We start from the raw sequence: 57,671 nt of genomic DNA, 5'->3' as shown, positions 1-57,671 counted from the left end.
ACACGATGGGCTACATCGCACTCGACCCGGCGATCATCGCCGACAACATCCTTTACGCCATCAATCAGCCCAAGGGCGTTAGCATCGGCGACATGACTATCCGATCCTCAGGCGAACATTTCATCCTTTGACCTGTGCCGGCGCGAGCGGAAAGGCCAATAGTGATTGCATGTGAGGTGGATGTCAGTTGGCAAACCGTAAATTACGCAATCAGGGAAATTCGGTTCGATCCGGTTCAATGTGAACGGGAACGAGGATTGCCGAAGGGGAATTTCCTTGGCAGCCCTCTCGATAACGTCCGGCGAGCAACTCCAAACTGCGAACGAAACGGATTAATTTAGTCCCACGTCCCCGGACGGCAACGGCTTGATGAGGATGCCGTCGAGCAGAGTTTGGACGAAGTGCTCGATAAAACGGCACTTGCGTTCTTCGTCCACTTTTTTGCGTTAAACACATGTTCAAGCTGATAGCGCCCGGTAAACAACTGGTCGCAGGCGCCGACCACCTGGACATAGAAGATTATTGGATCGATCGGACGAAACACACCGGCGCGCCGGCTTTCTTCAAGTATCCGCCTCTGCACCTCGCCGACAGGGCGGGAGAACTCCGTGGCGATCGCGGGACCGAAATAGTCAGGATCGTCCATCAGAAGCTGGGTAAGCGAGGTCTGACGGCCGCCTTGCGCAGCGCCCATTCGGGGAGATGATTGCCGCTCTTTGAGCGGGGTGGCCGATGTCGGACGAGATTGAGGATTCGGGGAGTGGTGCAAACGCGGTCGTCCGCGCCCGGCCACAGGAAAGATCAATGGCACGTCGGCAGGGTATAGCTTCTGGTGCCTGGGAATGCCGACCGCCCAGCAAAGCCCGCGTGCGGTCATGCATCACGACCGCCGCGTGCCACCCAAGCGCCGCCACGAGAAGCAGCGGTAAAGTATATTAGCACTACTTTGGCAGAAACGGGATTTCAGTTGATGATAGAGGACAGCCGCATCGAGGACATTGAGGGGGTGGTGGTCGGGACAGGCGTTCAATGATGGCTTGCCTGACCGCTGGCAGACTGGGCTGAGGCGGTGGTCCTGAGACTCTTTTTTCCGCTCCACTTGAGCGATGCGGCGGGTCTGTAGGAAAGCGTAGGCCATCATTGTCATCAACGCGTGACGATGGCCTATGACGCTCTGGCCGAGTTGCCACAGCATTTCAGCACGATTCCCAAACGGCATGACCGGGAGCTGAAGGCGCATGTCGATGCGCTTCGTTTCGATGAGAACTGGTACAAGGTGATCGGCGGGGACCGTGACGAGGGGGCCGTGACCGTGTGACAGCTTTCCGAGCCTGTCGAATTCGCGGCCAAGCTGAACGACCGCACGGTCAACTTTGTCCCCATCGACACGCTGGACGAAGCGCTTAGGGCGTTCAACTCCTATACGCAGACGGTCGCCATCTATCCCGAAAGCCTCAAGGCGCAAATGGCCAACGTCATTCCCCTTTACGATGTACAGCGCATCCTATCCTTGGGCTATGCGTGCCTCGGCTCCCTGGCCAGTCCGCAAGATGGCATCGAACCGATGCGTCGCATGGGCAAATGGATTAGAGCCCTGTCCAGCCGTGGCGACGATGCGCCAAGGGCCGCCCCCTAGTTGACAGCCCTGTCCATACCAGCCCAGAATGGCTCACGCAGCAGGCGCCGCATGATCTTGCCACTGGGATTACGTGGCAATTCCTGGCGGACGATCACCTTTTTGGGCACCTTGTAGGCGGCGAGACGCTCGCGCGCCCATTGCAGCAGTTCCCGCTCGTCCACCGCACCGTTTGCGGGCACGACGATCGCGGTGACCGCTTCACCCCACCGGTCATCGGGTATCCCGATAACCGCTACTTCCGCAACGTCCGGGTGCGAATAGAGCGTGCTTTCCACTTCTGCGGGATAGACATTCTCCCCCCCGGAAATGATCATGTCCTTGAGCCGGTCCTGGACAAAGAGATAGCCGTCCTGGTCCAGATAGCCCGCATCGCCTGTACGCATCCACCCGCCGATCAGCGCGTCCGCAGTGGCTTCGGGCCGCTTCCAGTACCCGATCATAGTGGTGGGCGACTTGATCATGATCTCGCCAATGACACCAGCGGCGACCGGGGCGAGCCGCTCATCGACAATCTTGAGCTCGACCCCTGGCAAGGCCCTGCCCGCCGCCGCGAGGCGTTCTCCGCCATTTGCATCGTGATCCTCTGGTCCAAGCGAAACGACAGTCCCGCACGTTTCGGTCATGCCGTAATTCTGCACGAAGCCGCAGCCGAACACGTCGATCGCTTCGCGCAGCAGGCCGAGCGGGATCGGCGAGGCGCCGTAGAGAATATATTTGAGCCGCGAGAAGTCGGACTTAACCACATCCGCATGACGCAATACCGCCTGAATAGCGGTCGGCACCAAGAAGATCCGGCTGATCTGTTCGCTGGAAATGAGGTCAAGGATCTGGCCCGCATCGAACTCCGGCATGATGATCGACCTGGCACCGTTGTAAAAGGCGACCAGCCCCCACCCCGTACCTGCGATATGCGCAACGGGCATTGTTAGAAGCGATACGTCATCGCCGTGCCATTGATCCCACGCGATATTCTCCGCAGCGCAAAGCGGGCGCAGCGGAAAAATATTGCAATGGGTCAACATTGCGCCTTTGGGGCGCCCCGTCGTCCCCGACGTATAGAGCTGGATGATCGGCGCTTCGACATCGACCGGCGGCAGCGCGCCGCCGTTCATGTCCGAACCGTCGCGCCATTGTTCATAACCCTGCACGCCGCCGATAGGGCCCTCCGTCGATATGCACTTCAGCGTACGATCCGCGGCCAGGCGTTCGACCATGTCGAGAAACGCCGGTTCGAAGAAAATCACGGAAATTTCCGAATCGTCGATCAGGAAAGCGATTTCCGGCGCGGTCAGTCGCCATCCGATCGGCACCATGACTGCGCCAGCCTTCGACGCGGCGAACAAAAGCTCGAAATACCGATCGCTGTTCTTGCCGAGATAGCCGATCCTTTGTCCCGGCAACACGCCGACACCGGCCAGTGCGCGCGCCGCGGCAAAGCTCTGTGCGTCAAGCTGTGCGAAGCTCGTGAGCCGATCGCCGAATTCCAGCGCTATGGCATCGCCGCGTGTCGCAGCATGGCTGCCCAGCAGTGCGCAAAGAGAGTTCGTCATATCCTGTTCTCCAACGCCACTTCGACAACCGATTTTCCATGCGCCTGCCGGTTGCGCAAGCGCGCCAAGGCTTCCTGTGAGTCACGAAAGGCTATCGGCTGGATTCCCGTCGGCCGCAGCACGCCATCGGCCAGGGCCTGGGCGACCGGCGCGAATGTCGGGCGAAACAGCGTGACGTCGCCCCGCACCGCCCCGCCCCAATCGACCCCGATAATGTCGGCTCGCCGGAGCAGCGGCAGATTCAACGGCAGACGGGCGATCTCTCCCGACGCAAACCCAAGCACCAGATGCCGCCCGCCGATCGCCAACAGGCGAAACGCCGGTTCCGACATGGCGCCGCCGACAGGATCGAATATAATGTCGACAGCAGCCTTGCCGATCTCCGCCTCAACCGCGCGGCGCCAGTCACCGCCGCTATAGTCCATCACGATGGTGGCACCCTGCATATTTGCCGCGCGGCGCTTTTCCTCATTGGATGCCAGCGCGATGGTACGCAGCCCCAGCATGCGGCCAAAGTCCAGAGCTGCCATGCCCAGGCCGCCGCCGGCCCCCAATACGAGCATGGTTTCGCCCTTGGCCGGACGCCCGAGCCCCTGTAGGCCGAACGCCACGGTCGTATAATTGGTCACACAGGCGGCCGCGGTGAGAAATGGCAGGGCATCCGGTATCGCAACCACAAGCGCTTCGCGCGCCAGGGCATATTCGCCCAACCCGCCGCCCGCGACCAACGCGGCCACGCGATCGCCTGGTTTGAGCGAGGTCACGCCCGCGCCCACGGCATCGACACATCCGGCCACTTCATTGCCAGGCGTGAAGGGCAAGGGCGGCTTGACCTGATATTCGCCCGAACAGACCAACGCATCGACAAAACCCAGACCGGCGCAGGCGACCTTCAGGCGGATTTCGCCGATACCAGGTTCAGGAATAGCGACCTCCCGGCTGCATAGTCGAGGAAGCGGGCTGAACGCCTCGCACACAAGTGCGGCCATCGTCATCCTCAAAAACAAGCTCCCTCAACATGGCGACCGCGCCCGGCCATGCTCGGCAACAGGCGCTATTCAATTGTTCGATTGATTAGCCGAGATTTGGGTGATATCGCAAGTCCAAGTGCATGGCAAAATTGAGGAGCATCGATTGTCTGAGGCATATATCGTCGCCGCAACGCGGACCGCTGGTGGCCGTCGTGGTGGTCGCCTTGCAGGCTGGCATCCTGCTGATCTGGGCGGTCTCGTGCTGGATTCGCTCGTTTCGCGGGCGGGCATCGATCCTGCTGCGATTGACGACGTGATCTTGGGGTGCGTCACGCAAGCAGGTGAGCAGTCGCTTCATGTCGGTCGCAGCGCCGTGCTGGCATCCTCGCTCCCGATAAGCGTCCCGGCCGTCACCATCGATCGGCAGTGCGGATCTTCCCAGCAGGCGCTGCACTTCGCGGCGCAGGCCGTGATGTCGGGCACGCAGGACGTAGTTATAGCCTGCGGCACGGAAAGTATGACGCGCGTTCCCATGGGCCTGGCGATGACGCCGGGCGTCGGCGAGGGCGCGTGGAGCCAGAAGATTCTTTCACGCTTCGGTGTCGATGGCTTCAGCCAGTTCAAGGGCGCGGAAATGATCGCCGCGAAATACGGCTTCACGCGTGAAAGGCTGGATGCGTTCGGGCTGGAAAGTCAGCGTCGGGCAGCTGCCGCGATCAAATCGGGTGCCTTTGCGGACGAGTTAACGGCCGTCGATATCGTGACGCCGGAAGGCAAGGCCGAACAGCATCTGATCGACGAGGGCGTGCGGTTTGACGCCTCGGCCGAATCGATCGCTTCGGTCAAGCTGCTCGTGGAGGGCGGCACGCTGACGGCGGCGACGTCGAGCCAGATTTGCGACGGCGCATCGGGCGTGTTGGTCGTCAATGAGCGGGCGCTCAAGGCGCATAATCTGACGCCGCTGGCCCGCATCCATTCGATGACGGTGACGGCCGGCGATCCTGTAATCATGCTCGAAGAGCCGGTTCCAGCAACGCAGCGGGCCCTTGCGCGTGCCGGCATGAAGATCGGCGACGTCGATCTTTATGAAGTGAACGAGGCGTTCGCGCCGGTTCCGCTCGCATGGCTTGAAGTGATCGGCGCCGATCCTGAGAAGCTTAACGTCAATGGCGGCGCGATCGCGCTCGGTCATCCGCTCGGCGCATCGGGCACGAAGCTGATGACGACCCTGATCCACGCGCTACGCGCACGGGGCAAGCGCTATGGTCTGCAGACCATGTGCGAAGGCGGCGGCATCGCCAACGTGACCATTATCGAGGCGCTCTGAGCGTCTCGGCCACCAATCAAAGTTATATAAGGGGAATATCAGTGGAAATTGCGGGTAAGTCGGCCGTCGTCACGGGTGGCGCGAGCGGTCTTGGCGAAGCGACGGCAAGGGTGCTTGCGGCAGAAGGCGTCAAGGTCGCGATCTTCGACCTTAATGAAGAGGCGGGCAATGCAGTCGCGGCTGAACTGGGCGGCGTGTTCTGTAAGGTCGATGTGACCAATGACGCCAGCGTCGACGCCGGCTTTGCTAAAGCGCGCGCGGCTCATGGCCAGGAAGCGATTCTGGTGAATTGCGCTGGCACTGGCAACGCGATCAAGACGGCCGGGCGGGATCGCAAGACTGGCGATATCACCCACTTCCCGATCGAGGCGTTCGACAAGATCGTCCAGATCAATCTGGTCGGCACGTTCCGCTGCATCGCCAAATCCGCTGCCGGCATGCTGACGCTGGAGCCAGGCGAAAATGGCGAGCGCGGCGCGATCGTCAACACGGCAAGCGTTGCGGCCGAGGACGGCCAGATCGGTCAGGCCGCCTATTCCGCGTCGAAGGGCGGCGTCGTGGGCATGACCCTGCCGATCGCGCGCGACCTCTCGTCCGAAGGCATCCGCATCAACACCATTTTGCCGGGTATTTTCAACACCCCGCTCTTGAAGGGCGCGCCGCAAAATGTGCTCGATGCGCTGGGTGCACAGGTGCCATTCCCTAAACGTCTGGGTGATCCAGCGGAATATGCCAGCCTTGCGATCGAGATGATTCGCAACTCCTATTTCAACGGTGAGGACGTCCGCCTCGACGGTTCGATCCGTATGGCGCCGCGCTGACATGAGCGGGCCGCTTTCCGGCATACGGATCATCGAAATGGCCGGCATCGGCCCTGGGCCTTTTTGCGGCATGATGCTTGCCGATCAGGGTGCCGAGGTTATTTTGGTGCATCGTCCGGAAGGCGTGCCCGATCTGCGTGATCCGCTGATGCGCTCGCGCAAGCTGGTAGCTGCCGATCTGAAATCTCCTGAGGGACAAGAGCGCGTCCGCGCGCTTGTCCGCTCGGCCGACGGCTTGATCGAGGGCTTTCGTCCCGGCGTCATGGAACGGCTCGGACTCGGCCCGGATATTCTGCTCCAGGACAATCCGCGCCTTGTCTATGGTCGCATGACGGGGTGGGGCCAGAACGGTCCCTACGCCCAGGCCGCAGGTCATGATATCAATTATATCGCGCTTGCCGGAGCGCTCCACAGTTATGGCCGCGCCGGTGAAAAGCCAACCCCGCCCATCAATATGGTGGGTGACTTCGGCGGTGGCGGCATGCTGCTGGCATTCGGTATGGCGGCAGCGCTGCTCGAAGCGCATCGCAACGGCCAGGGTCAGGTCATCGACTGTGCGATGGTCGATGGCGCCGCTTTGCTGATGAGCATGATCTGGGGTTTCCGCGCGACGGCGGGATGGAGCGAAGAGCGGGGCACCAATCTGCTCGATACCGGCTCGCATTTCTACGACAGCTATGAGACTGCGGACGGCAAATATATCGCGCTCGGCTCCATCGAACCGCAATTCTACAGCCTGCTGCTCAAACTTACCGGCCTGGCGGAGGATCCTGCATTCCAGGCACAGATGGATGAGGCCGCCTGGCCGGTCCTCAAGGCGCGATTGAGTGCACTTTTCCTTACCCGTACGCGGGCCGAATGGTGCGCGCTGATGGAGCATAGCGACGTATGTTTCGCGCCCGTCCTGTCGATGAGCGAAGCACCTGCCCACCCGCATAACGCCGAACGCGGCACTTTCGTGGAGTTGGAAGGCGTCGTGCAGCCTGCGCCTGCACCGCGCTTCTCCCGAACGCCGGCGGCAAGCCCGGTCGTCGCGGCTCCATTTGCGGACGCTAATTTCGAAAATTTAGTCATCCCATAAGCCGGGAATTAGTCAAAATGTCAGGAGAGCATGTGTACACGGTCGCCGACCAGATTTCGCGGTCATGCAAGCCGCTTCCTTGCCGGTCGTCGATCGGCTTCGCCATACATCTGTCACCCTCGCAGAAACGCGGCGGCCTGCCGCGCGACCTGACCCATGCCCCGTCATTTGGTTAGCAGATAGCTGACATCCTGCCGTTAATTCCAAAATCGAGAACCGCCATGCACCCCTATATCCACGCTCAAGCAAATCCCGACAAACCCGCCATCATCATGTCGCCTAGCAAGCAGACGGTGACATACGGAGAGCTTGACGCCCGATCCAATCAGGGTGCTCATCTGTTTCGGTCGCTTGGGCTGAAAGCCGGCGACGCGATCGCAGTGTGCATGGAGAATAATCCGGCCTTTTTCGAAATCGCATGGGCAGCGCAGCGCTCGGGTCTCTACTTCGTACCCGTATCGAACAAGCTCCAGACCGACGAGATCGCCTATATTCTTTCTGACAGCGGCGCAAAGGCGCTGGTGATCTCTGCGGTGCTGAACGACCTGCCTGCCCATTTGCTCGAACGGGGGCTCGATCTCGCACATTTCGCGCTCGGCGGACCGATAGCGGGCTATCGCGATTTTATCGCCGAGCGTGCAGCGCAACCGACCACGCCCATCGCCGATGAGCAGGCGGGCACCGAGATGCTCTATTCGTCCGGCACGACCGGCCGACCCAAGGGCATTAAGCCGCGCAAGATTGATAATCAGCCGATCGACGGGCCTGACGCAGTGGCAGATGCGCTCGCCAATCTCTATGAAGCGACAGCCGACAGCATCTATCTTTGCCCGGCGCCGATCTATCACGCAGCGCCATTACGCTATGTTATGGGGATGACACGGCTGGGCGGCACGGTCGTGGTCATGGAAAAGTTCAGTCCCGAAGACGCGCTCGAAGCGATCGAACACTTCAAGGTGACGACCGCGCAATTCGTGCCGACCCACTTTGTCCGCATGCTCAAAATGCCTGAGGAAGTCCGCAACCGTTACGACGTGTCATCGTTGCGGGCGGTGATCCATGCGGCGGCCCCTTGCCCGATCCCGATCAAGGAAGCGATGATGGACTGGTTCGGTCCCATCATTCACGAATATTATAGCGGCTCCGAAGGCAATGGCGGGACCTTCATCTCGCCGCACGAATGGCTAACACACAAGGGGTCGGTCGGACGACCGCGCATCACCAAGCTGCACATCTGCGACGAAAATGGCAATGAGTTGCCGCCGCGCTCGGAGGGCACGATCTATTTTTCGGGCGGCCCAAGTTTCGAATATCACAACGACAGCACCAAGACGCAGGAGTCGCGTCATCCCCACGGATGGACCACACTGGGCGATGTCGGTTGGGTCGATGAGGAAGGTTATCTCTACCTTACCGATCGCAAGAGCTTCATGATCATCTCGGGCGGCGTAAACATCTATCCGCAGGAGCTCGAAAACCTGCTCGTCACGCATCCCAAGGTGGGTGACGTGGCAGTGATCGGCGCGCCGGACGAAGAAATGGGCGAAAAGGTCGTGGCGGTCGTTCAACCCCTCGACTGGGCGGACGCCAATGACGATTTCGCCGCCGAACTGATGCAGTTTGCGCGGGCGCACCTCAGTCATGTCAAGGCACCGCGTCAAATCGATTTCATGGCGGACCTGCCCCGTCATGCCACCGGCAAGCTTTACAAGCGCCTGCTCCGTGACAGCTACTGGGCTAAGAAGGATCAGCCCGCCGTCAGAGCCTGACTTCGTCAGGATCCTCGAATGACGCATGATCTTGGCGATTTCGGTGCGACGACGCCGACATGGATCGAACAGAATTGTCCAGCGGACATGCGCTCCCCGGTCATGTCCGAGGACGATGACGCGGCAAGACGGTTGACCAATGGATTGGACGACCAACCATTGACGCGCTTTCGGCAAGAACAGACATTTGGATGAACGTGTGGGCGCACGTCGCCGACAGAGTGAGAGGATCATCATGGCAGACTTTTTCAATAATTTCGCGATGACCATAGACGGGCAGAGCATAAGCTCCGCAACGACGGTCGACGTCATCAATCCCGCGAATGAGGACGTCGTCGCCAAGGCGCCCGATTGCTCGCGCGAACAACTGGACCAAGCTGTTGCCGCCGCCCGCAAGGCATTCCCCAAATGGCGTGCAACGCCGCTGGAGGAGCGTCGCCGCCTGGTTGCGAAGATGGGCGAAGTCATCGCCCAGCATGCCGATGATTTTGCCCGTCTGTTCACGCTGGAACAGGGCCGTCCGCTCAAGGGGGCGCGTATGGAGGTGGATTTTTCCGCTTTCTGGTGCGGCGCCATCGCCCAGCAGGAGATCCCGGTCGAAGTGACGGAGGACTCAGAGCAGCGCCGATCCGAAACCCGTCACGTCCCTCTGGGCGTCGTCGCGGGCATCGTCCCCTGGAATTTCCCGTTCAACCTGGCCATCTGGAAGATCGCACCCGCGCTGCTGACTGGCAACGCGATCGTGCTCAAACCCTCGCCCTTCACCCCGCTCACGATGCTCAAGCTTGGTGAATTGATGCAGGAGCATCTGCCGGCGGGCGTGTTCAATGTCATCAGTGGCGGTGACCAGCTTGGCCCATGGCTGAGCGCCCATCCGGGGATCGACAAGATCAGCTTTACCGGCTCCACGCCGACCGGCAAGCGCGTCATGCAAACGGCCGCGGAAAATCTGAAGCCTGTAACGTTGGAGCTGGGCGGCAATGACGCCGCGATCGTGATGCCGGATGTCGAACTCGATAAGGTCGCCGACAAGCTGTTCGGTGCATCCTTCGCCAACAGCGGCCAGCTATGTGTCGCGATCAAGCGCATGTATATTCATGAGGACGTCTACGACCAGGTGGCCGATGCGCTCGTCACGCGTGCCCGCGCGGCGAAAGTCGGCAACGGGCTGGAGCAAGGCAGCAATTATGGCCCGATCCAAAACCGGCCACAGTTCGAAAAGGTCAAGGATTTGATCCGCGACGCCCGTGAGAATGGCCTGAACTTCCTGGTGGGCGGCGATGTACCGGAAGGCGGCAAGGGCTATTTCGTGCCGCTCGCCATCGTCGACAATCCCCCTGAAGATAGCCGCGTCGTACAGGAAGAGGCATTTGGTCCCGTGCTGCCGCTGATCAAGTTCAGCGATATCGATGACGTGATCGAGCGGGCGAACGCTTCCGACTATGGGCTTGCCGGGTCTGTTTGGTCGGCGGACAGCCAAGGGGCGATCGACATTGCTGCGCGCTTGGAAACGGGCACCGTATGGGTGAACGAAACCCAATATATTATGCCATGGACACCGTTCGCTGGTCATAAACTGTCGGGCTTCGGCGTCGAAAACGGACGGGAAGGCCTGCTCGAATTCACAAAGCCCCAGACCATTACCGTAGCAAAATAGCAGGCGTTGCGGGGCTGCCTCTCTTTCTGAGATCAGCCCCGCAATCTACTGTTCTTGAGGGCTATTCCAGCCCCAGCGCCAGCGGATGCTGTAGCATCAGCCCGCCGTCCACGACGATCACCGCACCATTGATATAGCTGCCCGCAGTCGACGCGAGCAACACCGCGACGCCGCCCAGTTCCTCGACCCTGCCCCAGCGACCGAGCGGGATCATCTTGCTTTCCCGTTCCAGCCGTTCCGTGTCCTGGGCTATCTGGGTCGTCATGCTGGTCGTGAACCGGCCCGGTGCGATCGCGTTGACCGTAATATTGCGCGGCCCAAGTTCCAGCGCCAGCATACGGGTTGCATGGTGCACCGCCCCCTTCGCCAGGCCGTAGGCGAACGCACCGCCACCCTTGGCCATTTCACCCGCGATCGAGCCGACATTGATGATGGAGGCCGGCTGATCACGGCCTGTACGGGCTGTCAGGCTGCCAAGTAGCGCCTGCACCAGGAAGAAGGGCGCCTTCAGGTTGATCTGAAAGGACTTGTCCCACCCTTTTTCGGAATATTCCTCAAAGCTGCCAACCCATCCCAGCCCGGAATTATTTACCAGTATGTCGAGCCGCTTCTCCCTCTTGCGGAACTCGGCCGCGAGCTGCTGACAGCCGGCAACCGTCGAAAGATCAGCCGCAATCGCGACACAGTTTCCTTCCGGCGACATCTCGGCGGCGGCCTGTTCCAGAACCTGGAGCTTGCGCGAAACGATATAGACCTTGGCAGCACCGGCGTCGATCAGCGCCTGTGCGATGCCGCGTCCCAGCCCGGTGCCGCCGCCCGTCACCATGGCGATCCTGCCACTCAAATCAAAAGATACGCTCATATCCTGCTCCTTTTTGTCAAATTTCGCCGAGTTTTGCGCTGTTCGTCACCGGGCAGCTTCGCTGCGGGATCATATCTGTTCCGCCGTGCCGCTTGTGTTAGGAAAATTCGATCGGCGGCTCGTCAGTCAGAAAATGTAGGCGGCATGATGTGCGACGTCCCCCGCGCTGGGCACGACGTCGGCCTGCATCCGCCTGCGCGACCCCGCCATCATCTTGCCCGTGTGCAGCATCGACAGATCGCTCACCATATGGAGGAAGGTGGGGGCGATACGGTCAGGCCCGCTCTGCACGACAAGATCGTGCGGCCAAAGGCCCTCGGTCAATCGCGTGGTGGCGACCGGACGCCAGCGTCCGGACGCGCATGCCGTATCGGGCGCCTTCGGTTGGACAGGCCTCATATTCCCGCTTTGGCGGCCCCATAATTGCCCTGTCCGAAATTGGCGACCATCCCGGAACTGGACGATGTGTTAACGATGACGCCCCTCCCCGCCTTCTTCATCCATTCGAAGATCGATCGGGTAACGGCGAACGTGCCTTTGACATGGACCGTAATCACCGCGTCCCAATCGCTTTCCTCGATGGTCGTAAAGCTCCTGTCATGCGGCATTGTTGACGAAGATATCGACGCCATCGAAGGCGCCGAGTGCGGCCCTGAGCAAGGCGTGCCATGTCGCCGACATCGCCGGCATTGGCGATGGCTTCGCCTTTACCCCTCAACAATCCCATAGCGCGCCTTTTCAAAGAGAGATCAACTGTTCGATTATCTGCGGCGTAGCGGAAAGATCACCGTAGGCAAAGCCGGCGACATCGTGCAATGGGTTTGGCGCGATTCACTGCGGCTCATTAGTTGATCGATGAACGGTGGCCAAGCTTTGGCGGCATTGCCGACCCCGATCAACAGGAAAGGAATGATAGATGCCAGAAGATCTCGTCCTGCGCGAAGATATTGACGGGCTCGCGCTCCTCACGCTTAACCGCCCTGACAAATTGAACAGCATAAATCATGCGATATTCGAACATCTCGAACGCCATGTCGCTGACTTGGAACGGGCAGATAGCGGCATTGGCTGTGTCGTGCTGCGTGGCGCAGGCCGCTGCTTTTCCGCCGGGCACGACCTCAGCGACATCAGCGCAGGCGAGGCGCAGGATTTCGGCTACGAATCAAAGGTGATAGAGCGGCTGGCATGCCTGCCCCAGGCCGTCATCGCTGCCGTTCATGGCCATTGCTACACCGGCGCCCTGGAACTGGCACTCGCTGGCGACATCATCCTGGCATCACATAGTGCGCGCTTTGCCGACACGCACGCGAAATGGGCGCTGACTCCAGTGTGGGGCATGACGCAGCGACTGCCGCGCCGGGTCGGTTTTGCCAAGGCGCGTGAAATGATGTTTACCGCCAAGACCTATAGCGGCGCGGAAGCATTGGCCATGGGCCTTGCCAATGCGTGCTACGACGACGACCTGTTCGAGCAGGAGGTCATCGCCTTTGCCCGCCAGATACTTGAAAATTCGCCATTCAGCGTTGCCGGCTACAAGCGGTTGATGGAAGCGACGGACGGTATGCCGGTTCGCTTCGGCCTGGCGCATGAAGTACATAATACTGAGGGAGTCGGGCCAGACATGGCGGAACGAATTGCCCGCTTTGCCCAACGGAAGGGGTGACGGCATTAGCGAACGAGCGTCCGCTTCGATGGCCTATATCGAAGCTTTACGTCCGCGCGCGTTGCGGTTATTTCATCGAATGATTAAGGGATGGCGGATTGATCCGCAGATCCCAGCCAAGGACCAGCGCCGTGAATATCGACTTCAGTGAAGAGCTTGAGGCATTTCGTCGCGAGGTAGCCGATTTTCTGGATACGGCGCCCACCCCGGCGATCCGCGAAGCCGGCAGGAAAACCACCAGCGTATTCGCACCCTTCAAGGAGGTGATGGCGTGGCACCGCATCCTGCACGCCAAGGGCTGGTCCGCGCCGGCGTGGCCGGTCGAATATGGCGGGACGGGCTGGTCGGTCGAACAGCGCTATATTTTTGCCGAGGAACATTGGAAGCGCGACCTGCCGCCGCTGCTGCCCAACGGATTGCAAATGGTTGGGCCGCTGATCATGGAACTGGGCACACCTGAACAAAAAGCGCTTTACCTGCCCGGCATCCTCGCGGGTGAAGATTACTGGACGCAAGGCTATTCGGAGCCCAATGCAGGGTCCGATCTTGCATCCCTGTCCTGTTCGGCGGTCGCGGACGGTGACGACTATATCATCAACGGCCAGAAGATCTGGACCACGCTTGCGCATGAGGCGAACCGCATGTTCATGCTGGTGCGCACGAACAAGGAGGCCAAGAAGCAGGCGGGCATCACCTTTCTGCTGCTGGACCGGATGGACTATCCCGGGATGGTCGTGCGCCCGATCATCGGCCTGGACGGCCTGCCTGAACAGTGCGAAGTGTTTTTCGATAATGTGCGCGTACCGCAGTCTGGACGTGTCGGCGCGGAAAATGATGGCTGGTCAGTCGCCAAGCAACTGCTCAAGCATGAACGTGGCGGCGCCGCACTCAGCCCCATGCTCCGCCGCAAGATGGCGCTGATCCGGCAGGCGGTGGTCGACGCGCCGTCGCCCCATGGCGGAACCCTCGCAGACGATCCGATCTTCCAGCGCGATCTGGGGGAAGTGGAGGCTGAACTGGTGTCCTATGAAGCGTTTGAACGGATGATCCTGACGGGTCATCCGATCGGCAATGACCCAGCCATGCCGTCGCTCAACAAGATCATGAGCACTGAAATGACGCAACTGCTGGGCGTCATGCAGGCGCGGGTAGCTGGCCTGGGTGCAGTGCCGCAACAGGTAGAGGCGCTGACCGTCGATCCGGCGGCTGAACCTCTCGATGACCTGTTTAGCCTGACCGCCATGCCTTTCTATCTCAACGCCCGCGCGACCAGCATCTACGCCGGTACGAACGAGATCCAGCGCGACCTGCTCGCGCGCACGCTCAACGCGGCCTGAAGGATTATCGACGATGGATTTCACCTTCACCCAAGAACAGGAAATGCTGCGCGACGCAGCGGCGCGCCTGCTTTCGCAGCACTATGATTTCGATCAGCGCCAGCGCATCGTCGGTTCGTCCAACGGCCGGTCAGTCGAGATGTGGCGGCAGTTTCAGGACATGGGCCTGCTCATCACCGCCTTCGCAGAGGATCGGGGCGGTTTCGGCGGCAAGGCATCCGACATTCTGGTGATTTCAGAATTGCTTGGACAGCATCTGGTCGTCGAACCCTATCTGCCTTCCATTCTCTTCGCCGGTCGCGCGCTCGCGCGGATCACCGATCATACTGGCGCGAGCCGCTGGCTCGACCGTCTGATGGAGGGAAGTGCCCTGGGCGCCCTTGCGCACGAGGAAGGGCGGGGCACCGCGCATATTCATGCGATCGCGACTACCCTGTCGTTGGATGGCGACGCTTATGTCCTGAACGGCGAAAAGCGTCTTGTGCTGGCAGGCGGAGACGCAGATTTGTTGGTCGTCACGGCAAGAACGTCCGGCGGGGCGCTTGCGCTGCTGTTGGTCGATGCCGCGCAAGTCGGCGTGACCCGTGATGCCTATGTGACGATCGACGGCCGGCGTGCGGCGAACATCCGATTCGACAATGTGCGGCTCGACGCCGATGCGGTGGCGCTGAACGATGCCGCAGGCGTGATACAGGATATCGTCAACGACGCCATCTTCGCCCTCTCGGCCGAAGCCGTCGGGTCGATGGGCGCTTTGCTCGCCGCGAGCGTTGAATATGCAGCAACGCGCAAGCAGTTCGGAGTGGCGATTGGCTCATTCCAGGCGCTGGCGCACCGTCTCGCCGATATGAAGCTCGCTTTTGCAAAGGCGCGATCGACCTTATTCTACACCGCTGCGATCATCGAAAGCGAGCAGGCCGACACGCGCACCTATTCGCTGTTGAAGGCGCAGGTCGGGCGGCTGGGCCGTGCCATCGCGGAGTCGGCTGTCCAGATTCATGGCGGTGTCGGCACGACCGATGAAGTCGCGGTCGGTCATCATCTCAAGCGGATCATGACCGTCGACGCGATGTTCGGCTCGGTCGATTATCATCTGCGACTGGTCGGCGCCCCTGGATGACCGATCCCCCTGCATATGCAAGAGGTGCATGCATGACATATGACGAGGTCGTTCTGGGACGGCGCAGCATCCGCGGGTTTCATGATCGTCCGGTTCCCCGCGCCCTGCTGGAGGAGATTTTCGCGCTCACAATGCGGGCGCCATCCTCGGTAAATACCCAGCCTTGGAACTTCTACGTCGTGAGCGGACCACCGCTTGAGGCCATCCGCAAGGGGAATGTTGAGCGCAATCTGGCAGGCGTTCCCGATTCGCGCGAATTTCGCAAAGGTGGCGAATATGCCGGTGTCCATCGGGACCGTCAGGTGGAAATCGCCAAACAGCTTTTCGCCGAGATGGGCATCGCTCGCGAGGACAAGAACGCACGGCTCGATTGGGTCCTACGCGGATTTCGTCAGTTCGATGCCCCCGTTTCGATCGTCATCACCTATGATCGCTCGCTCATCGAAAGCGACATCGCCCCGTTTGATTGCGGCGCGGTAACGAACGCCCTTGTCAATGCCGCTTGGTCACGCGGCCTTGGCTGCTGCATCAATTCGCAGGGCATTATGCAATCGCCGGTCGTGCGGGAACATGCTGCGATTCCCGATGATCAGGTGATCATGATCTGTATCGCGTTGGGATTTCCAGACTACGCCTTCCCCGCCAACGCCGTGGTCTCACGCCGCAAATCTATGGCGGAGGCCGTCACCTTTGTCGGTTTCGATGAAGCCGGGGGCGCGACGCGGGAGCAAGCCGTTTCGGACTGAAGCCGAATTTTAAACGGTCGCTGGTTGGACCGTGATTATTGGTCGTTTCAACAGGGAAAGCCCGGAGGCGTGTCACCGCTGACCTGCCCTGGGAAATCGAGGGTGCGGTGTTCGACGCGATCATGTTGTGGGTGGGCAGCGCCTTCGTCAGCCCCACCCCCACCGCCGGCCCATTGAATGCAGCGATGATCGGCTTTCGGCAGCTAAAGAGTGCGCTGATCAGCCCGCCACCGGCGTTAAACCCATCCTGCTGACCGAAATTGGTCGCGCCGCCGCCGGCAGGGCCAAAACTGTCCTCCCCCGCCGACAGATCACGCCGGGGAATAAAATCCCCCGTCCCCTCCCCCTCAGGATGACGACGCCGATCCTGTCATCCGCATCGGCGCGCCGGATCGCGTCTGTCAGGTCCGCACCCACCTGATTGGTGTAGGCATTCAGCTTGTCCGGCCGGTTGACCATCAGCGTCAGAATGCTCTCGTGCGCCTGCCACAGTATCTGCGATCGCTGGTCGTCCCGTCGCACTCCCGGTCGGGGTTCAGGTTGTGGTTGGCGGGACGAATTCCTCAATGACTTTCGCGGCAAGCAGCTCTTCGATCTCGGCCCGGCTCAAGCCAAGCCTCTCGTTCAGCAAATCGGCGGTATGTTCGGCAAAGACGGGGGCCGGGCGATCGGGTGGAGCGGGCAGCCGGATCGACCGGACTGGCGACGCCTCCATTGTCAGCGGCTCAGAAATATGCGGATGCATCGATTGGCGGAAGAAGCCCCGCTCCGTATAATAATCAAAGCCTGGCAGATCGGACACACGCAACATAGCCGCGGCTGGAACACCGGCAGCCTGCAATGTCTCCATCGCATCACGCGGGGCCTGCTGCGCCATCCACTCCGTCAGCGTCTGCGCGCCTATGACCTTGGCGATCGCCTGCTCGTCACCATCATGGCGTATCGTCACGACGCACCATTCGTCATCACCGGCACAGGCGTAGACCGCAGATTGCGCCTTATCCGCGTCGATGACCGGATGGCCTGCGCGTTCCAACCCGGTAGCCGCGATCCGCGCCGCCATGTGACTGAGCATCACCTCCGACTGGCTGACACTGATCTGGCCGCCCTTGTTGGTCTTGAGGCGACGGATGAGCAGCCCGATGACGCCGATCGCGCCGATCCTGCCAGCGACATGATCGGGATAGACGGTCAGCGCGTCGGAAAAGCTGTCAGCCTCGCCCGGATAGCGCCATTGGACGGTCAGGCCGGACGAAGCGCGCACCAGCGGGCCATAGCCCATGCGACGCGACCAGGGGCCAGTGGGGCCGAAGGCGGAGCTGTCGACCACGATTGTCCGGGGATTGATCGCCTTTAGCGTCTCATAATCGAGACCCAGCGTCTTGAGCGTGCCGCCCTTGAAATTGGTCAGAACAACATCGGTATCGCGGACCAGCCGGTAAAGAAGCTCCTTGCCCTTGGGATGGCGCAGATCGAGCCCCAGGCTGCGACGGTTGCGATGCCCCGTCGCGAAAGTGGGGCTGATGGGACCGGTCGATCGACTTTGCCTGCTGCCGTCAGGAAAAGCGGAGCTTTCGATCTTGACGACGTCCGCACCCTGATCAGCCAGCAGCCTGCCGGTTTCCGCCCCCACGACGATGACGCCGAAATCGAGAACCTTCAGTCCCTCGAAAGGACGATCACCGTCATTGGAAGGATGTATAGGGTTGGGACGCGGATGCCATTCGACATCGGGCGAAGGCAAAGCTGGCGCCGGCCCTGCGATGCCCATGCGCCTGCCGTCCAGTTCCAGCACGCCGTCGGGGAACAGGGCATCGAGCCCGTTACCGAGATCGACCGTCTTGAAGAATTGGCGCGCGACCATCTGTTCGGTCTCCAGCGCTTCTTCCAGCGTCAGGACGGCGGCGGTGGGCACGCCGAACCGCTGCCCTTCCTCCTCAGCCTGGAGGCGAGTCTTGTCGGCGAACAGTCGCGCCATCGCGGGCAACAACGTGGTCGACTGGAAACGAACCGGCATTTTGTTGAACGAAGGATCGGCAAATTCCTCAGGCCGGCCCATCCATTCGAACATTCCCTGCCACTGGCGTGGCGCCAGGACGCACAAACGTACGAATCCATCCTTGCAGGCAAGAATCGGGTACATGAAGCGCACATCGGGCCGCCCGCGTGGCAACTTGCTCGCCAAGACGCCGCCCGCGGCGCTGCCGCCGATGCCGTAGCCGGGATCGAGCGCCTGCGCCGTGCCGTCGAGCATCGAAAAGTCGAGATGATCGCCTTGCCCAGTCTTGAGCGCCTGCCAATAGGCAACCAACGTCACATAGGCCGCTTGGACCACGGCGCAGGCAATGGCCAGTTGCCCCGGCGGCAGCAGCGGCGGCCGTCCCGGAATGCCGGAACGCGACAATTCGCCGGACAGCGCGTGGAACAATGCGTCCGAGCCAGTCCAGTCGCGAAACCGGCCGGTGTCGCCAAAGTCAGAAACGGAAAGGACGACCAGCGCCGGGTGCCGCGCCCGCAACATATCGATGTCAAAGGCGTCGCGCGGGGCAATCAGGATGTCAGCGCCAGCCAGCAGCGTTTCTGCCCGGTCGATGGGCGCGGCGCGTTTGCCCAGATTGGCGGCGACGAAGTCGAGGCTTACCCCGTCGCACCGGCTGCCGGCATGCCGATCCGCAGCACCTTCTTCAGGCTCGATACGGATGACGTCCGCGCCCAGTTCGGCGAAATGGCGCGCGATTGCCGCCATCGGGCCGGTCGCGCCATCAACCAGGCGCAGACCGACTAGAGGGCGGTCGTCGCCGACCGCGTTCGCCACGTCATTTCCGGCCACTTCATACTCCTTCATCGTCAGATTTGATCACGCGCCCGCGCCGATCTTGGCCAGCAGGCGTCCATGGCCTCGCGCGCAAACAGGGCGAGGCGCGGAAATGCCGCTGCCCGCTCATGTGCATTTTCCGATACAGCGTTCCCGCGCAGCACTCGGCCCTTGATGCCGTGGAAGATCGCAGCCAGCCGGAAGAAATTGAACGCCATGTAGAAATTCCAGTCGTCGATGCCCGATCGGCCCGTGCGGCGGCAATAATCCGCGACATAGGCTTCCTCCGTAGGCAGACCGAGCGCGGCCGGATCGGCGCCGCCCAGGCCGGCGACGATATCGGCCGGCATGCGGTACATCATCGCATGATAGGCGAAGTCTGCGAGCGGGTGACCCAGTGTCGACAATTCCCAGTCGAGGATGGCCAGAATCTCCGGGCGCTCTGGATGGAAGATCAGGTTGTCGCACCGAAAGTCGCCGTGAACGATCGCCGTCTCATCGCCTTGCGGTATCGCTGTGGGCAACCATCGGACCAGCGCGTCCATATTGTGATCGCGACCAGCCAGTTCGTCCTCCAGATATTGCCGGGACCAGCGACCGATCTGCCGCTCGAAATAATTGCCCGGCTTCCCGTAGTCCGCCAGGCCGCATGCCGCGAAATCGACGCGGTGCAAGGCAGCCATGGCCGCATTCATGGCATCAAAATAGGCCGCGCGTTCACGCCTGGGCACCTGCGAGAAGGATGCGTCCCAGAAGATCCGCCCTTCCACCAGCGCCATAATGTAGAAGGGCGATCCGATGACGCTGTCATCGTCGCAGTGTGCGAGAACCGGCGCAACCGGAACGGGGGTCGCGGACAGAGCGCGCAGGACGCGCGCCTCGCGCAGGACGTCATGCGCCCCCTTTAGCACCGCGCCGGGCGGCTTTCGCCGCAGCACATAGCGTGCCGCAGGAGTAGTCAGCCGATAGGTGGGGTTGGACTGTCCGCCGTTGAACTGCTCGATTCCAAGCGGCCCGTTAAAGCCGGCGACATGGGTGCCCATCCACTCGGCCAAGGCGCCTGCATCGATGGCGGTGCGAACTTCGCCGGCGCCCGAATTGGCAGCAGCATCAGTGGCCATGGCTCGCTTTCCAGTCACGCTTGATCTTCTTTGCCAACGACCATTTGTGCACTTCAGTCGGGCCGTCATAGATGCGGAAAGCGCGGACTTCGCGAAACGTCTGCTCGACGATCGTGTCGCGACTGACGCCCGTGCCGCCCATGACCTGGACGCAGCGGTCGGCGATGCGCATCAGCGCTTCCGAAACGGCAACCTTCGCCATGGAACTCTCTGTTGTCCCGAGACTGCCGCCGTCGAGCACGCCAGCGCACCAATCGATCATCAATTCGCATTGTTTGAGGTCGATCAGATTTTCGGCCAGCATGAAGCCCACCCCCTCATGATCGATCAGCGACTTGCCGAAAGCTTGGCGACGATTGGCGTAATCCAAAGCGATCTCATGCGCGCGCGTACAGCTGCCCAGCCAGCGCATGCAATGCGAGAGACGCGCGGGCGACAGGCGGATCTGCGCATATTTGAAGCCTTCGCCCGCATGGCCCAGCATCTGATCGGCGGGCACCCGCAGATTTTCGATCGCGATGATCGAATGGCCGCCGGGCATCGATGAATCGATCGTGTCGAGAACCCGCTCGATGCGTATCGCCGGATCGGGCAGGTCGACGAGGAACATGCAGGCACCCTCGTCCGACTTCGCCATGACGATACCCACCTTCGCGCCGTCCGCGCCGGTGATGAAGGCTTTGCGCCCATTGATCACCCAATGATTGCCGTCCTTGCGGCAGGTCGTGCGCATCATCGAGGGGTCCGATCCGGCGCCGCCCTCGCTTGCCGGCTCAGTCATGAAGAAGGCGGATCGCGCGCGGCCTTCGAGCAGCGGCTTGAGGTAATGCGCCTTTTGCTCGGGCGATCCGACCTTGCCCAGGAGGTACATATTGCCCTCGTCCGGCGCCATCGTGTTGACCGCCAGTGGCCCGAGCGGGGACAGGCCGGACTTACGCAGGACGAGCGCTGTCTCGACTTGCGTCAGGTGGCTGCCGTCGTCCAGGATATGAGGAGTGAGAACATCCGCAGCGCGCGCTTTCTCGCGCATCTCCATGACCAGTTCGTCGCTGGGCCCGTGCGAGCCGCAACGCGGGTCGGATTCATACGGCACCACGGTATCGCGAACGAACCGCTCTACGCGCTCGGCAATTTGTTGCGCCCGATCCGTCATGTGAGAACTGCCCCCGTTGCAATGGTCAAAATCATGAAATGACATATCTTTATCGGTTCGCGATCGCGCGCCAGATGATGTTTTTCTGAACTTCCGTCGCGCCGCCATAAATGGTCTGCGCCCGTTCAAACAGATAGGCCGCCATTGCTGGCGGGGCGAAGGACTCGACCATCGGCATGGTGCCATGCCAGTCGTAACGATGCCTGTCAGCGAACGCCGCACCCCCTCGGCCGGCCAGTTCGACGAACAGTTCGGTAATATGTTGCGCCGTTTGGGTCGCGGCGATCTTGAGCGCAGATACTTCCGCAGACGAGACAGCGTCCCCGGCAGCAAGCGCGCGCGACACCGAGATGCCGAGCGTTTCGACGTCGATCTCACACTTGGCGATCCTGGCGGCGGTGAGTGGCGTACTGATCAGCGTACGGCCGTCGTCACCGGGCAGCCGCGCCGCCAGCGCGCGCAGCAGCTTCACATCCTCGCGCTTGCGCGCGACATGCGCATAGGAAAGACGTTCGCCCTGCAACAGGAAGGTCGCATAATGCCAGCCCTTGCCCTCTTCCCCGATGCGTTGCGAAACCGGCACACGCACATTGTCGAAATCGATGCGGTTGAGGTGATGCACGCCATCAAGCGAAACGATCGGATGCACGCTGATGCCTGGTGACGACATTTCCGCGCACAGGAAACTGATGCCGTCCTGCTTGCGCGCTTCCCGGCTCGTGCGGGCAAGGCAAAAGATCCAGTCTGCCCAATGACCGTAGGAGGTCCAGATCTTGCTGCCGTTCAGGACATAATGGTCGCCATCCCGCTCGGCTGTCATGCGCAGGCTGGCAAGGTCCGATCCCGCCTCTGGCTCGGAATAGCCCTGCCCCCAGAAGTGCGTTGAATCCAGAATCGCCGGGAGCCAGCGGCGCTTCTGTTCCTCTGTCCCGAACGTGTAGATGACCGGACCGACATAGATGACGGCCATCGGCACGATCGCAGGCACGCCCGCGCGATCAGCCTCCTCCTCAAAGACATGGCGATGCGCGGAGTCCCACCCCGGCCCGCCATGTTCCTTGGGCCAGGAAATGGCAAGCCAGCCGCGCGACTGAAGCGCCTGCTGATTGCGAACCTGATCCGCGCGGTCGAGGATCATGCCAGCCCGCAGCTTTTCGATCAGATCCTGCGGATAGTCGCGTTCGAAAAACGCGCGCACGTCCTCACGAAAGGCTTTCAATTCAGCAGAAGGATCCAGTTGCATGATGCTCTTTCAGGAAATTTGGTCGAGCCATTCGCCATCTGCGAGAAACCGGCGCAGCCGTTCACGCACGGCCGGCTCGTCCCGCAGCAGTCGGGCAAGGGCGAGGGACGATCCCTCCAGCGGAGTGCGATCGGCAGCAAGCGCCATGATCGCGCGGATGGCGGCGGGCGCGCGTCCCGCCAGTTCGCGCGCGACTTTCATCGCGCCATACAGTGCATCAGGCGCCACCTCGTCGACGATGCCGGCCTGAAATGCCTCATGCGCATCCAGGACGGTGCCGCGCAGCGACATCAGCCTGGCCTTTTGCATACCGATGATCGCCGCAAGGCGAGCGATACCGCCAGCGCCCGGAAAAATATCGATGCGGATTTCGGGCAGACCGATCGCTTTCACATCCTGCGCCGCGATCCTTATAGTGCACGCGAGCGCCAGTTCCAGGCCTCCACCCATGCACACCCCGTTGATCGCGGCGATCACAGGCTTGCGCGCGGCTTCGAGCATGGCGGCGACATCGTTGAAAGGGCTTTGCGCGAACGCCGCAGGATCGATCTGCCCCGTGGCCAGATATTCACCCGCTTTGGCGATCTGGCTGACATCGGCGTGCCGGATGAACACGCCATCCTGTCCGCCGGTCACGATGATCGCATGCACCGCTTCATCCGCGATCGCCCGTGCGAGAGCATCGCGGAGTTGGGCAGCGCCCTTGGCAGCCATGGTGCCGTGGGGCGGGTTGGCAAACCGCACGATGGCGATTGCGTCAACCCGTTCGACGGTTACTTGGCCCGGAGAGGCTTCGTTCGTCATGCCTGCGTATATTGCTTGATCTTCAGGCGACCAAGCTGGTTCATATGTACTTCGTCCGGGCCATCGGCGATCCGCAGATACCGGTTGAGCGTGAACGCTTCCGCCACCGACGTATCTTCGCATACACCCATCCCGCCATGGACCTGGATGGCGCGATCAGCGACCGTCTGGGCCATTTGCGGCGCGACGACCTTGATCGCCGCGATCAGGTCGGCGGCGACCTTGTTGCCATATTTGTCCATGGCATCGGCAGCCTTGAGCGTCAGCAGCCGTGCCATCTCAATTTCGCAGAAGGACCGGGCGACGTCCTGACGGATGCTTCCCTGCTCGGAAAGCTTCTTACCGAATGCCACGCGGCTGTCGGCACGCTTCGCCATGGCTTCAAGCGACCGCTGCGCCTGACCAATCGAGCGCATGCAGTGATGGATACGGCCCGGCCCTAGGCGGCCCTGCGCGATTTCGAAGCCGCGGCCCTCACCCAGAATCAGATTCGATGCAGGGACGCGGACATTTTCCAGCGCTACCTCGGCTTCGCCGCCCGGCGAGTTCGCGTTGCTGAACACCCGCATCGTGCGGACCACGCGGACGCCCGGCGTATTGCGGGGAACGATGATCGTGGAATGCTGCTGGTGGCGCGGACCATCGGGATTGCTCTTGCCCATGACGATCAGCAGTTCAGCGTTCGGGTCCATGATGCCCGAAATCCACCATTTGACGCCATTGATGACATAGTCGTCGCCATCGCGGACAATGGAGGTACTGACATTCGTGGCGTCCGACGATGCCACGGCCGGCTCGGTCATCAGATAGACCGAACGGATTTCCCCGGCCAGCAACGGCTTAAGCCACCGCTTCTGCTGTTCGGGGCTACCGAACTTCGCCAGCACCTCCATATTGCCCGTATCCGGCGCGGAACAATTGAAAAATTCCGACGCATGGGGGGAGCGACCCATGATTTCGGCCAGCGGCGCATATTCAAGATTGGTCAGGCCGGGACTGAATTCACCATATTCATGTGGCAGGAAGAGATTCCAAAGCCCAGCGGCGCGCGCTTTTGCCTTGATAGGCTCGATACCGGGCCAACGCTTCCAGAGATTGGCCGGATCGTTGTTCCAGGCGTGGAATTCATGTTCGATAGGATAGACATGCTCGGCCATGAAGGCTTCAAGCTTGTCGATCAGGCCCCTGACCTTATCGCTATGGTCGAAATTCATCTCGCTGCATCTCCCGCTACAGATTTCTTGATCAATCACTTAAATACACGCACAGAGCGATGATGCCAGCGCATAAATGGCTATCGCGCGATTCGATTGGCGACGAGGTGCGCTGCTACGCCGAAATTGCCGAAGATATGGAGTGTGATATGCGTTTTCCTCTTCCCACTGCGGGCATGGATTTGAGCGGGCAGACCGCTCTGGTAACGGGCGCAACCTCCGGCCTTGGCTATCGATTCGCCAAGGTGCTGGCCCTGGCGGGAGCGCAGGTCGCCGTTGCGGGACGGCGTCAGGACCGGCTCCAGTCGGTGGTCAGCGAAATCCGCGAGGCGGGGGGCACGGCCTTTGCGCTCTCGCTTGATGTCGCGGACGCGCAATCACTGTCCGGCGCCGTGGCCGAGGCTGAACGAGAGCTCGGCCTGATCACGATCCTCATCAACAATGCCGGCATGCCCGATGCCCAGCTTGCGACCAAGATGCCGCTCGAACTGATCGACCAGGTGCTCAACGTCAATCTGCGCGGCCCGTTCGTACTCGCGCGGGAGGTGGCAGCGCGGCTGATCCTTGCCAAGCAGCCGGGACGCATCGTCAACATCGCGTCCATGGCAGCGTTCAACTATGCCATCAAAGGCTCCTCGCTCTACTCGATCACCAAATCGGCAGTCGTTCGTATGACTGAAGTGCTCGCGGTCGAATGGGCTTCGGCCCACATCAACGTCAACTGCATCGCACCCGGCTCGTTCGACACCGAGATGCTGGATGGGATGCGTTCGCGTATCGGCGACACGTTCATCGAGCAATTCCCCCGCAAGCGCTTGGGCGATCCTGCTCAGTTGGACAGCACCCTGCTCTATCTCGTCTCATCGACGTCGGATGCCGTGACGGGTACGGTGATACGGGTGGACGACGGCCAGCTTCCGCGCTGAGGCGGATGTAGCGGCCCTGCGGCGAGACATGACGCGGATCGCTCCTATTGCGCAGCCGGCTCGTCACCGACCGCTGCGTGCTGCCCGTGTTTGCCGCAATGGCGCTGTTCGACCTGCGCGGATCGATGGTGAGCTGTTCGATAACTGGAAGGTAACGCGCCTGCCGCCCATTGTGGCCTAATCTCGCCCCCAGTGAGCTAAGTCCTGATAGACGCTGGCGCGAGCCGCGGGTCAGTATTCGCCAGGGACAGCGGCCGCACGGCGCGAAATGGCATCGTCTTCGAAGCGACGATCAGCATTGGGGCGAGCGACCTTCGGCCTTTCATGCGGGGCAGAGGCGCTCGCCATCGATGATCATCCCGATCAGGTCAGGACAGTGATGCCGGCCTGATTTGGCTTTTGCGATAATCAACGTCGGCGGGGGTTATGTTCGACAATTCTTCACGGCGAGGCCCCAGATAGCCGAAAAGATAGGCGCCCACCTTGCGCATCTGAATTTCCTCGGCGCCTTCGGTAATCCGGTAACGGCGATGGTGGCGATAGATATGCTCGAACGGTTTGTGCCGCGAATAGCCGATGCCGCCATGGACCTGCATCGCGCGATCCGCCGCCTCGCAGCACAGACGATTCGCCCAATAGTTGCACATCGACACCTTATCCGAGAGGCGCTTTTCAACCTCCGGGTGCGGCATCTGATCCATCTCCCACGCGGTCTTGCGAATAAGCTGCCGCAACATCTCGCACTGGGTCGCCAGTTCGACGAGCGGAAACTGGATCGCCTGATTTTCCGCAAGCGCCCGGCCGAACGGCCTGCGCGCACGGGCGTAGCGGATGCTTTCCTCCACGCAATAGGTCGCCGCGCCCAGTGAGGACGCCGCCTGACGGATGCGGTTTTCATGTACGAACGCCTGCGCCAGCGGAAGTCCGTTATCCTCCGGTCCGAACAGCGCGTCTTCCGGCACCCAGACATTGTCAAAGGTCAGCCGGGGGTGATCGGTGGGCATGTTGAATGTCCACAGATATTCGTCGATCGTCAGGCCGGGCGTCTCCGTGGGCACGAGGATGCAACTGATCCCCTTGGCATCGCCGTCCTTGCCGCTGGTGCGGGCGAACACGGCGCAGTGCGTGGCGATGTGCATCCCCGTGATCCACATCTTTTCGCCGTCGATCCGCCACCCCGGAACACCCTCGCGCGTCTCGCGCACCGCCCGCGTTTCCATATGCGTCGCATCCGACCCATGGTTCGGCTCGGTCAGGCCGAAGCAGACGAACAATTCCTGCGCCAGTAGGCCGGGGATGAAGGCATCCTTCTGCTGCTGCGTGCCGAAATCGCGAAACATCACGGCCAGCGGCTGATTACCGACGATCGAATGTTCCGCCTGAAGGTCGTTGTGCAGGCCCAGCCCCTTGGCCGCCAGATGTTCGCGAATGACTGCCATCCACAGGTTCGAGCCGTCCTGTCCGCCGAATTCCCTGGGCTGGGCAAAGCGGAAGAACCCCGCCTTGTCCGCGCGACGCTTGGCCTCGACCTGCAATTCCTCCCACTCATGACGCGGCAGGCCGTCATTCTCGAAATCGGTGCGCGCATATTCGCGGCGGTGATCGAAAAAGCGGATATTATCGTCGGCCTCCTCCAGTGGCTTGATCTCGGCCTCAATGAAGCGATCCAGCTGCGCAAGATAGTCGACCAGCTCAGGCGGTAGGTTGAAATCCATGTCTCTCTCCTATCTGTGATGCTGTGCCGCGCGCAGGGCCAGTACCCGCTTGAGCCCGCCATAAGCAGGCTGGTCCACGTTCAACTTGGCTTCGGTGATCGACCACAGCAGGCGCTCGACGGCCGGATCGGCGGGGTCGATCGAACGGTCCGCGATCCGCCGGGCCAGTTCGGTCGTCAGACCTTGCGTGTCGCCATCCATGCCGAGCAGACTGCTGAGCGCCCCATTTTCTTCCTGCGCGGCCGTCGCGGGCAGCGCCAGTTCGCGCTGCACCAGATCCAGCGCGTTTGCTGCGACGCGGGCGTTGAATGCGCTCGCGCCAACCAGTTGCGGCATCAGCTCCTCGCGAAGCAGCGTTGCTACCGCACGCAGGATTTCGAGGGGATTCGGTTCGTCCTGCATGATCAATCGCCCAGATAGATAAGCCGCAAAATGTCGATCTCATTTTCAGAGGCGCGACGCGCGATCATCGCGCGCTCGACCGACGTGTCGGTGCCGTCCCGGAACAGCGGCAACATGCCCGCGCAATTGACACCCCAACGCAGCGCGCTCATCACGTCCCACCAGCGCAGGCGCGCACGGTCGGCCACGCCACCGGCCATCTCATAGCTTTCGATCAACTGGTCCAGCCGACCCACTCCGCCAACTGGCTTGTCGATCATCCCGAACCGCCAAGGCATGGCGCATAGCCAGGCCAAATCCTCCATCGGATCGCCGGCATGGACGAGTTCCCAGTCCAGCACAGCGCGAATGCCGTCCTCGCCGACGATGACGTTGCCCAGTCGAAAGTCGCCATGGATCAGCCGGAGCGTCTGTTCTTCGGGTAGCCGGTCCGCCAGCCACCGCAGCGCGACCTCGAAAACCGGGCGCGGCGTGGGCAGCAGGGAGACGTCGTCCCGCATGACCTGCAACGAGCGCGCGGGGCCCTGCAACCGGAGCTGCGGGAGGTCCGTCAGGTCCACTGCGTGAATGTTGGCGAGCGCCGCGCCGAATTGACCCGGTAAGGCTGCCCGCGCGGCCGCGTAGCGATCGTCCCGTAATATCTTGCGGGCGATCGTCTCCCCATCGACATGACTGGTCATAAACCCGCGCCCCAGACCGTCCTCTGGCGACAGGACGTAGCGGACGCACGGCACCGGCACATTCTGCTTCGCCACCGCTTCGATTACCGCCGCTTCGATCTCCAAACCAGCGGTGCCCGAATGCTGAAACGTGCCACCAGGCGCACGCCGCAGGATCAGGCGGTCAGGCGTCCTGTCGCCCTGAACGGCGAACGACCATGTCTCCTGGCTCGCTCCGCCGGACAGGCGGCGCAGGTCGGTGATCTTACCGCCACCAGGCGCGAATTTTGATGTGATCGCCGCCAGCCCGTCCCGATCGAGCGGTCCTGTGCCAAACGCCTCTCCTGTCGTCTCCTGTGTCATGGCGTCGCCCTGCTCATCCAATGCTCATGCCTTATTGTTGCTCGACGGGCGGCCAATGCCTCGGACGCTGGTGCAGTAGCCAAGGCCTTCTCGTTCAACACGCCGGCTCGAAATCGGTGATTACCCCGCCCAGATCGCTGACCAGCCGCGCGCCATAGGCCGAGGCGGGCGATTGAAAGCCCGGCGTCAGGCGCCCATCCAGGATACGGGCCGCAATGTCGACCGCCGCCTTGGCCGTGAAACCATATCCCGATCCGGTTTCGACCACGGCGCTGGCGCGCGACCCATCGCGCCCGATGACCTCGGCAGCGGCAAAGGCGCGCCATCTGGCAAGCTGCTCGTCCGAAGGCCCCTCAGGAAATGCCTCCACCCCGCCGTCCGGCATTTTCAGGGCGGCGCCGCCCGCCATGAAAACCTCTATATTGGGAATGCCGGTGGATTTGCGTGCAGTGACAACATCGCCGAGTGGCGAGCGCCGGCATTTCTGAACAGCATAGCCAAAGTTCATCTCGACGACCGCGTCCGGTTCGTCGGGCACGACGAGCTTGTCATCGCGGCGCACCACCTGTCGTCCAAGTGCGGCGAGGCCGGTGCGCAGGGTTCCGCGCGAGGGGATGCCGTTTATATGCGCCAGTCCGATCCGAAGGCTGACAGGATCGCTGATCTTTTGTGCGACATAGCGAGCGATGCAGTCGCTGGGCACGACATCCCACCCGGCGCCCGGCATGATCATGACGCCCGCCTCCTGTGCTGCGACGTCCAACGTCTCGGCCAGCGAAAAGACGTCCACCTCCCCGGTGATGTCGATATAGTGGGCGCGGTTGGCGATGCACGCGCCGATGACCTGCGAAGCGGTCGCCGCGAACGGCCCCGCCCCGTTAATAACGCAATCGGCGTCCTGCACGACCGCGTCGAGCGCCGCCTTGTCGTTCACGTCCAGGACAACCCCTTCGACATCGAGCGCGCTGGCGAGCGCGTCCACCTTGTCACGGCTGCGGCCACCGATACGAAAATTCAGTCCGCGCTGCGCCGCAAGACGCGCTATCATCTGGCCAGTGTAGCCAGTAGCGCCGTAGATCAACAGCTTCGTCACGCTTTTCCCCTGATCATTGCGGGTGGACCGACCCTTCGCACGGACGTGGGGCCTCAACTGCGCCGCAGCGCCTTACACACCCGATCAGGCCACTTTCGGTTGGGTGAGCGCGGCATAGCGGGCGACATGGAAATCATGTGATCCGAACTGCGATTCGATCACCGTCGCCCGCTTGAAATAATGGCCAACGGCTAGCTCGTCCGTCATGCCCATGCCGCCATGTAGCTGCACGGCGCTCTGTCCCACATAGCGTGCCGTTTCAGCGATCGTCGCCTTGGCGGCGGACGCGGCACACGCGCGCGTGACCGGATCGGCATCCAGCTTGAGCGTGACGAGATAGGTCGCCGAAATCGCACGCTCGACCGCCATGTACATGTCGACCATGCGATGCTGAAGCACCTGAAACGACGAAAGTGTCTGGCCGAACTGGCGACGCTGTTTGGTGTAATCGGTCGTATCCTGCAACATCCGCCGCATGCCACCGACCGCCTCCGCACAGAGCGCGGCGATGGCTTCGTCACGCACCTGCTCCAGCAAGGGCAGGCTGCCCCCCTCCTCGCCCAGCAGGGCGTCTGCCGGCAAGCGCACATCATCGAAGCGCAGGTCAGCAGCCGCGCGTCCATCGATCAGGCGATAGTCGTGGCTTGTCAGGCCAGCGGCCTCCCTATCGACGACGAAGATCGACACGCCTGCCCGGTCGCGCTGCCCCCCCGACGTCCGCGCGGTGACCAGGATGTGGCTGGCGACAGGGGCGCCGTCCACGACAGATTTCGCGCCATTGAGCACCCAGCCATCCGCTTCGCGCCGTGCCGTGGTAGAAATATCCTCCAGCGCATAGCGGGAAGTCGGCTCACCGGCGGCCAGCGCAAAGCGTGCACTACCCGCCACCATCGCCTCCAGCAACGCCCCAGCGCGCGCGCCGCCCGTGCGACGCAGCAGACCGCCGCCGATAACCGCCGTTTCCAGATAGGGTTCCGTGACCAGCGCTTGCCCAAGCGCCTCCATGACGACCATGATTTCGACCGGACCGCCGCCCAGCCCCCCCAGATTTTCCGGCAGCCCTGCCCCCAATATGCCGAGCGCGGTGATGCCGGCCCAGATCTCGGCGGCGCTGGCGGATTGGGCGATGAGCTTGCGACGATCATCGAATCCGTATTTTTCTCTCAGAAAACGCGTGACCGCATCCTTCAGCATGACCTGCTCGTCGCTCAGCGTGAAATTCATCGCCACTCTCTCAATTATTGACTCGTCGCTACAATCTATGCGTATATTTAATCGATTGAGCAAGTCGCTCAGCAACGGGGTAGCGCAAAAGAGCCTACATGATCGCGCCACGGCCGAGGTGGCAGGCGGACCGCCCGCAAGCAATGGCAAAGGCAGGACATGACGGAACAGGGCAGCATATTCGACGGTTTCGAGCATCGCGGGGTGAGATATGCAAACCGCGTCGCATTTTCGCCGCTCACGCGCGCGCGCGCTTCGGCCAATGGCGTTCCCGACCATCTGCAGGCGACATATTATCGCCAGCGTGCGGGCGCCGGTCTCCAGATTGCCGAAGCGACCGCAGTGCTGCCGGAAGGGCATGGCGGTATCTGGACCCCAGGGCTTTACGACCAGGCACAGGTCGATGGCTGGCGCCTGACAACCGATGCGGTTCACGCGGCAGGCGGCAAAATCTACGCGCAACTATGGCATGCCGGGCGCCTGTCGCATTCTTCCTTCCATCCCGACGGGCTGCCTCCTGCGTCGCCCGCCGCGATCGCGGCGCAAGGACAGGTACATATCGCGCAAGGTCGCGTCGATTATGAGGTGCCTCGCGCCTTGCGCGCAAGTGAGATCGACACGATCGTGCTGGCGTTCGAACGGGCTGCACGCAACGCGATGAATGCGGGTTTCGATGGCGTCGAGATTCACGCCGCACATGGTTATCTGCTCGACTCATTCCTGCGCGACGCGATCAATGACCGGACGGACGACTATGGCGGCTCGCTGGAGAACCGGGCGCGATTTCTTGTCGCCGTCCTCAGGCGAGTGGTCGCTGCGATCGGGCCTGACAAGGTCGCGGTGCGCCTGTCCCCTGACACCCAGGCCGGCGGCATGCGCGACAGCGATCCGCAGGCCACGTTCAACTATGTCATCGACCAGATGAACGCGCTCGACATCGCCTGGCTCGACCTCGTCGAAGGCAACAATCTGGTCAGCCGCGACATTGCGGACGGAATCGACGTCGCAGCGCTTGTCGTCCGGTTCAAGGGCGCCGTCATTCTCAATCACGGCTATACACTGGACATGGCCAATGCGGCGATCGGGTCCGGCGCAGCCGACATGATCGCCTTTGGCCGTCCCTTCATCGCCAATCCTGATCTGGTCGAACGCTTTCGCCATGGCTATCCGCTGGCTGAGGGGAGCCGTTCGACCTGGTATGGTGGTGGCGCAGAAGGATATAGCGACTTTCCGACCTACCGATCAAACCCCACAGAAACAGCCGGGAATTAGACATTGGCGCCTGTCCCAGACGAAGCCCTGTCGCAGGGCTTAGCGCAAAATGACCCGGCGTCGCTGGTCTACCCGCTGAAGATCACGCCGCCGATCGGCGAAGGGACCGCGGTTGAAATCGCCCCTCGCGTCTACTGGCTGCGCATGCCGCTGGGGTTGGAGCTTGGCTACATCAATGTCTGGGCCCTTGAAGACGACGATGGGTGGAGCCTGGTCGACACCGGCCTGCGCACGCCCCAGACGGTGGAGGCATGGCACCGCGCCTTTGCCCATACCCTGGGTGAAAAGCCAATCCAGCGTATCCTCGTCACCCATCTTCATCCCGATCATAGCGGCATGGCCGGCTGGTTGGCGAACCGGACCGGCGCACGTCTATGGATGACGCGGCTGGAATATCTTACGCTGCGTGTGCTGGTGAACGATATCGGCCGCGAAGCGCCTGTCGAGGGCTTATCCTTCTATCGTGCGGCCGGATGGTCCGAACCGGCGCTCGATCGCTACCGGACCCGTTTCGGTGATTTTGGCAAGATGGTGTATCCTATCCCCAACGCCTACCAATGTATGATGGATGGCGACCGGATCATGATCGCCGGGCAGGAATGGCAGGTCGTCGTGGGCGTCGGCCATTCGCCCGAGCATGCCTGCCTATACTGTCCGACACTCAAGCTTCTGATCGCAGGCGATCAGGTTTTGCCGACCATATCGTCCAACATATCGGTGCAACCTTTGGAGCCGGAGGCGGACCCGCTGACCGATTGGCTGACCACGCTTGCCACTGTCCGCGATCGCGTGCCGGAAGACACGCTGGTCCTCCCGGCCCATGGCGATCCATTCCTGGGACTGCACCAACGCATTGATCAGTTGCTGTCAGGGCATGAACGATCGCTGGTACGACTCGCCGAAGCGTTGGCGCAGCCCAAGCGTGCCGTGGATATATTTTCCGTGCTCTTTCGCAGGCCGATCACACCGGAACTGCAAAGCATGGCGACGGGCGAGAGCCTGGCACATCTGCATTGCCTGCGGCATCGCGGCATCGCGCAACGACACACGGATGCGGACGGCATCGCCTGGTGGTCGCGCGCCTGTTGACGGTCGTACGGACCAGCGCGGTCCCGGTTTCGACTAACGCCCCGGAATTCAGGCCAGTGACATGATCGAAATGGAGCACGACAAATGACGGCGACATATGAACAGATATCGGTCGAGGAGGCCGGCGGCATCGTCACCGTCACCATCAATCGTCCCGAAAAGCTAAATGCCCTGACGATGCAGACTCTTGCGGAACTGACCCACGCGATGGATTGCGTGCGTGACAGCGGAACCGCCCGTGTAGCGGTGCTGACCGGCGCCGGTCGTGCTTTCTGCTCTGGGGCGGACCTGTCTGCCGGGGGTGGCGACGGCGATGGCCCGCCCGACATGGGTGCGGGCCTGGAAACGGGCTTCAACCCGCTGCTAGAGCGCCTACGCCGGCTGCCTGTCCCCCTGATCACGGCGGTCAACGGCGCTGCGGCGGGTGGCGGGTGCGGTTATGCGCTGGCGGGCGATATCGTCATCGCGGCGCGTTCCGCCTATTTCCTGCAACCCTTCGCCAATATCGGACTCGTTCCCGATGTCGGCGCCACCTGGATGTTGCCGCGTCTTGCCGGCAAGGCCAGAGCGACCGCAATGATGATGCTGGGGGAAAGGGTGTCGGCCGAGCAGGCGTACGAATGGGGCATGATCTGGCAAGTGGTCGATGATGCCGCACTGATGGCGACGGCGCGGACATTCGCTGATCGCCTCGCCGCCGGGCCGACGGTCGCCTATGGCCTGATGCGCCAAGCCATCATCGACGGGCTGTCCTCGACACTGGGCGACAGCCTCGCAAGGGAGCGTCGTGACCAGTTGATCGCCGGTCGAACGACCGATCACGCCGAAGGCGTCGCCGCATTCATGCAAAAGCGCAAACCGGCATTTCAAGGCCATTGACGCGCGCATGGCCCGCAGGGGACCGGCGCGTCCGCGTTCGTCAATTCACCCCGCAGCCACCGTAGCCATTCTTCAAAGACGGTGAGACGTCGCGCATTGGGCAAGGGGACGGAGCCGATGATCCCGCCTTGCCCTGCGCAATCACGCGTTCGGGCTGCGAGGTGACGAACAACAAGGACGCGATCATCGGAATGGGCAGCCGTCCCTCAAGAAGCTTTGGCATGGTCATGAGAGCAGGCACCTATTGATCGCGCCGTCGCAACGCATTGGAAGGCGGGCCGGACGGCCATTGCGCCTGTAATCAACGCGCGGCCGCGCCTGACGGTATCTCCTTGAACGGCAAATCCTTGTCCACGCGAATGTCGGCCGGGAGTCCCAGAACCCGTTCGGCGATGATATTGCGCAGGATTTCGTCGGAACCGCCCTCGATCCGCGTCGCTGGCGAGCGCAGCAGCATGGCCTGGAACCGTCCCTGGTGGACCGCCAACAGGGGATCTTCCACCAGTCCGGCCTCCCCTTCCAGATCGAGCGCGAACTGCGCCACTTCCTGCATCAGGCTGCCGGCGACCAATTTGCCGATCGAATTTTCCGGGCCTGGCTGCTCGCCGCGCGAGAGGGCGGAGATGGACCGGAAGGCCGTATAGCGCAGTCCGCTTGACCGGGCGGCGAATTTCGCGAGCCGCGCAATGACGGCGCCGTCATCGAGCAGGTCCATGTCCCGGCACAGGTCGAACAGTTCAGGAACGCCGGTCGGCATGCTGCCGCCGATCGACTGACGTTCGTTCATCAGGGTCGTCAGCGCCACGGACCACCCCTCGCCCACCGCCCCCAGGCGCTGCGCGTCGGGGATCCGGACGTCCGTGAAATAGACCTCGTTGAACGAACTTTCCTGATTCATCTGCCGGATCGGCCGGACTTCGACGCCGGGCGACTTCATGTCGAGGAAGAACATGGTAAGACCGCGATGCTTGGCGACGCCGGGGTCCGTGCGGGTGATCAACAGGCCCCAGTCGGCGTCGAGCGCCCCCGACGTCCAGATTTTCTGGCCATTGATGACCCACTCGTCGCCGTCCCGTTCCGCGCGGGTGCGGATGCCGGCCAGATCGGAGCCAGCGACCGGCTCGGAGAAGAGCTGGCACCAGATATCCTCGCCGGCGGCAAGACGCGGCAAAAGCGACCGCTTCTGCTCCTCGCTGGCCCAGTGCATCACGGTCGGCCCGCACATGCCCAGTCCGATAACGAATGGCCCTGCAAGCTTGGCGTAGACACCCTCTTCCTGGCCCCAGATCACCTGCTCAATAGGAGAGACCTCGCCGCCGCCATAGATTTTGGGCCAGCGCGGCGCAGCCCAGCCGGCACCGGCCTTCTTTTTTTGCCAGGCTTTGGACGCGGCGAGCGCGTCGGTCGATTGCAGATGCAAATGCCCAAAGCCGGCGACCTCCAGCTCCGGTTTCAGCGCATGGGGTGCATTGTCCGCGATCCATGCGCGGGCACGGGCACGGAAAGCGGCTTCCTCGGGTGTGTCGTCAAAGTTCATGCTGCGCTCCTATAGGCGGCCACCAGCTTGCGCTCCCAAAGGGGCGATGTGCCCAGAACCGATGCGAGGTAGCGGGCGCGACGATAATGAAGATGGCAGTCAAACTCCCAGGTGAAGCCCATGCCGCCATGCGTCTGGATATTGTTGCTGGAGCACAGCTTATAGGCTTCGATGGCCGAAACCCGTGCCGTTGCCGCCGCCAGCGGCAGTTGTGGCGCGTTCGTCGCCAAAGCCCATGCGCCATAATAGCTGTTCGACCGCGCCAGCTCCAGCGACACATACATGTCGGCCAGCATATGCTTGATCGCCTGGAAGCCGCCGATGGGGCGCCCGAAAGCGTAGCGGCCCAACGCATAGTCGCGCGCCATGTCGAGCGCCGCCTGCGCGCCGCCAATCTGTTCAAAGGCGACGAGAATGGCGGCGCGGTCACGCACGGCGTCGATCAGGCCCAGCCCCTCGCCAGCCGCGCCAAGCAGTTCCACAGCGACACCGTCGAACAGGATCTCCGCCTGGGGACGCGACGGGTCGATGGATTTGACGGCGCGGCGCGACACGCCCGCGCTGGCAAGATCGACGAGATAGAGGCTGATCCCCTGGTCGCACCGCGCGGCGACGATCGCCAGATCGGCGACCAGTCCGTCAGATACCGGCCATTTGCGCCCGGTCAGCTTTCCGCCGGAAACCTGCGCACTGATCAGATCAGCCGCGACATTCCCCGCCGCCTCCGCAACGGCAACGGTTGCAATCACGTCGCCGCTCGCGATCCTGGGCAGCCAGGTCCGCTTCTGGGCGTCGGAGCCTGTCATCAGGATCAACTCGGCTGCCTGATAGAGGGACGAAACCGCTGGGAGGGGCGCAAGCGCCCTGCCCACTTCTTCGGCGACCAGGCACAACTCCAGATAGCCAGCCCCTGCGCCCCCGAACGCTTCGGGAATGGCGGCGGCCAGAAAGCCCTGCTCCGACACCTGCTTCCACAGCACCGGATCGTGACTATCGCCTGAATCAATCACCTTTCGCACGGTCGAGATCGGGCAGGCCCGCTCAAAAAAGCGGCGCACATCGGCCTGTAGCGCCCTTTGTTCTTCAGAAAAATCCAGCTGCATAACCGCCTCAATCCATCAAAACCGCGCGGCTGAAATATTCTGGACAGGCTTTGACGCCAGCATTGCGCATCCAAAATTTCCGCACCGCCTCCTCCGCCCGTGACACCGACGGGACAAGCCTGCCAGTGCCTTAACGGTTCAACTAATTGAGAGCAAGTGCGGCTTGGCGCTTATCAGCGTTTCAGCGCGAATGGCTTGCCGCGATTGCCACAAACGCTGCGGATCGCAATACAAAGATGCGCTAGTTAATGCATTAGCTATTGTATCCCGCTCGATCTGCCGCAACTATATGCCAAGCAGGCCGCAACAGGCAAAGCCCTTGTCCCGGCGTGCGAGAGGAGCGAGAGGATGACAAGCGCCACGTTGCCGGACGTTCCGGCTGCACAGGGAATAATCTTGGCATTGGTTCCCGTAATGGTCGTGCTGGCGGTCGTCGTGCCCCTGCCCGTCATTCCCGCCATGATCGACGCGTTCCGCACGGAACCGGGCGTTACCCTGGGCATTTCGCTGGCAGTAACGATGCCGACCCTGGCTATTGCCGTCGCGGGCATATTGCTGGGCATAGTGGGGGACCGCGTGCCGCGCCGCACGCTTCTGGTCATGGGGACTGCCAGCTACGCATTGCTCGCGCCGCTGCCGCTCTGGATCCATTCGCTATGGCTTCTCATTGTGTCACGCTTCCTTCTTGGCCTTGCGCTGGGCGCGATGACGGTCGCGGCCGTGGGTCTGGTCGGCGACTATTTCACTGGTGGGCGGCGCGCTTTCTGGTTGTCAGCACAGGGCAGCTTTCCCGCCGCCGCGACAATCGCCGCCGCGCTGCTCAGCGGATGGCTCGGTGCCTATGGCTGGCGCGCCCCGTTTCTCATTCTGCTCGCGGGCATCCCGCTTTTCGCGGGGATGCTCTTGTTGCGCACGCCTGTTCTGGACAATGCAGTCGATGATGCCGCGCCCGCGATGGTGCAAGGCGATAGCGTTATCAAATGGCGACCGTTGGCATGGATCTTCTTTTTGACCGTGCTTGCATCCTTCATGATGTTCGCGGCCGCGTATGAATTTGGCTATGTGCTCGTCGATCATGGGGTCCGATCGACGGCGCTTATCGGTCTGGTCACTGCCATTCTGGGTGCGGGGGCGGTGTTGGGCGCGCTTGCGCTCACCAAGTTACGCCGCCTCGTGCCGGAGGCCCAGCTGGCGCTCTGCTTCCTGATCGGTGCGGCGGGGCAACTCACCGTCGCGCTGTCCGGTGGGGCGGCCGGCTGGATGGTGGGAGCCGCTATCATCGGCCTGTCGCAAGGTGCGATCGTGCCCGTCCTATCGCTCTGGCTGCTCGATTACGTGGATGAGCAAGGCAGAGGGCGCGCCGTCAGCCTGTTCCAGACGACCCTGTATCTTTCTCAATTTGGTACGCCTCATCTGGCGCGTTATGTCGCCATGACCCACGGGACCGCTACCGGCGGGATGCTAGTCTACGCGATGTCGCTGGCGGGCCTGGCGATAGTCCTTGGCGGCTACGCGGTCTTGGGCAGTCGGCGCGGCCGGTCGGCTTGACCGGCCATCGCCATGGCCCTTCCTTTTCAATCAGGAGTGAGCACCATTTTGAGCGCGCCATTGTCGCGGCGGTCGAACATGGCATAGGCTTCCGCCCCTGCGGAGAGCGGCAGCCGATGGCTGATATAGCGTTCGGGCCGCAGCCGGCCCGACTGCACCAGCGGGAATAGCGCCGGTAGCTCCTCAGGCACGGAACAGGTGCCGAGGCGAAAGGTTAACCCGCCTGCGAAGGCACGCTCCAGCGGAAAGGCGTAGCGACGCGCCTGCTGGACGCCGATGACCGAGACCGTGCCACGCTTCGTCACCAGCCGCAGGGCCAGGTCCACGGTCTTTTCCGCTCCGACCGCTTCGATCACGCAATCGAGCTTTCGCCCCTTCGTCGCGTCTCGGATCGTTTCGATCGCCTCCGCCGGGTCCAGTGCCACGGCGCCTGCCTGCTCGGCCAGCGTCCTGCGCTCCGCTATGGGATCGATGGCATATACGATCTGCGCCCCCATCACATAAGCCGCTTCCACCGCCATCAGGCCGATCGGTCCTAGCCCTACGACCGCAACGCTTTTGCCCGGCTTGATGTCTGCGTTGCGCGCGCCGAACCAGGCGGTGGAGAGTGCATCCGTCATCATCAGTGCTTGTTCGACAGTGATCCCGTCTGGCAATCGGACCGCGTTCATGTCCGCTGCCGGCACGCGGAACGCATCGGCCTGTACCCCTTGGAGCGCGGAAGACAGGCCATAGCAGGTGCCCGAACTGGTATCACAGCCCAGCACATTGCCGGCCAGGCAGGATCGACAGGCACCACAGCCCACAGCGGCCGGCATCATCACCAGATCGCCGGTCTTCACGCGCGAAACCGACCGACCGACCTCCATCACTTCCCCCACCGCCTCATGGCCGATACAAAAGCCGACATCTTCGGAAAAGCCATGACCATGATAGATATGAAGATCGCTGCCGCAGATGGAGCAGGCGACCATGCGCACGATTGCGTCATGATCCGACTGAAGCGCGGGATCATCCACGCTTTCATAGCCGATATCGCGGGGGCCGTTGTAGAGCAGCGCCTTCATGGTATCGTCGTCCTTTCCTGTCGACAAAATGCTGGCTGTCGGCGACTACAGCGGCAGCTCGCGCTCGACGATTGTTTCGATCTCGGTCCAGAGCCGATCGGCGCTTTCCGGGTCGAGCGCATAGGCCGACACCCCATGATAGCGTGCGGGCTTGGTCAGTAGTTCGGCAACCTTGTTGTCCTCCAGATAGAGCGGCCCCTTGCCTCTCAGCGCCGGGCTAGTTGCGGCCCAGACTGACGTGGAAGCACCACGGGGCACGTCCTTGAACAGATCGGCTACGGGCTGTCCTTCGGCTGTGGTCGAACTGAATTGCGTGAGGTCGCTGTCGTCGAGCGACCGGCTCAGTTCGGTGCGGATCATGCCGGGATGCAGGGCGAAACAGGAAACGCCTTTCGGACCCAGCGCCTTTGCCGCCTTTACCGCGAGCAGGACATTGCCTGTCTTCGACTGGCCGTAGGCGGACCATTTTTCATAGGGCCGGCGTTCGAACTGGATGTCGTCGAAGTGAACCGGAGACATATGATGCGCCGTCGAACTGAGCGAAACGAAACGGCCATCGTCCGACTGGGCCAACGCGCGGGCCAGACGGCTGAGCAGCACGGCATGCCCCACCACGTTGGTCATGAATTGCGATTCGATCCCCTTCGCCGTCCGTTGCAGCGGGCAGGCCATGATGCCAGCATTGGCGATCAACATATCAACCGGCCGTTCAAGCGCGAGTACGGCATCCGCAAAGGCATCGACGCTTTCCACGGACATGAGATCGAGCACTGCCGAGTGCACGATTTGGCCTGTTTCGGACAGTTTCTGAGCCGCAGCAGCGACCACCTGCGGCCGCCGTCCGGCGATGAAGATGTCCGCCCCGGCCAGCGCCAGCGCCCGCGCCGTCTCCAGCCCGAGCCCAGCCGCGCCGCCCGTGATCACCGCCAGCTTGCCGGTCAGATCGACGGCGCGAGCGATCTCTTCCGCCGAACTGTCCCTGCTGTAGGCGCTTGCCACCGCTTCCTGCATCCGTTCCTCCTGTTCTCCGAAGCGGATAGGTGCACGGATAACGCGTCGTGATCAATGGTCAATTATCCGATCGCTTAAGAACTCGTCCTGGCCATATGGCTTTGCGTAAACCGCCGGGCAATCCGTCCCCAGAGACATTGAGGCCGGAGGGCCGTTCCCAGCTTTTTCTAGCGGAGCGGTTGACCTCATCCATGTTTAGTCGATAACTTAAATGGAATCGGACGACGCAGATGCGCAATCGGGCCTGTTGTGAGCGCGCTATCCTATCCGACCCACCGCTTGGACGAATAAGAAAGAAGAAACGATGGCTCAGATGAATCGTCAATGGGTTCTCAACAATCGCCCGGACGGCGCGGTCGCCGCAACGGATCTCACGCTAAAGGAAGCGCCGGTCCGCCCGCTGGCGGACGGCGAGATACTGGTCCGCAACATTTACCTCTCGCTCGATCCCACCAACCGCCTTTGGATGAGCGATCGCGAACAATATCTGCCCCCTGTCGGGATCGGCGACGTCATGCGTGGCGGCACGATCGGCGTGGTCGAGGAAAGCCGGTCATCGCGCTTCGCCGCAGGCGATATCGTCATGCCAGGCGATGCGGGCTGGCAGCTTTACACTGTCACGCACGAAAAGATGACCAGCCGTGTGCGCACCGTGCCGGGCGTGCCGCTGACGGCTTATATGTCGGTGCTCGGCAGCACCGGCATGACCGCATATTTCGGCCTGCTCGACATCTGCGATCCCAAGGAAGGCGAAACGCTGGTCGTGTCGGCGGCTGCGGGCGCGGTGGGGTCGATCGTAGGGCAGATCGCAAAGATCAAGGGCGCCCGCATTGTCGGCATTGCAGGCGGGGAAGCCAAATGCCGCTGGCTCACCAATGAGCTCGGATTCGATGCGGCCATCGACTATAAGAATGAAGATGTCGGCGCGGCATTGGACCGGCACTGCCCCGATGCCATCGACATGAACTTCGAAAATGTCGGCGGTCCGATCATGGACGCGGTCTTTTCACGAATGGCCAAACATGGCCGCATGGCACTGTGCGGCATGATATCGGGCTACAATGCCGACGGGCCCTTGGCCGGCCCCACCGATTTCGGTCAAGTTCTGATGAAGCGGCTGACCATTCGCGGCTTTATCGTCATCGATTATTTCCCGCGCGCGCGCGAAGCCATCGCCGATCTGTCGCAATGGATCGCAGAGGGACGCATCCGCTGGAAGGACCATGTCGTCGATGGGATCGAGAATGCGCCGTCCGCGCTGGAACGTCTTTTCACCGGCAACCATGACGGCAAGCTCATGGTGAAGATTTCGCCGGAGCCTTGAGGGTCAGCGACGATATTGTCAAAAATCCGCGCGGACGGCCGTTTAGACGGATACGCCGTCTGCATTCTCTAAAGGATGCACGAATGATCAAAATCCTTTTCTGCCTTCGTCGCTTGCCGGGCCTGTCACAGGAAGAGTTTCAGGCCTACTGGTACGACAAACATGCGCCCCTTGTGCGTGAACATGCGGCGGCGCTGGGCATTCGTCGCTATGTTCAAAGCCATTCCTTCGCGCATCCCCAATTGCAGCCCGCGCTGGATGCCCGGCGGGGTGAGGTCGCGCCCTATGACGGCGTCGCGCAGCTTTGGTACGATAATGTCGATGCGATGCTGGCCCTGAACGACAAGCCCGAGGCGCGCCGCGCCGGGAAAGCCCTGCTCGAAGACGAGCGACGCTTTATCGATCTTCCTAATTCGCCGCTGTTCTACGCAGTCGAGCGAGAGATTATTCCTTTGGCGATCTGAACCGCGCCGGGATTGCCGGAGGCATTGGGTTGTGAGTCACGCTGCCATATCGATGTTGTCTGCGGCAGCATAATATTGTTCTTCGGCTTCGGCAGGCGGGATGTTGCCGATGGGCTCCAGCAGCCGACGATGGTTGAACCAGTCGACCCATTCGAGCGTGGCATATTCGACGGCTTCGAAGCTGCGCCATGGTCCACGCCTGTGGATCACCCCGGCCTTGTAAAGGCCATTGATCGTCTCGGCCAAAGCGTTGTCGTAGCTATCACCGACGCTGCCGACCGAGGGGTCTATCCCAGCTTGGGCGAGGCGCTCGGTGTACTTGATGGAGACCTATTGCGACCCGCGATCGCTATGATGGATGAGACCGCCCCGATGGGCCGGCCGTCGATCGTGAAGCGCCTGTTCCAGAGCATCGAGCACGAAGCTGGCATGGGCCGTTCTGCTGGCTCGCCAACCGACAATCCGCCGAGCATAGGTATCGATAACGAAGGCAACATAGACGAACCCCGCCCAGGTCGCGACGCAGGTGAAGTCCGACACCCACAGCATGTTCGGTGCTGGTGCGTAGAACCTGCGGTTGACGTGATCGAGAGGGCATGGCGCCGCCTTGTCACTGATCGTTGCGCGCACCGGTTTGCCCCGGATCACCCCTGCCAAGCCCATCTCGCGCATCAACCGCGCGACTGTGCAGCGGGCGACCGGAAAGCCTTCCCGCATCATCTGCCGCCAGACCTTGCGCACGCCGTAGACCGCGAAGTTCTCGGCGAATAGGAACGCCCGCGCGCTTGCCGCTGTCGACCTCAGCTTTCTTCACCCATTCATGCAGCGTCGGCGACGAGCAGCCGATCTTCTCGGCAATCGATACAACCGTTGCCCAGCGCGATGGATGATCCCGCTCGTGATCCAGCACCATCCGGATCGCTCGATCGCGCACCTCCGGCGCAAACTTGTTCGTCGTCTTGCTCATCGTAGACCCTTCCTCTCAGGAGTTAGGGCCTCCGGCAATCCCGGCGCGGTTCAATGGCAACTTCAAAATATCTCGAATTTTTCGACGTTGTGTTATACTTGTACCAAACAGCGGCCTGAAAGATTTAACATATCATATATTTTTATCGATTTATCTGGGGCCGGAAATGCTCGACCTTCGCCGATGACGCCTCTTTGCTGCCTGGTCCTCCCCGCGCATTGCGCTGACCCGGCAATCACATCAAACGGCATCATATCATGGAGATGCATGCCATCCATATGATTTTATCTTAGCATCATCCCCCCTCATCCCGCCAGTGGGCATCCCCGCGTCCTGACCAGGGCGCGCGCGTCCTGCCTGCCGCACTGCACGATCTGCTGATGGCCCTGCGTGCCATGCCGGCGGGCCTGCGCGACATTTGATGCGTCGTCCCGCTTTGCAGCGGATTGCCCGCCGTCCTCCGGTAGCTTAGGCAGTGGGACATGACGGATCATCATGACGACCCTGTCCGCAGCATAACCGACCTGGCGAAAATCGCGGGCGTTTCGGTATCGACGGTATCGCGCGCGCTGACATCGAAAGGGGCGCTCAACAAGGATACGCGACGGCGAATCCAGGAACTGGCCGCCAGGCACGGTTTCAGGATCAATGTCGCCGCCCAGAATCTGCGGCTGGGCCGCACTGGCGCGGTCGCTGTCCTGCTGCCCCTGGGGCATGAGCGGGGACAGCATCTGTCCGATCCCTTCTTCATGGCGATGCTGGGTTTTCTGGCGGATGAACTGGCCGAGCGCGGTTATGATCTGCTGCTGTCCCGTGTCCTTCCCGATGGCGAGGACTGGCTTGACAGCTTCATCCGCGCCGGGCGGACGGATGGTGTCATCATCATCGGCCAGTCCAACCAGAGCGCCGTGCTGGACCGGACCGCCAGCCATTATCAGCCATTGGTCATCTGGGGTGCTTATGGCGCGCGCAACCAGTATCTGACCGTTGGCACGGACAATATGGCCGGCGGCGCGCTGGCTGCCACGCATCTGCTGGCGCGGGGCCGCAGGTCGCTGGCCTTTTTCGGCAATGTGTCGGTGCCGGAATTCGCCGCCCGCTATCAAGGTTTCCTGTCCGCCCTGCCCGCCGATGCGCGGGACCGGGTCGAACTGGTGCACGCGCATGTGACGCCGGAGGCCAGCTATCGGGCCGCAACGGACTATTTTGCAGCGGGCCATCGCCCCGACGGCATCTTCGCCGCGTCCGACGTGACGGCCATGGGCGTCATCGCCGCGGCCGCCGAACAGGATATGCGCGTGCCCGAACAGCTTTCGGTGATCGGTTTCGATGACGTGCCGCTGGCGCAAATGTCCAATCCGCCGCTGACCACCGTTCGGCAGGATATCCGGCGCGGCGCGGCCCTGCTGGTCGAATTGCTGTGCCGTCGCCTGGCGGGTGAAACGGCACAATCGGTCCAGTTCGCACCCGAACTCGTGATCCGGGAATCAAGCTGAACAAGGGCCAGGCCGCCGGAATGATAACCCTGTGCACATATGACCCATGCGTCATTTTCCGCTTTAGGAATATTACGCAGGGCCGTCGATCAAGTGACTGAATTCAGATGCTTTATCGACCTTGCATGCCGGCCGTAGAATAGTTCGAACAGGGGACCGGCCATCATCGTGGTCACGATCGCCATCAGCACCAGCATGGAAAACAGCGCCGGCTGGATGATCCCTTTCTGAATGCCGATGTTGACGATGATCAGTTCCATCAGTCCGCGTGAATTCATCAGCGCACCGATACCCAGGGCGGTATGCCGGTCCTCGCCCGACAGGCGGGCGGCCAGATAACATGCGCCGAACTTCGCGGCGATGGAGGCGATCAGCAGGCCCAGCGCGATCGTCAGGAAGGCCAGCGAGTTCATCACGTCGAACCGCGTGTTCAACCCGGAATAGGTGAAGAAGATCGGCAGCAACAGCACAACGGCGATCGGCTCGACCTTCGCCTTCAGTTCCTCCGCGAACAGCCCGCGCGGCATGAACACGCCCAGGATGAAGCCGCCGAATATCCCGTGAACGCCAATGGCGTCCATGATGAAGGCCGACAGGCAGAACAGCGCCAGCGTGATCGCCAATATGGTCGTGCTCATGGCGCCCCGCGCCTCGACCGCCCGCCCCAGCGGCGCCAGCAATCTGCGTCCGAACAGCAGCAGAAATGCGGCGTAGAGGATCGTCCCGCCGATCGCCACCACGGCGATCGCGCTCCCGCCGCCTGCCAGCGCCAGCACGATCGCCAGGACACACCATGATGCGGCATCGTCAAACGCCCCTGCGGTCAGGGACAGCGTGCCGAGCGGACTGTCGGCCAGGCCACGTTCGTTGATGATCCGGGCCAGCATCGGAAAGGCGGTGAGCGCGATGCAGGCCCCCAGGAACAGGGTCGCCTGCGCCTGTCCCAAGCCATCTGTGAACAGGCCGGGCACGCGCAACAGGGCGGGCGTGATCATGATCGCGATCAGGAACGGCGCCATCAGTCCGGCCGCCGAAACCATGGCGGCATTGCGCATCTTGGCCTGGACATGATCGAGCCGCAGCGTCAGGCCGACCAGGAACATATATAGCGAGACGCCCAGTTGCGACCCGGCGTAGAGGATGCTGCTCGTTTCTTTGGGAAAAACCATGGCCTGCAAACCGGGCGCCACCAGCCCGAAGAGCGACGGGCCCAGGATGACGCCGGCGATCATTTCGCCCACCACCTGCGGCTGGCCCAGATAGGTGCGGCCCAGCCAGCCCACCCCGCGGCAGGTGGCGATGATCAGCGCGAGTTGCAGAAAGAAGTGCACGCTATAGTCGCCGGGCGTGTAGCTGAACGCCTTAGCCGCCACCGCCGGCCCATGCGGGGCCAATATGCCCGCGAGCAAGGATGCCACGTCATCGCCCATCTTAGGCCCTCCCCTGAGTATCTGGGAGCGCTATCATATAGCATGGCCCGGTGAAAGGGTCTGTGTGTTCAGCGCCGATCCGGCGGTGCCCGCTGAACCCCGCTCCTGTCGATCACATCCTTTGCCCCCGCTGGCCATTGCGCGCCAGTCACCGCGATATTGTCGAAGGCGCGATTGTTCAGATAGTCGCTCCATTCGCCATTGAGCCTGCCGCTATTATACCAGTTGCCTGTGGCGACATTGTCCAGCGCGGTGCGCCTGGGCGCGATATGGGACTGGCTGTTGAGGTTCAGCCAGACGCCGCCCACGCGATCGATGACGTTGTTGCGCACCGTCACATAGCGTGACCCTTCATCCAGATAGATCGCGATCCCGCCCGATCCGGCAATGTCGGATATGTAATTTTCCGCGATCAGCGCGCCCGGATCGGCCGACAGATGATAGATGGCGCCGCCGTCCGGGAACCATTGTTTCACGCGGCTCACCCGGTTCCCCATGATCACCGTGTCGCGCAGGGTCGTCGGCGTGTCATAGACGATGTTGCCCGGCTGATCATAATAGCCGCGCTGCCTGCGCGCATATTCCGCGCTCCCGCCCGGATCGTTCGCGCCCCAGCCCCAGCCGACATCGATGCCGTCATAGGGGGTGTCGGCGATATCGTTGTTCATGATGAGCGTGCCGGACGCATAGGTGACAAGGATGGCGGACTGTTCCTTGTAATCGCGGGATATGCCCGCGATCCGGTTGTTGCGTATAACGATATCACGCAATCCCATGTCCGGGCGGGACGGGTGATGCGCGTCCGGCTGCACGCCGCCCACCATGATCGCCCCGCCCGCCAGATCGGCAAATTCGCTGTTCGTCACCTCGATCGCCGCCGCGCCCAGCCCGACGCCGCTGGCATTGGCATCCGGGTTATTGCCGATGCCCAGGGCGATTTGCCCCAATTGGGTGAAACGATCCGCATCAAAGACGATCCGCCGTGCCGCCGCCACCTGCACGGCGGCGGGCTGCTGGCGCCATTGGTTGCGCATCCGCTCGAACGACCAGCAGCCCCAACTGCAATCACGTATCGGGTCGGCGGGATAATCGGCCACTTCGCCCGCCAGATAGGCCCCGCTTTGCTGGCTGGCATAGCCTTGCGGTCCCGATGGCTGGCGCCAGCTTGTATGGCTGAACTGCAACCGGCGGAATTCCAGATCCCGCACCGGCGCATCCTGGCTGCCCGCGATCGACAGCAGATGCTCCAGGCGGGGCAGGATGACCGCGATCTTGTGCATATCCTCGCCCGGACGGGGCTTGTAATAAAGCTGGCCCGCTTTGGGATCGACGAACCATTGCCCCGGATCGCGCAGGAATGGCAGGGCGTTCACCAGGAACATCCGCGCGACTTCGGCCGACACCGGCCGCGCGATCGTATCATATCCGACCAGATTGTTGCGCCAGCCCGGCTGTTGCATCACGATCCGGTCGCCCTCGATATGGTCCACCATGGCATGGCGATGGGTGAACCAGCTCATGCCTTCCACCTCGATCCGCTTCTGATCGGGCAGTTGCGCCAGAAAGCGCCAGGCCGGGTCCATGATTTCCAGCCCCCAGGGATGAAAGGCGACCGCCGTTCGCGGGATTTCAACCGATGCGCGTGGCGCCAGTCGCCCTGCGACGATCAACTGGCGCGGATCGCTGCCCGCCGGGACGCGGGCGGCCCATATGTCGCGCGCCTTGTCCACCTGTCGCCAGCCGGTCACTGGCGCGCCACCCGACAGGATGCTGGGCTGGTCCGCCGCGCCCTCCCATCGTACCCTGTGGCCATTCTGGCCGCCATCCCTGGCGGTGAAGCGCAGTGGCGCGTCCAGCCGGTATGTGCCTGCCGCCAGGGATATGGTCACGTCATGGTCCAGGTTAAGCGCGCGCACGGCCTGCTGCGCCCGCGTCAGGGACGCAAAGGGCCGGCTGGCCGATCCGTCGCCCGCATCCGACCCTGCGGGGGAAACGTGCAGCACCAGCGGCACCGGGTCGGGCCGATTGGGGATGACCACGCGGAAATGCCCGCCATCGGATCGGTCGGGCGGCAGGACGCGGGGAATGTCGGGCAGCGGCGGCAGTTGCGCGGTCGCCAGGCCCGCCCATCCGGCGATGCCGCTGCCCAGGCACAGGCTCAGGATCAGGCCCAGCCACAAGTTCAGCCGCCGCATCCGCTTCATGTCCTGGCCGATCCTTCAATGTCCACGGCCATGATGCCATGGCCCGTCAAACTATCGCGCCATCAACGCGGGAAAAGGGGGAGAGGCAGCCGGCAGGGCGGCCGGGGGGATGTTAACCGCCATTGGCATCATGAAGCCATAATGTCTCATATGATCCTCTCCCCAGTAGATGGGGGCAGGCCGGATCGGTGCAACCCGGCCTGCCCGGTCGATCAAAAGCGGAAGCGCACGCCCGCGCGGTACATGCGGCCCACCACGTCATACAGCGCCGGGTTGACGAAGAAGGGCGACTTGGCCGGATCGCGGTTGAACAGATTGTCGACCTTGGCATAGGCAGTCACCTGCTTGGTGATATTATAGGTGCCGCCAATATCCACATAAAATGCGCCGGGCATGAAATTCTGGTCGATGGTCGGCGCATTATTGGTCGACTGCGGGCAGCTACCGGGCTTGCAGACCACATATTGATTGCCCAGCACGCCGTCGCTGAACCAGCGTTCCTGCACCATGAACGAGAATTTGTCCGTCTCGTAATTTTGCACCGCCAGCCATTTCCAGTCAGGCGTCGCGCCGGTGTTGACCCCTGCCAGATCGTTGGGGATCGTGCCCTTGATGCCCGAATTGACGACGAATTCGCGAACATGCGTCGCCAGCGCGCGCAGGGTCAGCGTGCCCGGCAGGCCCAGCGGCTGACGCCACTGATAGCTTGCCTCGATATCGAAGCCGCTGGTTTTCCACGACGCCAGGTTGAACGGCTGGACGTTGATGAAATTCGGCCCCTGCTGGTTGTTGAGGTTGAAGGCGTCGCAAAATTCGGTCGCGACCTTCTGGAAACAGAGATTGACGATATCGCCAGCGCCCAGCGTGGACACGACATCCTTGATCTTGATCGTGTAGTAATCGAACGAAACGCTCAGCCCCGGCAGCCAGGATGCGCCGGAAAAGGCAATCCCCGCCGTCGTGTTGCGCGCGGTTTCCGGGCGCAAATTGGTGTTGCCGATCACATTCTGGATCGCCAGCACGTTGCGGCCGCTGAACGGATCGAAGAAGTTGGGCAGCGTCGTGGTGACGGGCGCGGCGAACAGTTCCGACAGATTGGGCGCACGCACATCCTTCGATGTCACGCCCCGCAGGCGGAAGCCTTCGATCGGCAGGTTCCAGGTGCCGCCGAGCTTCCAGGTCCAGTTGACGCCCGCCGTGCTGTAATCGGTCACGCGCACCGCGCCGTTGATGCTGGCCTTGCCCATTGCGTCGCTGTTGATGACGGGCAGGTCCGCCTCGAAAAAGGCTTCCTTCACGCTATAGGCGCCGCCGCCGCTCTTGTAATTGCCCGCATACCAGTTGTTGCCGCCCGCGCCCAGCGTCGGATCGAACGGATAGTCCGCCGTGTTCGGCGCGAAGTTGGACCCCATGCCATAGGCGTCGGCGCGCACGCGGTAGAATTCGTGCCGATATTCGCCACCGAACGCGATCGAGAGCGGACCGGCCCACAGGTCGACCGGCGAACCGGAAATGTTGATGCTGACCACGTCCTGCGTCTGGCGCGTCCGCTGGAACGGGCCGTTTTCCGGCATGATATAGGCAAGCGCCCCGGCCGATGGATTGCCGCCGAAGATGTTGAGCGGCTGGCATCCGTTCGCCCGCGCCGTGGCGCTGGCGCACACGATCGTGCCGTTGATCGTGGTCGCGTTGATCGCGTCGTTGAAACGGTTGGTCAGCAGGATGTTCGACACGTCGATGTCGGTATAGTTCGTGCCGTGCGTGAAATAATTGTCATAGGTCCATTCGGTGCCGATCGCGTCGAACTGGCCCTTGGCGCCGATGACCGCGCGATACTGGCGGCGGTCGGTATGGACCTGCGTATTGCCCAGCGCGGCGTTGCTGGTGCCATAGCCGAAACTGGTGATCCCCGCCGTCGCGCATGCGGCCTTGATGGATGCGGGGACGAACGGATTGGCGCACTGGATGGTCAGGCCCGGCCTGTTCATGCCGCCCACCGGCTGGTTCTGCGTTTTCACCTGGCCGAAGTTGAAGGTGAAATACAGTTCGTCATTATCGGCGAAATCGACGCCCAGCCGCGTATAGGTGTTGATCCGTTCGATTTCCGACTGGAGCGACCGGCCCGCATCGACATTGCCCGACAGGTCGCCGCCCAGGCAGAAACCGGGGAAGCATCCCGTCACCACATTGCTGTTGCCGCGCGTGGGCACGCCGTTGGACCCGTACTGGAACTGGAACGGGTTGCCATTCTGGTCGAATGCGGTGCCCTGCAACGGGCCGGTCGTGATCAGGCCATATTTGGTGTAGTTGATCGCCTGGGCAAAGTCGCGCAGCACGAAGCGCGGCGATCCGTCATTGGTGATGCCGCGGTCGATCAGGCTGGTCTGCTTGAACCAGTCGCGCCCGCCGGCCAGGCCAATGCCCCATTCGCCGCCGCCGACGCCTGCTTCCTTCGCATATTCGCCGCTGACCACCAGATGGATGCGATCGTCGGCGAAGCTGGTGCCCGCCGCCAACTGGACCAGGACCTGTTCATTGTCGCCATAGTCGCTGATGCCGCCCTGGACATTGCCCTTGAACCCCTTGAACCGCGTATCGGTGATGAAGTTGACGACGCCGCCGACCGCATCCGACCCGTAGGAGGCCGACGCGCCGCCATTCACCACGTCGACGCGCTGGATCAGCAATTGCGGGAACAGGCTGATGTCGGGCACGCCCGTCACATTCGCGCCCACGACACGCTGGCCGTCCAGCAGGGTCAGCGTGCGGATCGGGCCAAGGCCGCGCAGCGAAAAGGAACTGAGACCCTGCTGGCCGCTCGACGTGCTGAACGTATTGGTCGCGGTGCCGCTTGATCCCTGAAGCGAGGGAAGCTGGGCGATGGTGGTGAAGATGTTGGGCTGCGCGTTCGCCTCGATCGCGCCCGAATCGATCACCGTCGTCGGGGTCGGCGCGGTGTAGCCGCTGGCCTTGATGCGTGAACCTGTCACCACGATGTCGGCGGTGTTGGCGGGCTGCTCATTGCCCTGCGGCGCCTGCGCCTGCGCCTGCGCCTGCGCCTGCGCCAGTGCCGGCGTCGTCATCAGGCAGGCGGAAACCGCCGCTATGCTGGCCATCGCAAAACGGGTGCGCGCCGTGGCGATGCGTGAATGGAAACCTGACATATCTCTCTCCCCAAATCCTGCTTTGAATGCATTGCAGAGCCATCGCCCCGGAGCCACGCCCCTTTGCCCAGTGCTCATGACAGAGACTCGACAGAAAGATAGTTAGCGCTAACAACGCCTATTGATATCTTCCGCCTTTCTTGTCAATACTCAGACAAGACGAGTTTGAGAGGATGGGTGGCTTGGCGGTGGAGCGGCAACTGGACATGGTGCAAAGTGGGGGCGCGGGGGCATGCCCTTCGGCGCATATCTCATGCGCGCGCCGCAATCGGCATGTTAACGTTATCAGGCGGCTGTCGTGACGGGCGGGCGCATCGGCGCAATACGCTGGACCATCATCGGCCTCTTTGTCGGCGCGATGGTGATCAACTATCTGTCCCGGTCGGTACTGGGCGTCGCCGCGCCCGTCATCCTGACCGAACAGGCGATCAGCAACGTCCAGTATAGCTGGATCACCAGCGCGTTCCAGCTTGGCGTGATGCTGCAACCGGCGGCCGGCTATTTCCTCGACAGTGTCGGCCTGCGGATCGGTTTCACCCTGTGCGTCGCGGCCTGGTCCATCATCACCATGGCCCATGGCTTCGTGCATGGCTGGTTCGGCTTCGCGGCGTTGCGCGGCCTGCTGGGCCTGGCGGAAGGGTCGGCGCAACCGGCCGGGCAAAAGCTGGTGGCGGAATGGTTCCCTGCAAAGGAACGGGGCGCTGCGGGCGGCATCTACAATATCGGCGCGTCCTTCGGCGCGGTCTTTGCCCCCCCGCTGGTCGCCTGGGCGGTCATGATGCATAGCTGGCGCCTGGCCTTCGTCATCGCCGGCGGCATCGGCCTCGTCTGGGCGCTGCTCTGGTTCTTCTATTATGCAACACCCGCGCGGCATCGCCGCCTGCGCGCGCCGGAACGCGCCTATATCCTCAGCGGCCAGGAAGCGCGCCTTGCCGCGCGGGCGGAGCGTCCATCCATTCGCGCCATGGTGCGGCAACGCGAATTATGGGGCATCGCCCTGCCCCGGATGCTCGCCGATCCGGTCTGGGGCATGTTGTCCTTCTGGATGCCGCTCTATCTGGCGCGGGTGCGCGGCTTCGACCTGGGACAGATCGCGCTGTTCGCCTGGCTCCCCTTCCTGGCGGCCGACATGGGATGCCTGTTCGGCCCCGCCGTCGTCGCCTTCCTCCAGCGCCGGAACGTGAACCTGATCGATGCCCGCCGCTGGGCCTTCACCCTGGGCGCGGTCATGATGACCGGCATGGCGTTCGTCGGCATGGCGACCAATCCCTATGCGGCGATCGCGCTATTGTGCCTGGGCGGCTTTGCCCATCAGACGCTGTCGGTCACGGTCATCACCATGGCGTCCGACCTTTTCCCGCGCAACGCGGTGGCGACCGCCACCGGCATGGCCGGGCTGGCCGGCAATCTGGGCGTGCTCCTGTTCACATTGCTGCTTGGGCAGATGGTCGACCAGGTCGGCTATACGCCCTTCTTCATCCTTCTTGGCGTGCTCGATCTGGTCGGCGCCGCCCTTCTATGGACATTGGTACGCAAGCCTCAATGAACGACATTTCCAATCCGGTCCTGCGGGGGTTCAATCCCGATCCGTCGATCGTGCGCGTCGGTGACGACATCTTCATCGCCACATCGACATTCGAATGGTTCCCCGGCGTTCAGATCCATCACAGCCGCGACCTGGTGCACTGGCGCCTCGCCGCGCGCCCCCTCGCCCGCGCCGCCCAGCTCGACATGCGGGGCGATCCCGATTCCTGCGGCGTGTGGGCGCCCGACCTCAGCTATGCCGATGGCCGCTTCTGGCTGGTGTTCACCGATGTCAAACGCTACGGGGCCACCACCGTCAACGGCGCGAAGGGCGTGTCGTTGCGCGACTTTCCCAACTATGTCGTCACCTGCGACCGCATCGATGGCGACTGGTCCGACCCGGTGCATCTCAACAGCAGCGGCTTTGACCCGTCGCTGTTCCATGACGATGACGGGCGTAGCTGGATGCTCAACATGCTGTGGGATCATCGACCCGGCCAGGGCCGCTTCGCGGGCATACAGATGCAGGAATTCGACCGGCGGACCATGGCGCTGGTGGGGGAGCCGACACGGATCTTCCGGGGAACGGAGCGGGGCTTTACCGAAGGACCGCATCTCTACAAGCGCGACGGCTGGTATCATCTGCTGGTCGCCGAAGGCGGCACCGGATGGGATCATGCCGTGGTCATGGCCCGGTCACGCACCCTTTCCGGCCCCTACACCGTCCATCCCGATGGCGCGGTGCTGGCCGGGGCCGGTCGCAAACAGGGCGCGATCACCCGCGCGGGCCATGGCGATCTGGTCGAACTGGCCGATGGCACGCCCTGGATCGCCTATCTGTGCGGCCGCCCCCTGCCCGGCCGCGAACGATGCGTCATGGGGCGCGAAACCGCGATCCAGCCGATGCGGTGGGATGCGGACGGCTGGCTGAGGACGCTGGCGGGCGATGCGCGGCCCGATCCGTCCCCGGCCGCGCCGCCGCTGCCCGCCGCGCCCTGGCCGGCGCGCCTGTGGGACGGGCACTTCGATGGCGCGCAATTACCCGAAGAATTCCAGTGGCTCCGCACTCCCTTCCCCGATCGCCTGTTCAGCCTGACCGCGCGCCCAGGCTGTCTGCGCCTCTATGGTCGTGAAACGGTCGGCAGCCTGTTCGAACAGGCGCTGGTGGCGCGACGCCAGACCTGTTTCCGTTTCACCGCCCGCACCTGCCTGTCGTTCGAACCCACCAGTTTCCAGCAGGCGGCCGGCCTCATCTATTATTATAACAGCACGAAATTCTATTATCTGCACATCAGCACGGATGAAGGCATCCGCCTGCTCCAACTGATGGTCGCATCGCCGGATCAGGACAATATCCTGCTGGACGTGATCACGCCGCTGCCGCCCGGCCCGATCGAATTGCGCCTGGATGTGGATGGCGACGCCCTTGCCTTCGCCTGGCGGCCGTCCGCCATGGCCGCCTGGCAACATCTGCCGCGCACCTATGACGCCAGCATCCTGTCGGACGAGGTGACATGCCCCGGCCTGCCCAATTTCACCGGCGCCTTCGTCGGCATGGCGTGCCAGGATCTGTCGGGCGCGGCGATGCCTGCCGACTTTTCCACCTTCCTTTATGAAGAAGGGGATGGCCGCAGCGTCCCGGTCGACTGACGTTCCACCAGTTCATGGTCCAGTATCCGTTCGCGCGGCACGCGGGATTTGCGCCCCCGCAATCCGATTTCGGCGATCAGCAGGCTCAACGCTTCGGCCGCCATGGCGCGCACGGGCTGGCGGATGGTGGTGAGCGGCGGCCATAATGTGATCGCTGCGGTCGTGTCGTCGAAACCCGCCACGGTCAGTTCGCTCGGCACGTCCAGGTGACGGCGATGCGCGACCGACACGACCGCCGCGGCCATGTCGTCGTTGCTGGCGAAGATCGCGGTCGGCGGCGCGCTGGCGCCCAATAATTGTTCGGCGGCGGCCAGTCCCGACATATAGGTGAAGTCGCCCTGCACGACCTGCACCGTCACGCCGCCGGTTTCACGGACCGCCGCATAAAATCCGGCCATCCGCTCGGCGCTGGCGGCCTGGTCGGGATTGCCCAGGATGAAACCCAGCCGCCGATGCCCCAGGTCCAGCAGGAAACGGGTCATCTGGTAGGATGCGGCACGGTCATCGATGCGGACGCAGATGGTGTCGGGCGACTGATAGGCGCCGACGGTCGCCATGACGCACCCTGCATCGCGCAACACCCGCAGCACGTCGGGCGCCTCGCCCAATGGCGGGGCGAGCAACACCCCGCTGATGCCCGATGACAGCAGATCCTCCAGCGCATCGACGGCAGGCGCGCGTCCACCTTCCCCCTTCAGCAAAACCAGCCGCGCGCCCCGTGCCGATGCCTCCTCGAATACGCCGGTCAGGAAATCGCTCATGAAGGCGGCGCTGGGATTGGAATACAGGACGCCGATCCGCAATTCGGTCGATGTCACCAGATTGCGCGCCGCGACATTGGGCGTATAGGCCAGCGCCTTGATCGCCGCTTCCACGGCGGCACGGGTTTGGGTGCTGACCCCGGCGCGCCCGTTGATGACGCGCGATACCGTCATCGACGACACGCCCGCCCGCGCCGCCACATCGACAATGGTGGCGCCCCGTCCCGGCCGATCGGTTCTTGCCATCTCAATCCCCTGCCTCAACTCTGGCTTATCGACCTAGGCCAAGGGGACAGCCGGGCAAAGGGGAAAGATGGCCGGCCATGCCCCGAAACCCCCGGATGCCGCCATGCCGGGCCGGTCTGCGGCAGGATGGCGGGCGTCATGGGCCGCCCGGCACCGATCCTCCGGTCCGGTCGCCATCCAGATGATCCGGACATGACGGAATTTATTTGTGTGAGTTATTGACCTGCCGCAAAGTTTCCATAGGATGGATCGCGATACCCGGCATGGCCCATCGCCCCCCGGCTTGCGCCGCGCCGGCCCTGGCTGATCGCGCGCATCCGCACATTTCCGAAAAGGACTATCCATGTTCCGATCGCTTGCCTTGCCGCTTCTCCTCACCATCGCCGGACCGGCGCTGGCGCAAGGTCAGCCGGCGGGCGCCAACCCCATCATCCGCGACAGGTTCACCGCCGACCCCGCGCCGCTGGTCGTGGGCGACCGCCTCTATCTCTATGTCGGCCATGACGAGGCGCAGCGGGACGAAATGTTCACCATGCGCGAATGGCTGGTCTATTCGACCACCGACATGCGGCATTGGACCGATCATGGGCCGATCCTGCATGTGGCCGATTTCAAATGGGCGAAAAAGGACGCCTGGGCGTCCCAGGCCATCTACAGGAACGGCAAATACTGGTTCTATGCCGCGGTCGAGCATGACGACAGCCATCCGGGCAAGGCCATCGCGGTCGCCGTTTCCGATACGCCCACAGGGCCTTTCGTCGATGCCAGGGGAAGCGCGCTCATCACCAACCAGATGACGCCCAAGGGCACGCATAGCTGGGAGGATATCGACCCTACCGTCTTTACCGACGACGATGGCACGACCTGGATCGCCTGGGGCAACCGGCAATGCTATATCGCCCGGCTCAAGCCCAACATGATCGAGATTGATGGGCCGATCACGGAGATCACCCCGCCCCATTTCGAGGAAGGCCCCTGGCTGCACAAGCGCGGCAACCTCTATTATCTGACCTATGCCTCGCTCGACCGGGCGACCCACCGGGACGAGCGTGTGTCCTATGCCACCGCCACCGCGCCCGCTGGTCCCTGGACCTATCGCGGCACATTGACGGGGTCCGGCAAATATAGCTTCACCATCCACCCCGGCATCGCGCAGTTCAAGGGCGACTGGTATCTGTTCCTGCACAATGCCGCACTGTCGATCGGCGATCTGAACGGCGCCATCGGCCGGCGCGCGGTGACGGTCGAGCGGCTGGACTATAATGCGGACGGGACGATGAAGCCGGTCGTCCAGACGGACGCGGGCGTCACCGCCACGGTCCGTCGCCAGTAACTATCTGCCAGTAACCATCTGCCGGGAACGGGCTGCCACCGGCCTGCCTCGACATTCTGGAATGTTAGCGTTATCAATATTCAGGTCGGCCACAGGACGACAGGTTCAAGGAGAGAGACAGCCATGCCGCACCGGCCCCGGACCTTCCGGTTTTCGACCGCCATCCTGCTGTCCATGTCGCTGTCCGGTTTCGCCGTCGCGCCGGCCCAGGCGGCGCCCGCCCGCTTCGAACGCTTCACCTATCAGGGGCAGGCCACCGATCCACGCCCGGTCAGGCCCGGCGACTATCGCAACCCGATCCTGTCGGGCTATTATCCCGACCCTGCC

Annotated in this window: 50 protein-coding genes and 2 pseudogenes (2 of these 52 running past the window's edge); 24 read left to right on the top strand and 28 right to left on the bottom strand. The window is 62.5% G+C overall.

Translation table 11 applies throughout. From position 1 onward, the window contains the following. Positions 1-131, top strand: partial view of an SDR family oxidoreductase gene (locus tag Q4610_RS15485; RefSeq protein ID WP_304536866.1) — the 3' end only. The gene continues 706 nt to the left of window position 1, outside the view; 131 of the gene's 837 nt are visible here — the last part of the coding sequence; its start codon lies beyond the left edge, outside the window; it ends in the stop codon at positions 129-131. A 206-nt stretch (positions 132-337) separates the two neighbouring features. Here Q4610_RS15485 and Q4610_RS15480 read toward each other — a convergent pair whose 3' ends face one another. Both Q4610_RS15480 and Q4610_RS15475 read right to left on the bottom strand, forming a co-directional pair. Beyond that, positions 338-694 carry a hypothetical protein gene (locus Q4610_RS15480; RefSeq protein ID WP_304536908.1) on the bottom strand — a complete coding sequence of 119 codons (357 nt, stop codon included), beginning with the start codon at positions 692-694 and terminating at the stop codon, positions 338-340. A gap of 42 nt (positions 695-736) precedes the next feature. Beyond that, positions 737-877 (bottom strand): annotated as a pseudogene (locus tag Q4610_RS15475) (IS701 family transposase); the annotation flags it as partial. 282 nt (positions 878-1,159) lie between these two features. Here Q4610_RS15475 and Q4610_RS15465 point away from each other — a divergent pair. Beyond that, on the top strand, positions 1,160-1,318 hold the full coding sequence (locus Q4610_RS15465; protein ID WP_304536912.1) for a hypothetical protein: 159 nt from the start codon (positions 1,160-1,162) through the stop codon (positions 1,316-1,318). 314 nt (positions 1,319-1,632) lie between these two features. On the opposite strand, the gene Q4610_RS15460 is transcribed toward Q4610_RS15465, so the two are convergent. After that, the gene (locus Q4610_RS15460) at positions 1,633-3,189 is read right to left on the bottom strand and encodes a fatty acid--CoA ligase (protein WP_304536865.1); all 1,557 of its coding nucleotides are present in this window, start codon (positions 3,187-3,189) and stop codon (positions 1,633-1,635) included. After that, positions 3,186-4,178, bottom strand: coding sequence for an NADPH:quinone oxidoreductase family protein (locus Q4610_RS15455; RefSeq protein ID WP_304536864.1), 993 nt, complete (start codon positions 4,176-4,178; stop codon positions 3,186-3,188). The genes Q4610_RS15460 and Q4610_RS15455 overlap by 4 nt, the downstream gene beginning before the upstream one ends. Positions 4,179-4,323: 145 nt before the next feature. Here Q4610_RS15455 and Q4610_RS15450 point away from each other — a divergent pair, with 145 nt between their 5' ends. The 6 genes from Q4610_RS15450 to Q4610_RS15425 all read left to right on the top strand — a co-directional run bounded on the left by Q4610_RS15450 (position 4,324) and on the right by Q4610_RS15425 (position 10,815). Further along, positions 4,324-5,487 carry an acetyl-CoA C-acetyltransferase gene (locus Q4610_RS15450; protein ID WP_304536863.1) on the top strand — a complete coding sequence of 388 codons (1,164 nt, stop codon included), beginning with the start codon at positions 4,324-4,326 and terminating at the stop codon, positions 5,485-5,487. Positions 5,488-5,528: 41 nt separating this feature from the next. Next, positions 5,529-6,308 carry an SDR family NAD(P)-dependent oxidoreductase gene (locus Q4610_RS15445; protein WP_304536862.1) on the top strand — a complete coding sequence of 260 codons (780 nt, stop codon included), beginning with the start codon at positions 5,529-5,531 and terminating at the stop codon, positions 6,306-6,308. Between the two features lies 1 nt (position 6,309). After that, positions 6,310-7,389, top strand: coding sequence for a CaiB/BaiF CoA transferase family protein (locus Q4610_RS15440; RefSeq protein ID WP_304536861.1), 1,080 nt, complete (start codon positions 6,310-6,312; stop codon positions 7,387-7,389). Between the two features lie 221 nt (positions 7,390-7,610). Then, positions 7,611-9,158 (top strand): acyl-CoA synthetase, encoded by a 1,548-nt coding sequence (locus Q4610_RS15435; RefSeq protein ID WP_304536860.1) that lies wholly within the window; start codon positions 7,611-7,613, stop codon positions 9,156-9,158. Between the two features lie 18 nt (positions 9,159-9,176). Then, complete coding sequence (locus Q4610_RS15430; protein WP_304536859.1) at positions 9,177-9,353, top strand: hypothetical protein; 177 nt, start codon at positions 9,177-9,179, stop codon at positions 9,351-9,353. 40 nt (positions 9,354-9,393) lie between these two features. Continuing rightward, a complete protein-coding gene (locus Q4610_RS15425; RefSeq protein ID WP_304536858.1) occupies positions 9,394-10,815 on the top strand; it encodes an aldehyde dehydrogenase family protein in 1,422 nt (473 codons plus the stop codon). Positions 10,816-10,876: 61 nt separating this feature from the next. On the opposite strand, the gene Q4610_RS15420 is transcribed toward Q4610_RS15425, so the two are convergent. The 3 genes from Q4610_RS15420 to Q4610_RS21830 form a co-directional block, all read right to left on the bottom strand. Further along, positions 10,877-11,677, bottom strand: coding sequence for an SDR family oxidoreductase (locus Q4610_RS15420; protein WP_304536857.1), 801 nt, complete (start codon positions 11,675-11,677; stop codon positions 10,877-10,879). A 126-nt stretch (positions 11,678-11,803) separates the two neighbouring features. Beyond that, positions 11,804-12,076, bottom strand: a complete 273-nt coding sequence (locus tag Q4610_RS15415; protein WP_304536856.1) for a hypothetical protein — start codon at positions 12,074-12,076, stop codon at positions 11,804-11,806. Beyond that, a complete protein-coding gene (locus tag Q4610_RS21830; protein WP_425262576.1) occupies positions 12,073-12,285 on the bottom strand; it encodes an SDR family NAD(P)-dependent oxidoreductase in 213 nt (70 codons plus the stop codon). Before Q4610_RS21830 ends, Q4610_RS15415 begins: the two co-directional genes overlap by 4 nt. Positions 12,286-12,593: 308 nt before the next feature. On the opposite strand from Q4610_RS21830, the gene Q4610_RS15410 reads away from it, so the two are divergent. The 4 genes from Q4610_RS15410 to Q4610_RS15395 all read left to right on the top strand — a co-directional run bounded on the left by Q4610_RS15410 (position 12,594) and on the right by Q4610_RS15395 (position 16,543). After that, the gene (locus Q4610_RS15410) at positions 12,594-13,340 is read left to right on the top strand and encodes an enoyl-CoA hydratase/isomerase family protein (protein WP_304536855.1); all 747 of its coding nucleotides are present in this window, start codon (positions 12,594-12,596) and stop codon (positions 13,338-13,340) included. Positions 13,341-13,471: 131 nt separating this feature from the next. Further along, entirely contained in the window at positions 13,472-14,677 is a 1,206-nt protein-coding gene (locus Q4610_RS15405; protein WP_304536854.1) for an acyl-CoA dehydrogenase family protein, read from the top strand. Between the two features lie 13 nt (positions 14,678-14,690). Further along, positions 14,691-15,797 carry an acyl-CoA dehydrogenase family protein gene (locus Q4610_RS15400; RefSeq protein WP_304536853.1) on the top strand — a complete coding sequence of 369 codons (1,107 nt, stop codon included), beginning with the start codon at positions 14,691-14,693 and terminating at the stop codon, positions 15,795-15,797. Beyond that, positions 15,794-16,543, top strand: coding sequence for a nitroreductase (locus Q4610_RS15395; protein WP_304536852.1), 750 nt, complete (start codon positions 15,794-15,796; stop codon positions 16,541-16,543). The genes Q4610_RS15400 and Q4610_RS15395 overlap by 4 nt, the downstream gene beginning before the upstream one ends. A 219-nt stretch (positions 16,544-16,762) precedes the next feature. Here the strand turns inward: Q4610_RS15395 and Q4610_RS15390 are convergent, their stop codons facing one another. From Q4610_RS15390 to Q4610_RS15360, 7 genes are read right to left on the bottom strand one after another with little or no spacing between them, the layout of a single operon-like run. Then, a complete protein-coding gene (locus Q4610_RS15390) occupies positions 16,763-17,065 on the bottom strand; it encodes an enoyl-CoA hydratase-related protein (RefSeq protein ID WP_304536851.1) in 303 nt (100 codons plus the stop codon). 13 nt (positions 17,066-17,078) lie between these two features. Continuing rightward, complete coding sequence (locus Q4610_RS15385) at positions 17,079-19,373, bottom strand: CaiB/BaiF CoA-transferase family protein (protein WP_304536850.1); 2,295 nt, start codon at positions 19,371-19,373, stop codon at positions 17,079-17,081. A gap of 17 nt (positions 19,374-19,390) precedes the next feature. Beyond that, positions 19,391-20,479, bottom strand: a complete 1,089-nt coding sequence (locus Q4610_RS15380; RefSeq protein WP_304536849.1) for a phosphotransferase family protein — start codon at positions 20,477-20,479, stop codon at positions 19,391-19,393. Then, positions 20,469-21,632, bottom strand: coding sequence for an acyl-CoA dehydrogenase family protein (locus Q4610_RS15375; RefSeq protein ID WP_304536848.1), 1,164 nt, complete (start codon positions 21,630-21,632; stop codon positions 20,469-20,471). Before Q4610_RS15375 ends, Q4610_RS15380 begins: the two co-directional genes overlap by 11 nt. A 49-nt stretch (positions 21,633-21,681) precedes the next feature. Continuing rightward, positions 21,682-22,875 carry an acyl-CoA dehydrogenase family protein gene (locus Q4610_RS15370; RefSeq protein ID WP_304536847.1) on the bottom strand — a complete coding sequence of 398 codons (1,194 nt, stop codon included), beginning with the start codon at positions 22,873-22,875 and terminating at the stop codon, positions 21,682-21,684. Positions 22,876-22,884: 9 nt separating this feature from the next. Next, on the bottom strand, positions 22,885-23,679 hold the full coding sequence (locus Q4610_RS15365; RefSeq protein WP_304536846.1) for an enoyl-CoA hydratase/isomerase family protein: 795 nt from the start codon (positions 23,677-23,679) through the stop codon (positions 22,885-22,887). Beyond that, complete coding sequence (locus Q4610_RS15360; protein WP_304536845.1) at positions 23,676-24,893, bottom strand: acyl-CoA dehydrogenase family protein; 1,218 nt, start codon at positions 24,891-24,893, stop codon at positions 23,676-23,678. Before Q4610_RS15360 ends, Q4610_RS15365 begins: the two co-directional genes overlap by 4 nt. A 59-nt stretch (positions 24,894-24,952) precedes the next feature. On the opposite strand from Q4610_RS15360, the gene Q4610_RS15355 reads away from it, so the two are divergent. Then, positions 24,953-25,819, top strand: coding sequence for an SDR family NAD(P)-dependent oxidoreductase (locus Q4610_RS15355; protein ID WP_304536844.1), 867 nt, complete (start codon positions 24,953-24,955; stop codon positions 25,817-25,819). A gap of 368 nt (positions 25,820-26,187) precedes the next feature. Here the strand turns inward: Q4610_RS15355 and Q4610_RS15350 are convergent, their stop codons facing one another. The 5 genes from Q4610_RS15350 to Q4610_RS15330 all read right to left on the bottom strand — a co-directional run bounded on the left by Q4610_RS15350 (position 26,188) and on the right by Q4610_RS15330 (position 31,275). Continuing rightward, the gene (locus Q4610_RS15350) at positions 26,188-27,534 is read right to left on the bottom strand and encodes an acyl-CoA dehydrogenase family protein (protein ID WP_304536843.1); all 1,347 of its coding nucleotides are present in this window, start codon (positions 27,532-27,534) and stop codon (positions 26,188-26,190) included. A 9-nt stretch (positions 27,535-27,543) separates the two neighbouring features. Next, the gene (locus tag Q4610_RS15345; RefSeq protein WP_304536842.1) at positions 27,544-27,936 is read right to left on the bottom strand and encodes a DUF6285 domain-containing protein; all 393 of its coding nucleotides are present in this window, start codon (positions 27,934-27,936) and stop codon (positions 27,544-27,546) included. 2 nt (positions 27,937-27,938) lie between these two features. Beyond that, the gene (locus tag Q4610_RS15340; protein ID WP_304536841.1) at positions 27,939-28,958 is read right to left on the bottom strand and encodes a phosphotransferase family protein; all 1,020 of its coding nucleotides are present in this window, start codon (positions 28,956-28,958) and stop codon (positions 27,939-27,941) included. Positions 28,959-29,052: 94 nt separating this feature from the next. Next, positions 29,053-30,051 carry a saccharopine dehydrogenase family protein gene (locus Q4610_RS15335; RefSeq protein WP_304536840.1) on the bottom strand — a complete coding sequence of 333 codons (999 nt, stop codon included), beginning with the start codon at positions 30,049-30,051 and terminating at the stop codon, positions 29,053-29,055. 84 nt (positions 30,052-30,135) lie between these two features. Continuing rightward, positions 30,136-31,275, bottom strand: coding sequence for an acyl-CoA dehydrogenase family protein (locus Q4610_RS15330; RefSeq protein WP_304536839.1), 1,140 nt, complete (start codon positions 31,273-31,275; stop codon positions 30,136-30,138). A 159-nt stretch (positions 31,276-31,434) separates the two neighbouring features. On the opposite strand from Q4610_RS15330, the gene Q4610_RS15325 reads away from it, so the two are divergent. The 3 genes from Q4610_RS15325 to Q4610_RS15315 all read left to right on the top strand — a co-directional run bounded on the left by Q4610_RS15325 (position 31,435) and on the right by Q4610_RS15315 (position 34,515). Next, complete coding sequence (locus Q4610_RS15325; RefSeq protein WP_304536838.1) at positions 31,435-32,547, top strand: alkene reductase; 1,113 nt, start codon at positions 31,435-31,437, stop codon at positions 32,545-32,547. A 3-nt stretch (positions 32,548-32,550) separates the two neighbouring features. Next, positions 32,551-33,636, top strand: a complete 1,086-nt coding sequence (locus Q4610_RS15320) for an MBL fold metallo-hydrolase (protein WP_304536837.1) — start codon at positions 32,551-32,553, stop codon at positions 33,634-33,636. 84 nt (positions 33,637-33,720) lie between these two features. Beyond that, on the top strand, positions 33,721-34,515 hold the full coding sequence (locus tag Q4610_RS15315) for an enoyl-CoA hydratase-related protein (RefSeq protein ID WP_304536836.1): 795 nt from the start codon (positions 33,721-33,723) through the stop codon (positions 34,513-34,515). Positions 34,516-34,816: 301 nt separating this feature from the next. Here Q4610_RS15315 and Q4610_RS15310 read toward each other — a convergent pair whose 3' ends face one another. Continuing rightward, positions 34,817-36,052, bottom strand: a complete 1,236-nt coding sequence (locus tag Q4610_RS15310) for an acyl-CoA dehydrogenase family protein (RefSeq protein WP_304536835.1) — start codon at positions 36,050-36,052, stop codon at positions 34,817-34,819. Continuing rightward, positions 36,049-37,155, bottom strand: coding sequence for an acyl-CoA dehydrogenase family protein (locus tag Q4610_RS15305; RefSeq protein ID WP_304536834.1), 1,107 nt, complete (start codon positions 37,153-37,155; stop codon positions 36,049-36,051). The genes Q4610_RS15310 and Q4610_RS15305 overlap by 4 nt, the downstream gene beginning before the upstream one ends. 348 nt (positions 37,156-37,503) lie before the next feature. Here Q4610_RS15305 and Q4610_RS15300 point away from each other — a divergent pair, with 348 nt between their 5' ends. Then, positions 37,504-38,703, top strand: coding sequence for an MFS transporter (locus Q4610_RS15300; RefSeq protein WP_304536833.1), 1,200 nt, complete (start codon positions 37,504-37,506; stop codon positions 38,701-38,703). 26 nt (positions 38,704-38,729) lie between these two features. On the opposite strand, the gene Q4610_RS15295 is transcribed toward Q4610_RS15300, so the two are convergent. Both Q4610_RS15295 and Q4610_RS15290 read right to left on the bottom strand, forming a co-directional pair. Next, positions 38,730-39,770, bottom strand: a complete 1,041-nt coding sequence (locus tag Q4610_RS15295) for an alcohol dehydrogenase family protein (RefSeq protein ID WP_304536832.1) — start codon at positions 39,768-39,770, stop codon at positions 38,730-38,732. Positions 39,771-39,815: 45 nt separating this feature from the next. After that, positions 39,816-40,781 (bottom strand): SDR family NAD(P)-dependent oxidoreductase, encoded by a 966-nt coding sequence (locus tag Q4610_RS15290; RefSeq protein ID WP_304536831.1) that lies wholly within the window; start codon positions 40,779-40,781, stop codon positions 39,816-39,818. Between the two features lie 304 nt (positions 40,782-41,085). Between Q4610_RS15290 and Q4610_RS15285 the strand changes: the two genes are divergently transcribed. Beyond that, positions 41,086-42,105 carry an NADP-dependent oxidoreductase gene (locus Q4610_RS15285; RefSeq protein ID WP_304536830.1) on the top strand — a complete coding sequence of 340 codons (1,020 nt, stop codon included), beginning with the start codon at positions 41,086-41,088 and terminating at the stop codon, positions 42,103-42,105. An 83-nt stretch (positions 42,106-42,188) separates the two neighbouring features. Continuing rightward, positions 42,189-42,569 (top strand): EthD domain-containing protein, encoded by a 381-nt coding sequence (locus Q4610_RS15280; protein WP_304536829.1) that lies wholly within the window; start codon positions 42,189-42,191, stop codon positions 42,567-42,569. 36 nt (positions 42,570-42,605) lie between these two features. Here Q4610_RS15280 and Q4610_RS15275 read toward each other — a convergent pair. Beyond that, positions 42,606-43,536: pseudogene (locus Q4610_RS15275) on the bottom strand (IS3 family transposase). 482 nt (positions 43,537-44,018) lie between these two features. On the opposite strand from Q4610_RS15275, the gene Q4610_RS15270 reads away from it, so the two are divergent. Then, on the top strand, positions 44,019-45,032 hold the full coding sequence (locus Q4610_RS15270) for a LacI family DNA-binding transcriptional regulator (RefSeq protein WP_304536828.1): 1,014 nt from the start codon (positions 44,019-44,021) through the stop codon (positions 45,030-45,032). Positions 45,033-45,121: 89 nt separating this feature from the next. On the opposite strand, the gene Q4610_RS15265 is transcribed toward Q4610_RS15270, so the two are convergent. The 3 genes from Q4610_RS15265 to Q4610_RS15255 form a co-directional block, all read right to left on the bottom strand. Then, positions 45,122-46,462, bottom strand: a complete 1,341-nt coding sequence (locus Q4610_RS15265; RefSeq protein WP_304536827.1) for a cation:proton antiporter — start codon at positions 46,460-46,462, stop codon at positions 45,122-45,124. Positions 46,463-46,530: 68 nt separating this feature from the next. Further along, positions 46,531-48,666, bottom strand: a complete 2,136-nt coding sequence (locus Q4610_RS15260) for a right-handed parallel beta-helix repeat-containing protein (protein WP_304536826.1) — start codon at positions 48,664-48,666, stop codon at positions 46,531-46,533. Positions 48,667-48,878: 212 nt separating this feature from the next. After that, positions 48,879-51,830 carry a TonB-dependent receptor plug domain-containing protein gene (locus Q4610_RS15255; protein WP_425262573.1) on the bottom strand — a complete coding sequence of 984 codons (2,952 nt, stop codon included), beginning with the start codon at positions 51,828-51,830 and terminating at the stop codon, positions 48,879-48,881. Between the two features lie 298 nt (positions 51,831-52,128). On the opposite strand from Q4610_RS15255, the gene Q4610_RS15250 reads away from it, so the two are divergent. Next, the gene (locus tag Q4610_RS15250; protein WP_304536825.1) at positions 52,129-53,376 is read left to right on the top strand and encodes an MFS transporter; all 1,248 of its coding nucleotides are present in this window, start codon (positions 52,129-52,131) and stop codon (positions 53,374-53,376) included. Beyond that, on the top strand, positions 53,373-55,004 hold the full coding sequence (locus Q4610_RS15245) for a glycoside hydrolase family 43 protein (RefSeq protein WP_304536824.1): 1,632 nt from the start codon (positions 53,373-53,375) through the stop codon (positions 55,002-55,004). Before Q4610_RS15250 ends, Q4610_RS15245 begins: the two co-directional genes overlap by 4 nt. Here Q4610_RS15245 and Q4610_RS15240 read toward each other — a convergent pair. Then, positions 54,965-56,011 (bottom strand): LacI family DNA-binding transcriptional regulator, encoded by a 1,047-nt coding sequence (locus tag Q4610_RS15240; protein WP_304536823.1) that lies wholly within the window; start codon positions 56,009-56,011, stop codon positions 54,965-54,967. The genes Q4610_RS15245 and Q4610_RS15240 overlap by 40 nt on opposite strands. A gap of 343 nt (positions 56,012-56,354) precedes the next feature. Here Q4610_RS15240 and Q4610_RS15235 point away from each other — a divergent pair, with 343 nt between their 5' ends. Both Q4610_RS15235 and Q4610_RS15230 read left to right on the top strand, forming a co-directional pair. After that, complete coding sequence (locus Q4610_RS15235; RefSeq protein WP_304536822.1) at positions 56,355-57,344, top strand: glycoside hydrolase family 43 protein; 990 nt, start codon at positions 56,355-56,357, stop codon at positions 57,342-57,344. A gap of 123 nt (positions 57,345-57,467) precedes the next feature. Continuing rightward, positions 57,468-57,671 carry the start of a glycoside hydrolase family 43 protein gene (locus tag Q4610_RS15230; protein WP_304536821.1) on the top strand. It continues 1,506 nt past the right edge of the window, so 204 of the gene's 1,710 nt are visible here — the first part of the coding sequence; its start codon is at positions 57,468-57,470; its stop codon lies off the right edge, out of view.

It is taken from the genome of Sphingobium cyanobacteriorum, from assembly GCF_030580935.1.
Lineage (GTDB): Bacteria > Pseudomonadota > Alphaproteobacteria > Sphingomonadales > Sphingomonadaceae > Sphingobium > Sphingobium cyanobacteriorum.
The sequence above is the reverse complement of the archived record's forward strand: the minus strand, read 5'-3'. Positions and strand labels throughout refer to the sequence as shown.

What these genes read in the sequence shown, in the direction of transcription:
- Q4610_RS15460 (WP_304536865.1), bottom strand. Translation starts at nt 3,189, where the DNA reads ATGACGAACTCTCTTTGCGCACTGCTGGGCAGCCATGCTGCGACACGC.
- Q4610_RS15260 (WP_304536826.1), bottom strand. Translation starts at nt 48,666, where the DNA reads ATGAAGCGGATGCGGCGGCTGAACTTGTGGCTGGGCCTGATCCTGAGC.
- Q4610_RS15435 (WP_304536860.1), top strand. Translation starts at nt 7,611, where the DNA reads ATGCACCCCTATATCCACGCTCAAGCAAATCCCGACAAACCCGCCATC.
- Q4610_RS15465 (WP_304536912.1), top strand. Translation starts at nt 1,160, where the DNA reads ATGGCCTATGACGCTCTGGCCGAGTTGCCACAGCATTTCAGCACGATT.
- Q4610_RS15270 (WP_304536828.1), top strand. Translation starts at nt 44,019, where the DNA reads ATGACGGATCATCATGACGACCCTGTCCGCAGCATAACCGACCTGGCG.
- Q4610_RS15340 (WP_304536841.1), bottom strand. Translation starts at nt 28,958, where the DNA reads ATGACACAGGAGACGACAGGAGAGGCGTTTGGCACAGGACCGCTCGAT.
- Q4610_RS15430 (WP_304536859.1), top strand. Translation starts at nt 9,177, where the DNA reads ATGACGCATGATCTTGGCGATTTCGGTGCGACGACGCCGACATGGATC.
- Q4610_RS15235 (WP_304536822.1), top strand. Translation starts at nt 56,355, where the DNA reads ATGTTCCGATCGCTTGCCTTGCCGCTTCTCCTCACCATCGCCGGACCG.
- Q4610_RS15480 (WP_304536908.1), bottom strand. Translation starts at nt 694, where the DNA reads ATGGGCGCTGCGCAAGGCGGCCGTCAGACCTCGCTTACCCAGCTTCTG.
- Q4610_RS15370 (WP_304536847.1), bottom strand. Translation starts at nt 22,875, where the DNA reads ATGCAACTGGATCCTTCTGCTGAATTGAAAGCCTTTCGTGAGGACGTG.
- Q4610_RS15300 (WP_304536833.1), top strand. Translation starts at nt 37,504, where the DNA reads ATGACAAGCGCCACGTTGCCGGACGTTCCGGCTGCACAGGGAATAATC.
- Q4610_RS15285 (WP_304536830.1), top strand. Translation starts at nt 41,086, where the DNA reads ATGGCTCAGATGAATCGTCAATGGGTTCTCAACAATCGCCCGGACGGC.
- Q4610_RS15440 (WP_304536861.1), top strand. Translation starts at nt 6,310, where the DNA reads ATGAGCGGGCCGCTTTCCGGCATACGGATCATCGAAATGGCCGGCATC.
- Q4610_RS15355 (WP_304536844.1), top strand. Translation starts at nt 24,953, where the DNA reads ATGATGCCAGCGCATAAATGGCTATCGCGCGATTCGATTGGCGACGAG.
- Q4610_RS15350 (WP_304536843.1), bottom strand. Translation starts at nt 27,534, where the DNA reads ATGGATTTCAACCTACCGCCTGAGCTGGTCGACTATCTTGCGCAGCTG.
- Q4610_RS15280 (WP_304536829.1), top strand. Translation starts at nt 42,189, where the DNA reads ATGATCAAAATCCTTTTCTGCCTTCGTCGCTTGCCGGGCCTGTCACAG.
- Q4610_RS15410 (WP_304536855.1), top strand. Translation starts at nt 12,594, where the DNA reads ATGCCAGAAGATCTCGTCCTGCGCGAAGATATTGACGGGCTCGCGCTC.
- Q4610_RS15400 (WP_304536853.1), top strand. Translation starts at nt 14,691, where the DNA reads ATGGATTTCACCTTCACCCAAGAACAGGAAATGCTGCGCGACGCAGCG.
- Q4610_RS15265 (WP_304536827.1), bottom strand. Translation starts at nt 46,462, where the DNA reads ATGGGCGATGACGTGGCATCCTTGCTCGCGGGCATATTGGCCCCGCAT.
- Q4610_RS15310 (WP_304536835.1), bottom strand. Translation starts at nt 36,052, where the DNA reads ATGAACTTTGACGACACACCCGAGGAAGCCGCTTTCCGTGCCCGTGCC.
- Q4610_RS15360 (WP_304536845.1), bottom strand. Translation starts at nt 24,893, where the DNA reads ATGAATTTCGACCATAGCGATAAGGTCAGGGGCCTGATCGACAAGCTT.
- Q4610_RS21830 (WP_425262576.1), bottom strand. Translation starts at nt 12,285, where the DNA reads ATGCCGCATGACAGGAGCTTTACGACCATCGAGGAAAGCGATTGGGAC.
- Q4610_RS15315 (WP_304536836.1), top strand. Translation starts at nt 33,721, where the DNA reads ATGACGGCGACATATGAACAGATATCGGTCGAGGAGGCCGGCGGCATC.
- Q4610_RS15380 (WP_304536849.1), bottom strand. Translation starts at nt 20,479, where the DNA reads ATGGCCACTGATGCTGCTGCCAATTCGGGCGCCGGCGAAGTTCGCACC.
- Q4610_RS15415 (WP_304536856.1), bottom strand. Translation starts at nt 12,076, where the DNA reads ATGAGGCCTGTCCAACCGAAGGCGCCCGATACGGCATGCGCGTCCGGA.
- Q4610_RS15425 (WP_304536858.1), top strand. Translation starts at nt 9,394, where the DNA reads ATGGCAGACTTTTTCAATAATTTCGCGATGACCATAGACGGGCAGAGC.
- Q4610_RS15375 (WP_304536848.1), bottom strand. Translation starts at nt 21,632, where the DNA reads ATGACGGATCGGGCGCAACAAATTGCCGAGCGCGTAGAGCGGTTCGTT.
- Q4610_RS15255 (WP_425262573.1), bottom strand. Translation starts at nt 51,830, where the DNA reads ATGTCAGGTTTCCATTCACGCATCGCCACGGCGCGCACCCGTTTTGCG.
- Q4610_RS15395 (WP_304536852.1), top strand. Translation starts at nt 15,794, where the DNA reads ATGACCGATCCCCCTGCATATGCAAGAGGTGCATGCATGACATATGAC.
- Q4610_RS15295 (WP_304536832.1), bottom strand. Translation starts at nt 39,770, where the DNA reads ATGAAGGCGCTGCTCTACAACGGCCCCCGCGATATCGGCTATGAAAGC.
- Q4610_RS15325 (WP_304536838.1), top strand. Translation starts at nt 31,435, where the DNA reads ATGACGGAACAGGGCAGCATATTCGACGGTTTCGAGCATCGCGGGGTG.
- Q4610_RS15420 (WP_304536857.1), bottom strand. Translation starts at nt 11,677, where the DNA reads ATGAGCGTATCTTTTGATTTGAGTGGCAGGATCGCCATGGTGACGGGC.
- Q4610_RS15345 (WP_304536842.1), bottom strand. Translation starts at nt 27,936, where the DNA reads ATGCAGGACGAACCGAATCCCCTCGAAATCCTGCGTGCGGTAGCAACG.
- Q4610_RS15455 (WP_304536864.1), bottom strand. Translation starts at nt 4,178, where the DNA reads ATGGCCGCACTTGTGTGCGAGGCGTTCAGCCCGCTTCCTCGACTATGC.
- Q4610_RS15330 (WP_304536839.1), bottom strand. Translation starts at nt 31,275, where the DNA reads ATGAATTTCACGCTGAGCGACGAGCAGGTCATGCTGAAGGATGCGGTC.
- Q4610_RS15240 (WP_304536823.1), bottom strand. Translation starts at nt 56,011, where the DNA reads ATGGCAAGAACCGATCGGCCGGGACGGGGCGCCACCATTGTCGATGTG.
- Q4610_RS15365 (WP_304536846.1), bottom strand. Translation starts at nt 23,679, where the DNA reads ATGACGAACGAAGCCTCTCCGGGCCAAGTAACCGTCGAACGGGTTGAC.
- Q4610_RS15290 (WP_304536831.1), bottom strand. Translation starts at nt 40,781, where the DNA reads ATGCAGGAAGCGGTGGCAAGCGCCTACAGCAGGGACAGTTCGGCGGAA.
- Q4610_RS15245 (WP_304536824.1), top strand. Translation starts at nt 53,373, where the DNA reads ATGAACGACATTTCCAATCCGGTCCTGCGGGGGTTCAATCCCGATCCG.
- Q4610_RS15305 (WP_304536834.1), bottom strand. Translation starts at nt 37,155, where the DNA reads ATGCAGCTGGATTTTTCTGAAGAACAAAGGGCGCTACAGGCCGATGTG.